This window comes from Pediococcus sp., assembly GCF_003533255.1.
Classification (GTDB): domain Bacteria; phylum Bacillota; class Bacilli; order Lactobacillales; family Lactobacillaceae; genus Pediococcus; species Pediococcus parvulus.
On the sequence record NZ_DOEM01000001.1, the window covers coordinates 115,343 to 173,013 of the forward strand.

The 57,671-nt window shown below is 37.9% G+C and carries 64 protein-coding genes, 1 tRNA gene and 2 other annotated features (2 of these 67 running past the window's edge); of the genes, 6 read left to right on the forward strand and 59 right to left on the reverse strand.

What is annotated here, in order from left to right:
* The 10 genes from rpe to gmk form a co-directional block, all read right to left on the reverse strand.
* Positions 1–450: the 5' portion of a ribulose-phosphate 3-epimerase gene (rpe, locus tag DD627_RS00515; RefSeq protein ID WP_260274402.1), read on the reverse strand. The gene continues 207 nt to the left of window position 1, outside the view; the window shows 450 of its 657 coding nt (coding positions 1–450); the start codon lies at positions 448–450; its stop codon lies off the left edge, out of view.
* A 3-nt stretch (positions 451–453) separates the two neighbouring features.
* The gene (gene rsgA, locus DD627_RS00520) at positions 454–1,371 is read right to left on the reverse strand and encodes a ribosome small subunit-dependent GTPase A (protein WP_260274401.1); all 918 of its coding nucleotides are present in this window, start codon (positions 1,369–1,371) and stop codon (positions 454–456) included.
* 15 nt (positions 1,372–1,386) lie between these two features.
* A complete protein-coding gene (pknB, locus tag DD627_RS00525) occupies positions 1,387–2,871 on the reverse strand; it encodes a Stk1 family PASTA domain-containing Ser/Thr kinase (RefSeq protein WP_260274399.1) in 1,485 nt (494 codons plus the stop codon).
* Positions 2,872–3,615 (reverse strand): Stp1/IreP family PP2C-type Ser/Thr phosphatase, encoded by a 744-nt coding sequence (locus DD627_RS00530; protein WP_057783517.1) that lies wholly within the window; start codon positions 3,613–3,615, stop codon positions 2,872–2,874.
* A gap of 6 nt (positions 3,616–3,621) precedes the next feature.
* On the reverse strand, positions 3,622–4,959 hold the full coding sequence (gene rsmB, locus DD627_RS00535; RefSeq protein ID WP_068807350.1) for a 16S rRNA (cytosine(967)-C(5))-methyltransferase RsmB: 1,338 nt from the start codon (positions 4,957–4,959) through the stop codon (positions 3,622–3,624).
* Positions 4,956–5,906, reverse strand: a complete 951-nt coding sequence (gene fmt / locus DD627_RS00540; protein WP_057783512.1) for a methionyl-tRNA formyltransferase — start codon at positions 5,904–5,906, stop codon at positions 4,956–4,958. The genes rsmB and fmt overlap by 4 nt, the downstream gene beginning before the upstream one ends.
* A 15-nt stretch (positions 5,907–5,921) precedes the next feature.
* Positions 5,922–8,336 carry a primosomal protein N' gene (priA, locus tag DD627_RS00545; RefSeq protein WP_260274397.1) on the reverse strand — a complete coding sequence of 805 codons (2,415 nt, stop codon included), beginning with the start codon at positions 8,334–8,336 and terminating at the stop codon, positions 5,922–5,924.
* A gap of 12 nt (positions 8,337–8,348) precedes the next feature.
* On the reverse strand, positions 8,349–9,563 hold the full coding sequence (gene coaBC / locus DD627_RS00550; RefSeq protein ID WP_068807356.1) for a bifunctional phosphopantothenoylcysteine decarboxylase/phosphopantothenate--cysteine ligase CoaBC: 1,215 nt from the start codon (positions 9,561–9,563) through the stop codon (positions 8,349–8,351).
* An 83-nt stretch (positions 9,564–9,646) separates the two neighbouring features.
* Positions 9,647–9,856: a DNA-directed RNA polymerase subunit omega gene (rpoZ, locus tag DD627_RS00555; RefSeq protein ID WP_057783506.1), complete on the reverse strand. Its 210-nt coding sequence runs from the start codon at positions 9,854–9,856 to the stop codon at positions 9,647–9,649.
* 1 nt (position 9,857) lies between these two features.
* Positions 9,858–10,472, reverse strand: coding sequence for a guanylate kinase (gene gmk, locus DD627_RS00560; RefSeq protein ID WP_057783504.1), 615 nt, complete (start codon positions 10,470–10,472; stop codon positions 9,858–9,860).
* Between the two features lie 180 nt (positions 10,473–10,652).
* Here gmk and DD627_RS00565 point away from each other — a divergent pair, with 180 nt between their 5' ends.
* Entirely contained in the window at positions 10,653–10,967 is a 315-nt protein-coding gene (locus DD627_RS00565; RefSeq protein ID WP_057783502.1) for a hypothetical protein, read from the forward strand.
* A gap of 10 nt (positions 10,968–10,977) precedes the next feature.
* Here the strand turns inward: DD627_RS00565 and DD627_RS00570 are convergent, their stop codons facing one another.
* From DD627_RS00570 to DD627_RS00670, 21 genes are all read right to left on the reverse strand, one after another.
* Positions 10,978–11,649, reverse strand: a complete 672-nt coding sequence (locus tag DD627_RS00570) for an ABC transporter permease (protein ID WP_068807359.1) — start codon at positions 11,647–11,649, stop codon at positions 10,978–10,980.
* A 1-nt stretch (position 11,650) separates the two neighbouring features.
* Positions 11,651–12,586 carry an osmoprotectant ABC transporter substrate-binding protein gene (locus tag DD627_RS00575; protein ID WP_068807362.1) on the reverse strand — a complete coding sequence of 312 codons (936 nt, stop codon included), beginning with the start codon at positions 12,584–12,586 and terminating at the stop codon, positions 11,651–11,653.
* 13 nt (positions 12,587–12,599) lie between these two features.
* Complete coding sequence (locus DD627_RS00580; protein ID WP_057783496.1) at positions 12,600–13,238, reverse strand: ABC transporter permease; 639 nt, start codon at positions 13,236–13,238, stop codon at positions 12,600–12,602.
* Positions 13,235–14,419, reverse strand: coding sequence for a betaine/proline/choline family ABC transporter ATP-binding protein (locus tag DD627_RS00585; protein WP_286984553.1), 1,185 nt, complete (start codon positions 14,417–14,419; stop codon positions 13,235–13,237). Before DD627_RS00585 ends, DD627_RS00580 begins: the two co-directional genes overlap by 4 nt.
* Positions 14,420–14,569: 150 nt before the next feature.
* Positions 14,570–16,255, reverse strand: coding sequence for a DNA repair protein RecN (gene recN, locus DD627_RS00590; RefSeq protein WP_057783492.1), 1,686 nt, complete (start codon positions 16,253–16,255; stop codon positions 14,570–14,572).
* 31 nt (positions 16,256–16,286) lie between these two features.
* Positions 16,287–16,742, reverse strand: a complete 456-nt coding sequence (locus DD627_RS00595) for an arginine repressor (protein WP_068807368.1) — start codon at positions 16,740–16,742, stop codon at positions 16,287–16,289.
* A 15-nt stretch (positions 16,743–16,757) separates the two neighbouring features.
* Complete coding sequence (locus tag DD627_RS00600; protein ID WP_057783488.1) at positions 16,758–17,588, reverse strand: TlyA family RNA methyltransferase; 831 nt, start codon at positions 17,586–17,588, stop codon at positions 16,758–16,760.
* Positions 17,585–18,490, reverse strand: a complete 906-nt coding sequence (locus tag DD627_RS00605) for a polyprenyl synthetase family protein (RefSeq protein ID WP_260274393.1) — start codon at positions 18,488–18,490, stop codon at positions 17,585–17,587. Before DD627_RS00605 ends, DD627_RS00600 begins: the two co-directional genes overlap by 4 nt.
* The gene (locus DD627_RS00610; RefSeq protein ID WP_068807370.1) at positions 18,490–18,735 is read right to left on the reverse strand and encodes an exodeoxyribonuclease VII small subunit; all 246 of its coding nucleotides are present in this window, start codon (positions 18,733–18,735) and stop codon (positions 18,490–18,492) included. Before DD627_RS00610 ends, DD627_RS00605 begins: the two co-directional genes overlap by 1 nt.
* The gene (xseA, locus tag DD627_RS00615; RefSeq protein WP_260274391.1) at positions 18,728–20,080 is read right to left on the reverse strand and encodes an exodeoxyribonuclease VII large subunit; all 1,353 of its coding nucleotides are present in this window, start codon (positions 20,078–20,080) and stop codon (positions 18,728–18,730) included. Before xseA ends, DD627_RS00610 begins: the two co-directional genes overlap by 8 nt.
* Complete coding sequence (locus DD627_RS00620; protein WP_057783480.1) at positions 20,073–20,936, reverse strand: bifunctional 5,10-methylenetetrahydrofolate dehydrogenase/5,10-methenyltetrahydrofolate cyclohydrolase; 864 nt, start codon at positions 20,934–20,936, stop codon at positions 20,073–20,075. Before DD627_RS00620 ends, xseA begins: the two co-directional genes overlap by 8 nt.
* A gap of 163 nt (positions 20,937–21,099) precedes the next feature.
* Positions 21,100–21,507 carry a transcription antitermination factor NusB gene (gene nusB, locus DD627_RS00625; protein WP_260274390.1) on the reverse strand — a complete coding sequence of 136 codons (408 nt, stop codon included), beginning with the start codon at positions 21,505–21,507 and terminating at the stop codon, positions 21,100–21,102.
* On the reverse strand, positions 21,504–21,935 hold the full coding sequence (locus DD627_RS00630) for an Asp23/Gls24 family envelope stress response protein (RefSeq protein ID WP_057783476.1): 432 nt from the start codon (positions 21,933–21,935) through the stop codon (positions 21,504–21,506). The genes nusB and DD627_RS00630 overlap by 4 nt, the downstream gene beginning before the upstream one ends.
* A 21-nt stretch (positions 21,936–21,956) precedes the next feature.
* Positions 21,957–22,514 carry an elongation factor P gene (gene efp / locus DD627_RS00635; RefSeq protein WP_057783474.1) on the reverse strand — a complete coding sequence of 186 codons (558 nt, stop codon included), beginning with the start codon at positions 22,512–22,514 and terminating at the stop codon, positions 21,957–21,959.
* Between the two features lie 148 nt (positions 22,515–22,662).
* Positions 22,663–22,950 carry a 50S ribosomal protein L27 gene (rpmA, locus tag DD627_RS00640; RefSeq protein ID WP_057772564.1) on the reverse strand — a complete coding sequence of 96 codons (288 nt, stop codon included), beginning with the start codon at positions 22,948–22,950 and terminating at the stop codon, positions 22,663–22,665.
* Between the two features lie 19 nt (positions 22,951–22,969).
* Positions 22,970–23,308, reverse strand: a complete 339-nt coding sequence (locus DD627_RS00645) for a ribosomal-processing cysteine protease Prp (protein ID WP_057783472.1) — start codon at positions 23,306–23,308, stop codon at positions 22,970–22,972.
* A gap of 15 nt (positions 23,309–23,323) precedes the next feature.
* Positions 23,324–23,632: a 50S ribosomal protein L21 gene (gene rplU, locus DD627_RS00650; RefSeq protein ID WP_057783470.1), complete on the reverse strand. Its 309-nt coding sequence runs from the start codon at positions 23,630–23,632 to the stop codon at positions 23,324–23,326.
* A gap of 12 nt (positions 23,633–23,644) precedes the next feature.
* Positions 23,645–23,720 (reverse strand) — a sequence feature (ribosomal protein L21 leader region).
* 59 nt (positions 23,721–23,779) lie between these two features.
* Complete coding sequence (locus tag DD627_RS00655) at positions 23,780–24,406, reverse strand: TetR/AcrR family transcriptional regulator (RefSeq protein ID WP_057783468.1); 627 nt, start codon at positions 24,404–24,406, stop codon at positions 23,780–23,782.
* Between the two features lie 83 nt (positions 24,407–24,489).
* Positions 24,490–24,942: a GNAT family N-acetyltransferase gene (locus tag DD627_RS00660; protein WP_068807379.1), complete on the reverse strand. Its 453-nt coding sequence runs from the start codon at positions 24,940–24,942 to the stop codon at positions 24,490–24,492.
* A gap of 80 nt (positions 24,943–25,022) precedes the next feature.
* A complete protein-coding gene (locus DD627_RS00665; RefSeq protein WP_057783464.1) occupies positions 25,023–25,823 on the reverse strand; it encodes a DNA/RNA non-specific endonuclease in 801 nt (266 codons plus the stop codon).
* A 150-nt stretch (positions 25,824–25,973) separates the two neighbouring features.
* Positions 25,974–26,047: transfer RNA gene (locus tag DD627_RS00670), tRNA-Arg, on the reverse strand.
* Between the two features lie 185 nt (positions 26,048–26,232).
* Between DD627_RS00670 and DD627_RS00675 the strand changes: the two genes are divergently transcribed.
* Entirely contained in the window at positions 26,233–26,745 is a 513-nt protein-coding gene (locus tag DD627_RS00675; protein ID WP_057783462.1) for a hypothetical protein, read from the forward strand.
* 386 nt (positions 26,746–27,131) lie between these two features.
* Here DD627_RS00675 and DD627_RS00680 read toward each other — a convergent pair whose 3' ends face one another.
* The 8 genes from DD627_RS00680 to DD627_RS00715 all read right to left on the reverse strand — a co-directional run bounded on the left by DD627_RS00680 (position 27,132) and on the right by DD627_RS00715 (position 34,511).
* A complete protein-coding gene (locus tag DD627_RS00680) occupies positions 27,132–27,671 on the reverse strand; it encodes a dUTP diphosphatase (protein WP_068807382.1) in 540 nt (179 codons plus the stop codon).
* 18 nt (positions 27,672–27,689) lie between these two features.
* Positions 27,690–28,631, reverse strand: a complete 942-nt coding sequence (locus DD627_RS00685; RefSeq protein ID WP_068807385.1) for a hypothetical protein — start codon at positions 28,629–28,631, stop codon at positions 27,690–27,692.
* On the reverse strand, positions 28,624–29,502 hold the full coding sequence (locus tag DD627_RS00690; protein ID WP_068807390.1) for an exonuclease SbcC: 879 nt from the start codon (positions 29,500–29,502) through the stop codon (positions 28,624–28,626). Before DD627_RS00690 ends, DD627_RS00685 begins: the two co-directional genes overlap by 8 nt.
* Positions 29,503–29,739: 237 nt before the next feature.
* Positions 29,740–31,083 (reverse strand): glutamine synthetase family protein, encoded by a 1,344-nt coding sequence (locus DD627_RS00695; RefSeq protein ID WP_057783459.1) that lies wholly within the window; start codon positions 31,081–31,083, stop codon positions 29,740–29,742.
* Between the two features lie 17 nt (positions 31,084–31,100).
* Positions 31,101–31,496: a MerR family transcriptional regulator gene (locus DD627_RS00700; RefSeq protein WP_260274389.1), complete on the reverse strand. Its 396-nt coding sequence runs from the start codon at positions 31,494–31,496 to the stop codon at positions 31,101–31,103.
* A gap of 92 nt (positions 31,497–31,588) precedes the next feature.
* Entirely contained in the window at positions 31,589–32,842 is a 1,254-nt protein-coding gene (locus DD627_RS00705; protein WP_260274388.1) for a methionine gamma-lyase family protein, read from the reverse strand.
* On the reverse strand, positions 32,839–33,771 hold the full coding sequence (gene miaA, locus DD627_RS00710; RefSeq protein WP_260274386.1) for a tRNA (adenosine(37)-N6)-dimethylallyltransferase MiaA: 933 nt from the start codon (positions 33,769–33,771) through the stop codon (positions 32,839–32,841). Before miaA ends, DD627_RS00705 begins: the two co-directional genes overlap by 4 nt.
* Positions 33,772–33,776: 5 nt before the next feature.
* Complete coding sequence (locus DD627_RS00715; protein WP_057783451.1) at positions 33,777–34,511, reverse strand: glycerophosphodiester phosphodiesterase; 735 nt, start codon at positions 34,509–34,511, stop codon at positions 33,777–33,779.
* 89 nt (positions 34,512–34,600) lie between these two features.
* Between DD627_RS00715 and DD627_RS00720 the strand changes: the two genes are divergently transcribed.
* The gene (locus tag DD627_RS00720) at positions 34,601–34,777 is read left to right on the forward strand and encodes a DUF3042 family protein (protein WP_084254320.1); all 177 of its coding nucleotides are present in this window, start codon (positions 34,601–34,603) and stop codon (positions 34,775–34,777) included.
* A gap of 154 nt (positions 34,778–34,931) precedes the next feature.
* Here the strand turns inward: DD627_RS00720 and DD627_RS00725 are convergent, their stop codons facing one another.
* From DD627_RS00725 to DD627_RS00755, 7 genes are all read right to left on the reverse strand, one after another.
* Positions 34,932–35,345: a rhodanese-like domain-containing protein gene (locus DD627_RS00725; RefSeq protein WP_057783449.1), complete on the reverse strand. Its 414-nt coding sequence runs from the start codon at positions 35,343–35,345 to the stop codon at positions 34,932–34,934.
* Between the two features lie 119 nt (positions 35,346–35,464).
* Positions 35,465–36,427, reverse strand: coding sequence for an ROK family glucokinase (locus DD627_RS00730; RefSeq protein WP_057783447.1), 963 nt, complete (start codon positions 36,425–36,427; stop codon positions 35,465–35,467).
* A gap of 18 nt (positions 36,428–36,445) precedes the next feature.
* Complete coding sequence (locus tag DD627_RS00735) at positions 36,446–36,667, reverse strand: YqgQ family protein (protein WP_057783445.1); 222 nt, start codon at positions 36,665–36,667, stop codon at positions 36,446–36,448.
* 61 nt (positions 36,668–36,728) lie between these two features.
* Positions 36,729–37,409 carry a rhomboid family intramembrane serine protease gene (locus DD627_RS00740; RefSeq protein WP_057783443.1) on the reverse strand — a complete coding sequence of 227 codons (681 nt, stop codon included), beginning with the start codon at positions 37,407–37,409 and terminating at the stop codon, positions 36,729–36,731.
* Positions 37,409–37,966: a 5-formyltetrahydrofolate cyclo-ligase gene (locus DD627_RS00745; RefSeq protein WP_057783441.1), complete on the reverse strand. Its 558-nt coding sequence runs from the start codon at positions 37,964–37,966 to the stop codon at positions 37,409–37,411. The genes DD627_RS00740 and DD627_RS00745 overlap by 1 nt, the downstream gene beginning before the upstream one ends.
* Positions 37,967–38,039: 73 nt before the next feature.
* Positions 38,040–38,189, reverse strand: a complete 150-nt coding sequence (rpmG, locus tag DD627_RS00750; RefSeq protein ID WP_074693824.1) for a 50S ribosomal protein L33 — start codon at positions 38,187–38,189, stop codon at positions 38,040–38,042.
* 160 nt (positions 38,190–38,349) lie between these two features.
* The gene (locus tag DD627_RS00755) at positions 38,350–40,407 is read right to left on the reverse strand and encodes a peptidoglycan D,D-transpeptidase FtsI family protein (RefSeq protein ID WP_260267627.1); all 2,058 of its coding nucleotides are present in this window, start codon (positions 40,405–40,407) and stop codon (positions 38,350–38,352) included.
* A gap of 133 nt (positions 40,408–40,540) precedes the next feature.
* Here DD627_RS00755 and DD627_RS00760 point away from each other — a divergent pair, with 133 nt between their 5' ends.
* Entirely contained in the window at positions 40,541–43,207 is a 2,667-nt protein-coding gene (locus tag DD627_RS00760; protein WP_260274383.1) for a YfhO family protein, read from the forward strand.
* Positions 43,208–43,487: 280 nt separating this feature from the next.
* Here the strand turns inward: DD627_RS00760 and greA are convergent, their stop codons facing one another.
* From greA to DD627_RS00800, 8 genes are all read right to left on the reverse strand, one after another.
* Complete coding sequence (greA, locus tag DD627_RS00765; protein WP_057783154.1) at positions 43,488–43,970, reverse strand: transcription elongation factor GreA; 483 nt, start codon at positions 43,968–43,970, stop codon at positions 43,488–43,490.
* Between the two features lie 77 nt (positions 43,971–44,047).
* The gene (gene udk, locus DD627_RS00770) at positions 44,048–44,707 is read right to left on the reverse strand and encodes a uridine kinase (protein ID WP_260274381.1); all 660 of its coding nucleotides are present in this window, start codon (positions 44,705–44,707) and stop codon (positions 44,048–44,050) included.
* 17 nt (positions 44,708–44,724) lie between these two features.
* The gene (mltG, locus tag DD627_RS00775; RefSeq protein ID WP_260274380.1) at positions 44,725–45,858 is read right to left on the reverse strand and encodes an endolytic transglycosylase MltG; all 1,134 of its coding nucleotides are present in this window, start codon (positions 45,856–45,858) and stop codon (positions 44,725–44,727) included.
* 105 nt (positions 45,859–45,963) lie between these two features.
* Complete coding sequence (gene pheT / locus DD627_RS00780; protein ID WP_260274375.1) at positions 45,964–48,387, reverse strand: phenylalanine--tRNA ligase subunit beta; 2,424 nt, start codon at positions 48,385–48,387, stop codon at positions 45,964–45,966.
* An 8-nt stretch (positions 48,388–48,395) separates the two neighbouring features.
* Positions 48,396–49,442: a phenylalanine--tRNA ligase subunit alpha gene (gene pheS / locus DD627_RS00785; RefSeq protein WP_057783143.1), complete on the reverse strand. Its 1,047-nt coding sequence runs from the start codon at positions 49,440–49,442 to the stop codon at positions 48,396–48,398.
* A 50-nt stretch (positions 49,443–49,492) separates the two neighbouring features.
* Positions 49,493–49,703: a binding site (T-box leader), on the reverse strand.
* A gap of 43 nt (positions 49,704–49,746) precedes the next feature.
* Positions 49,747–50,097, reverse strand: a complete 351-nt coding sequence (locus DD627_RS00790; protein ID WP_068805262.1) for a winged helix-turn-helix transcriptional regulator — start codon at positions 50,095–50,097, stop codon at positions 49,747–49,749.
* 22 nt (positions 50,098–50,119) lie between these two features.
* Entirely contained in the window at positions 50,120–50,629 is a 510-nt protein-coding gene (locus DD627_RS00795) for an HD domain-containing protein (protein WP_057783139.1), read from the reverse strand.
* A 120-nt stretch (positions 50,630–50,749) separates the two neighbouring features.
* Entirely contained in the window at positions 50,750–51,526 is a 777-nt protein-coding gene (locus DD627_RS00800) for a TrmH family RNA methyltransferase (RefSeq protein ID WP_057783137.1), read from the reverse strand.
* A 95-nt stretch (positions 51,527–51,621) separates the two neighbouring features.
* Between DD627_RS00800 and DD627_RS00805 the strand changes: the two genes are divergently transcribed.
* Positions 51,622–51,894, forward strand: coding sequence for an acylphosphatase (locus DD627_RS00805; RefSeq protein WP_057783135.1), 273 nt, complete (start codon positions 51,622–51,624; stop codon positions 51,892–51,894).
* A gap of 73 nt (positions 51,895–51,967) precedes the next feature.
* Positions 51,968–52,891 (forward strand): membrane protein insertase YidC, encoded by a 924-nt coding sequence (gene yidC, locus DD627_RS00810; RefSeq protein WP_260274374.1) that lies wholly within the window; start codon positions 51,968–51,970, stop codon positions 52,889–52,891.
* Positions 52,892–52,937: 46 nt separating this feature from the next.
* Here yidC and DD627_RS00815 read toward each other — a convergent pair whose 3' ends face one another.
* The 5 genes from DD627_RS00815 to DD627_RS00835 form a co-directional block, all read right to left on the reverse strand.
* Positions 52,938–54,476 carry a HAMP domain-containing sensor histidine kinase gene (locus tag DD627_RS00815; RefSeq protein ID WP_375710379.1) on the reverse strand — a complete coding sequence of 513 codons (1,539 nt, stop codon included), beginning with the start codon at positions 54,474–54,476 and terminating at the stop codon, positions 52,938–52,940.
* Positions 54,473–55,159: a response regulator transcription factor gene (locus DD627_RS00820; RefSeq protein ID WP_057783130.1), complete on the reverse strand. Its 687-nt coding sequence runs from the start codon at positions 55,157–55,159 to the stop codon at positions 54,473–54,475. The genes DD627_RS00815 and DD627_RS00820 overlap by 4 nt, the downstream gene beginning before the upstream one ends.
* A gap of 188 nt (positions 55,160–55,347) precedes the next feature.
* Positions 55,348–56,766: an NADP-dependent phosphogluconate dehydrogenase gene (gnd, locus tag DD627_RS00825; protein ID WP_057783128.1), complete on the reverse strand. Its 1,419-nt coding sequence runs from the start codon at positions 56,764–56,766 to the stop codon at positions 55,348–55,350.
* Positions 56,767–56,910: 144 nt separating this feature from the next.
* The gene (rpmF, locus tag DD627_RS00830; RefSeq protein ID WP_057748399.1) at positions 56,911–57,093 is read right to left on the reverse strand and encodes a 50S ribosomal protein L32; all 183 of its coding nucleotides are present in this window, start codon (positions 57,091–57,093) and stop codon (positions 56,911–56,913) included.
* Between the two features lie 65 nt (positions 57,094–57,158).
* Positions 57,159–57,671: the 3' portion of a YceD family protein gene (locus tag DD627_RS00835; protein ID WP_260274368.1), read on the reverse strand. Its footprint extends 33 nt past the window's final position; only the last 513 of its 546 coding nucleotides appear in the window; its start codon lies off the right edge, out of view; its stop codon occupies positions 57,159–57,161.

Below are 57,671 nucleotides of genomic sequence, written 5' to 3' on the forward strand. Positions count from 1 at the left end.
TTGAGAGATGAATTTCTGACCTCCAAAACCTGGGTTCACGGTCATAACAAGTACCTGATCCACAATCGGCAAAACATCTTCCACCAAGCTGATAGGAGTTCCCGGATTCAACACAACTTCAGCTTTTACACCATGTTGTTTGATCATTTCTAAAGCCCGATAAATATGTGGCGTACTTTCAACGTGGACACCCACAATGTCGGCACCTGCCTGACAAAACTGAGTAACAAATCTTTCTGGATTTTCAATCATTAAATGACAGTCCAATGGCATACTTGTGATTGGTCGAATTGCTTCAACCATTCCTGGACCAAAGCTTAAATTAGGGACAAATTGACCATCCATTACATCAATATGTAAAAGGTCTGCCCCACCTTTTTGAGCAATTTCAATATCCGGTTTTAAGTCTACAAAATTAGCACTTAAAATTGATGGCGAAACTTTAATCATAACTTATTTCCCCTTTTTCTTAGAATAGCCTTTGCGCTGATAATCTGGCTTTTGGTCTTTAATAAGGTTAAAAAATTGAACGTAATTTTCATACCGACTTGGCATGATTTGGCCATCTTCTAAAGCTTTTTTGACAGCACAATTCGGTTCGTTAATGTGTAAACATTCTCGGAATCGACAGTTTAAACCAATTTGAGCAATTTCTGGAAACAGCTCCTTAAGATCCTCCAAACGCATTTCAAAAACTGTATAACTTGAAAATCCTGGCGTGTCAGCTACCAATCCATCACCAACTGGGAATAAAGCCACTTTTCTAGTTGTATGTTTCCCACGATTGAGAGCTTGTGAAACCTCACCCGTCTGTAAAGCCAGTCTCGAATCAATATGATTTAAAAGAGTTGATTTGCCAGCACCTGTTTGGCCCATAAAAATAGTTAGCTTATTGGCAGACAAGGCCTTTAAACTTGCAAGATCTTCAGAATCAAAAGCTTGCCAAGCTAGATAAACCTCATAACCAATTTTCCGATAACCATCGGCCATTTGTTCTAAATGTGCTTGCTTGTTTTCGGGAGTCAAATCACCCTTTGTAAAATAAATAATTGGAGAAATTCCCTTTTCTTCCAAAGTCACTAACTGTCGATCCAGCAGGTTCGCAGAAAAATCTGGTTGCACACAAGCCGTAACGACGACCGCTTGATCAATGTTCGCTAAAGGTGGCCGAACTAATTCATTTCGGCGTGATTCAATTTTTAAAATGTACCCTTCGTTTTTGGCATGGCCTTCAAATTCAACCCAATCGCCCACAAGAGGAGAAATTTTCTGTTTACGAAAATTTCCCCGCGCTCTTGTACGAAAAATTTTGTCCTCACTCTTAACGTCGTAAAAACCACTTAAAGATTGAATAATCTGTCCTTTTTGCATTAAAACCCTCCAACTCTATTTAGTTACCGAAAAGCTGATCGTCGTGGCTCTGGGCACCACAACCTGATCAGGAACCACACTTTGATAAATAATTTTTCCACGATCAAATTGAGTAGTTTGAATAGATCGTTTTTTGACCTTGAACCCTTTTGCTCGTAATTTTTTGGCAACTTTGGCATATGAATTGCCAATGTAGTTATCGACCACATAGCTATTAGGTCCCTGACTAATCACCACATTCACTGCCACGCCCGCCTGAACCTGCTTTTTCTTACGTGGAAGTGTTTCAACCACTCGTTTATAGTCAATTTTTTGATCTCCAGTCCGTGTAATCTGTCCTACTTTAAGATCATGTTTCTTTAATACCACCGTTGCTTGTGCCTGTGTTAACCCAGTAACATTTGGAATCGTCACAACCTTGGGAAAACTCAAATAAAATGCTAATCCAATGCCAAAAATAAATAAAATTAGCAATCCAAAAAAGAATGCTATTTTTTTCCGGAGCGGATGACGATTTCTTCTTTTTTTGCTTTTAGTTGACTGCTGATCCTTTGAACCATTTTGGGAAATAGCCTTCACCTCAGCCACATCTTTTGGATTTGGTTGAAAATCAGAGGCATCCGCAATAATCGTTTCATCCGTTAGAGACGGTGCAATAAAACGACTGTCTTCAGCTCGCCTTACTGACAGTGCCGTACTAAGGTCGTCTGCCATCTCAGAAACTGAATTATAGCGATCAAACGGATTTTTAGCCGTTGCTTTTAAAACCACATTTTCCAAAGCTTGCGGTATTCGCGGATCAAAATCTCGAACATAAGGAATTTGATTCTGATAATGTTTAATTGCGATGGATACCGCGTTCTCCCCTTCAAAAGGGACACGACCCGTTAACATTTCATAAAGAATAATTCCCAATGAATAGATATCGGACCGTTTGGTCGCTAAATGACCACGAGCCTGCTCTGGTGATAAATAGTGAACCGAGCCCACGACGGCATTTGTCTGGGTAAGCGTTTGTTCTTCTTGAGCCAGGGCAACTCCAAAATCAGAAATTTTAGCATTTCCTTTTTTATCCATTAAAACATTTTGCGGTTTTAAATCGCGATGAATAATATCATGAGCATGGGCCGTTGCGACACCACTTAAAATTTGTTCCATGATATCAATCACTTGCTGATAGGGAATTGGAAAGTGTTCCTTAATATATTGTTTTAGATCCGTTCCATCAACATATTCCATTACCAAATAATGGATGCCGTTATCTTCCCCTACGTCATAAACACTGACAATATTAGGATGCACTAATTCCGTTGTTGATAGGGCTTCGCGCTGAAACCGTTGAATTGTCTTATCATCATTTTGAAGATCAAAACGTAATAATTTAACCGCTACATTTCGGTTCAAAATTAAATCGTGAGCCAAATAAACGTCTGCCATCCCACCTTCGCCAAGTGAGCTAATAATGCGATATCTCCCATTAAGCGTTTGATTAGGTGTCATCTATTTAGTCACCCCATCATCTGCTTGAATAAGGAGCACCGTAACATTATCACGTCCTCCCGCCTGATTGGCAAATTCAATTAATTTTAAGCACTTTTCTTCCAACGTGATGGAACTTTCTAAAACATTGGCAATTATTTGATCGGTAACCATATTCGTCAAACCATCAGTACATAAAAGAAGCTGATCGTCATGCTTCCATGCATATGTATGCACATCAATATCTGAATTAGCAGAAATGCCCAATGTTTTTGTAATAATATTTTTTTGCGGATGTGTACGGGCTTCTTCCGGAGAAAGCTCTCCTTTTTTGATCAACTCATTAACTAACGAATGATCTGAAGTGAGTTGTTTTAACTCGTTACCTTTAAAAAGATAACACCGACTGTCCCCTAAGTGGGCCACGATAAACTGATTCTCAAGAATAATTGTGACCACAATTGTAGTTCCCATACCATTCAAATCTGAATACTTTTGTGAGGTTTCAAGAATCTCGTCATTTTCTTGGGTCACTTCGGTTTGCAGCCAATTTACTGCGTTAGTGACGTCACTAAAATCCGTATTTTGAAACAGATATCCGAGATGAGAAACGGCCATTTCAGAAGCCACATCCCCACCTTGACGCCCACCAATTCCATCAGCGACAATACTAAATAAAACGTTTTTTTTATTTTTAAAAACGCCCACATAATCTTGATTTTCATCACGGTGATTCCCAATGTCAGACTGAAAAGCATACTTCACAATTAATCACGCTCTCTTTTGTAAACAAGCAATAAAAAAGCCATCGGATTCAAAATCATCCGGGTAAATATTCAAATATGGCGTTGTTCTCGACGATTTCAACTGCTTTTTTGTTGAAGTCTGAATCAGCTCAAATTCAGGATGAAGTTTCAAAAAATCAGTCATCGTATTTTCATTTTCTTGTTTTAGTATGGTACACGTACTGTAAGTTATTATACCGTTATTTTTTACTTTTGCAGCTACGGCATTTAAAATTTCTAATTGAATTTTGTGCAGCTTTTCACTATCAGTTAATGCCTTTTCATAACGAATTTCAGGTTTCCGCCGTATAAGACCAATTCCTGAACATGGTGCGTCCACTAAAATTCGATCAAAAGAATTATCTTCTGCTAATAAATCGATTTTACGAGCATCCAAAGCCTTCGCTTCAACTTGAGTATTTAATCCCATTCGTTTCGCATTCGTACGGATTAGAGCTACCTTTTTAGGATGTAAATCCAGTGCCAAAACGTGTCCATTTTCACCAACTTGTTGTGCGATATGAGTGGTCTTTCCCCCAGGCGCTGCACAAGCATCCAAAACTGTCATGCCAGACTCTAGTTGCATTGCTTCAGCAACCAACATGGCACTCTCATCTTGAACAGTCAAAGAGCCATTTTGGAAAAGCTCTGATCTTGCCACACTCCCATTTGAAACCACAATTCCATCTTCTGCTACTTCACTGGGGATCACTTTATATTCATGGGCGTTCAAATAGTCAACGGCTTGGACTTGAGTTATCTTCTGCGTGTTAATTCGGGCAGCCTGACGAGCAGGCTGATTAATTGACGCAAGAATCCGATTTGTTTTTGACTCACCAAGTTGAGCGTCTAATTCCTTAATGATCCACGGAGCCACACTATACTTAACACTACGATAATTTTTTTGATCTTTAATAGCATCTAATTCTGGGAATCCTTTTCGCTGCATGGCATGTAAAACACCGGTCACAAAAGCACGGATACCACTATGGCCTTCTGTTTTGGCAATTTCAATGCTTTCGTTAAAAATAGCCCTTGTTGGTACTCGATCCAGATAAACCATTTGGAAAACGGCCGTTAACAATAACTGGTGCACCCAATCCTGCACTTTTTTGCCCTCAACAAATGGGGATAGAAAATAGTCTAAAGTCAATTTATGCTGAATCACACCATAGACAATTTCCGTCAACAAATTGATGTCTAATTGTGACAACTGACTGTCTGCAATGATATTTTTCAGTTCAATGTTCGAATAGGCACCTTTATTAACTTTTACTAACACATCAACCGCTAATGCTCGTGGATTTCGTTGTTTATCTATCATAACTTGATAACCTGCTCACCTTCGTAAAATGCCTCTTGACTTCCGTTTAAATAATCAGTGATATCCATCTGTGGTTTGCCAGCCGGTTGAACACGGTCTAAACGAACTACACCATTTTTGCCGGTTGCAATCAACAACTTGTGCTTTGTTTTTTCTACAACTTGACCCGGCAATAGGTCAGTAGTTTGATCCAAAGGGGTGACCTGCCATAACTTGGTCCGCAACCCATTTAAGATCACAAAACTAACTGGAAATGGTCGTAATGCACGAACTTTGGCATCGACCAATTTTGCAGATTGACGAAAATCAACTTGTTCTTCTTCAGGTTTAATATTTGGTGCAAACGTTACTTTTTCTTCGTCTTGTTCAACACCTGCAAGCTCACCCGCAATCAATTTGGGTAATGTTTCGTTTAATAGATTTCGGCCCAAAATGCTTAACTTTTCAAACATTGAACCCACATCATCTGTTGCTTCAATCTTGATTTTTCGCTGGGCAAGCATTTTACCTGCGTCCATCTTCTTAACCATATAAATAATGGTTATTCCCGTTTCCGACTCACCATTCATAATGGCATACTGCACAGGAGCCCCACCACGGTACTTAGGTAATAGTGACCCATGGACATTAACAGCCGCCAGTTTGACCGAATTAATTAATTTCATTGGTAAAAATTGGCCAAAAGCTGCGGTTACAATTAAATCGGCATGCAACGCAATTAATTGAGCCATTTCTTCAGAACCACTAATTTTTTCTGGTTGGAAAACAGCAATTTCATTTTCTACCGCCACCTTTTTAACTGGCGACATCGTTAGGTTATGTTTTCTTCCAGTGCGTCGATCAGGTTGGGTAACGACAGCTTCCACATTATAATCTGGATTTTGAATTAGACTCTGTAAAATAGGGACAGCAAACTGCGGGGTCCCCATAAAAATAATGGATTTCATTTGATAAAATTCCTCCTACATAAATGATTGTGGTTCGGCATCAATCGATAACTGAATGCCTTGACGATAATCACTTTGAGATTCCTGTAAAATTTTGGTAACAGCTGTATGGAGATTGGGTTCATGTTTATATTTAATCACAATTTGATAATAATATTTATTTTTGACCCGTGCAATCGGTTTAGGTGTAGGGCCCAAAACAATGGCATCAGCACTTAACTGCGGTCGCAATTCTTTTAAAACAGCAAACATTTTTTGGGCCGCCATTTTTTCTTCTTTATGGGCTGCAGTAATCTGAAGTGTGAAGTAATAGGGCGGGTACTTTCCCTGATGACGAATGTACATTTCTTTTCGGAAAAAGTTTTCATAGTTTTGAGTCTTAGCCAGCTGAATGGCATAGTGGTCAGGATTAAAGGTTTGCACAAACACTTCTCCTAACTTATCAGCACGCCCTGCACGTCCACTTACCTGCGTCAACAATTGAAATGTGCGTTCACTAGAACGGAAATCAGGCAACTCTAAGGCGGTATCCGCATTAAGCACACCAACGAGTGTCACGTTGGGAAAATCTAGTCCCTTGGCAATCATTTGCGTCCCCAGCAAAATGTCTGCCCGACGTTCACCAAACTGACGTAATATTCTTTCATGTGCCCCTTTACGCCGAGTGGTATCCACATCCATTCGTAAGATTCGTGCACTAGGAAACTTGGTCTTCAACTCTTGTTCTACTTTTTCTGTTCCGGTCCCATAATAACGAATTTTTCGGCTATGACAATTAGGACACTGTTTAGGAATCGGTTCTTCATGACCACAGTAATGACATTTCATGCTACGACTACCCATGTGTAGAGTTAACGAGATGTCACAGTTAGGGCATTTCAGAACAAACCCACAATCACGGCACATGATAAACGAGGAATACCCCCGCCGGTTTAACATCAAAATACTTTGTTGTTGCATGTTCAAACGTTTATCAATTGCATTTAGTAAAGGTTGCGAAAAGTTTTGATCAGCACCTGTTTGCAATTCTTCACGCATATCAATAATTTGAACTTTAGGCAATGGATGTCCATTAATTCGATTGGGTAACCGCAATAATTGATAAACTTGCCGTTCACTTCGCGCTCTTGATTCTAAAGAAGGTGTGGCACTACCGAGTACCAATGGGCAATTGTAAAACTTGCTTCGCCACTGGGCCACATTTCTAGCATGATATCGCGGTGCGTCATCTTGTTTATAACTGGTTTCATGTTCTTCATCAATAATGATGACGCCCACATTTTCAATGGGCGCAAAAATTGCCGACCGTGCACCAACCACGACTTGTGCTTCATGGCGTTTGATTCTGCGCCATTCATCAAATTTTTCTCCATCCGAAAGGCCACTGTGTAAAACGGCCACTTGTTTGCCAAACCGGCCCTTAACTCTGGTAACCATTTGAGGCGTTAAGGCAATTTCTGGAACCAACATAATAGCTGTTTTTCCTTTAGCAAGCGCGTAAGCAATCGTTTGTAAATAAACTTCTGTCTTGCCACTTCCAGTGACTCCTTCAAGCAAAAAAGTCTTCGCTTGGGACTTCTCAATACTTTGAGAAATCTCATCAAGGGCTGTTTGCTGTTCCTGATTTAAAGTAAGGGGCGTCGTTTTCCCTTTAAACTCTTTATACGGATCGCGATATTGCTCTACTTTTTTACGTACCAGCCATCCTTTCGCCTCGCCAGCTTTAATTGTTGCTGAACTGATGGTAAGTTTCTTTTCTAAAGTCGTTTGAGAAACTATTTTAGACTGGTTAGCTAGAAAATGAACAAGATCACGCATTTTAGTGGCATTTTTTCGAAGAGAATCTACAATTCCAGATTCTTGTTCCGCATTAATGTGAGACTCAATTTGAAAAATCTGTTTTGTTTGTGCTTGGTTTTTAACGCGATACACAATTTCAATTTTGCCTTGTTTTCGAAGCTTAGATAACTCACTTTGTTGTAACGGTGAAAGCGTGTCCGTTTCAAAATCTTGCCACTGAGTAGATGGCAAAATATCAGCTAACTGTTCTTCACTCATCTGATCATCAACAATTTTCAGTTGCTTACTATACTTTGCCCGCATCACATTTGGTAACATCGTTAATAAACAAGTAATTTGGAATGAAAATGTGGTATCTGCTAGCCAACGAGATAATTGAATTAATTCCGTGTTTAAAACTGGTTCTAAGTCCATCAAACTTTCAATTGATTTCAGCTGATCAGCATCAACTTCTTCCATTCCAATTTGAACGACAAACCCTTGCACTTTTCGATTACCATTACCAAATGGAACCACAACCCGCATGCCAACTTGAAGCTCATTTGTCAGTTGTTTAGGGATTAAATAAGAATAAGGACTATTTGTCTGCATCGTTGGAACATCAACAATTATTTTGGCAACTTGGATCATAATTTCACCTGCTTATGCAAACCGCTTTGCAATTACTTCTAGTACTTTTTTTGCGATAACTTTTTTATTTTCTTTGGAAATTTGAATATTAGGTTCATTTGGCTGCAAAATGGTTACTGCATTTTCATCAACATCAAATCCGATATCGTGACGGGACACATCATTAGCCACAATCATATCAGCGCCTTTAGCCCTTAGTTTTCCTTTAGCGTTATTAAGAAGATCTTCTGTTTCTGCTGCAAATCCAACGACAAACTGATTGGTATGCAAGTTCTTTAAACTTTTTAAGATATCTGGTGTTTCTTGAAGTTCTAAGATCAATTTGTCAGATTGAGTAGCCTTTTTAATTTTATGGTTCTCAAACTGCACTGGCTGATAATCAGAAACCGCAGCTGCCATAATCAAAATATCTGCCTTGTCAAAATTATTGTGAACCGCAGTCATCATTTCCGTCACAGTTTCCACATAAATAACTTTAACCCCATTTGGAGCCGCCAGCTGTTTGGTTGCAGAAATCAAAGTAACCTCAGCACCAGCTGTTTGTGCAACTTCTGCAAAAGCATACCCCATTTTACCAGAGGATCGATTAGAAATATAGCGAACTGGATCAAGATATTCTCGCGTGCCACCGGCAGTTATCAAAATCTTTTTGTTTTTCAAACTAGCTAAGTTAGAATAGTTTTTCACTGTAATTTTTTTCTCGATATATTGCATGACTGTTGTGTTTTCAGGAAAACGGCCTTTACCTGAATAGCCCTCCGCTAGCAATCCTTCATCTGGATCCATAACATTCACACCATCAACTTTTAAGATTTTAATGTTGCGTTGGACCGCTGAGCTCTGCCACATATGCACATTCATTGCGGGAATTACAAATATTGGCGCAGTAAGTGCCAATAACGTGGTACTGACAAAATCATCTGCCAATCCATTGGCCATTTTACTCATGATATTGGCCGTTGCTGGCGCCACAATCGCGATATCTGTCCAATCTGCCAATTCCACGTGAGCAACTGGTGCACTGGTGACCTGTTCAAATAAACCGGTTTGCACTGGATGCTGACTAATCGTTTGGAAAGTCGCTTTACCTACAAATTTCATAGCCGTATTTGTCATAGCAACCCGGACCTGAGCACCTTGTTTTTGAACTAAACGAATCAATTCCACCACTTTGTACGTGGCTATCCCACCGGTAATAAAAAATGTAATATGCTTATCTTTCCACATAAAACTTCTCCTCGCTAGAAACTACTCTTAAAATCGAAAAAAGGTCTGAAAGAAATCTCTCTCAGGCCTTTGTATCACAAACTTTAAAATTCGGTTTTGTCAGGATCAATTACGACATCACCTGCAACAATTTCTTCAAGTGCCTGACCAACACTTTTAGAAGACTCATATTTGTCTAAAAGTGGTTGTGCGCCAGCATCTAATTCATGGGCACGTTTGCTTGCTAACATAATTAATGAGTAACGTGAATCCACACGTTCTAATAAATCATCAACTGATGGATATAAAATCATTTTATTTATCTCCTAACATTTCTTCATATTCTGGAAACACACGATCAACGCGGAATCGTTCACTTTTAATAATCGTTTTAATACTTTCAACAGCATTTTCAACTTTGTCATTCACAACAGCAAAATCATAATCTCGCATCATGCGAATTTCTTCAACAGCTTTTGCCATGCGTTTGTTAATGGTTTCCATATCTTCTGTGCCTCGATTTATGATTCGTTGTTTTAATTCCATCAAATCAGGAGGCGTCAAAAAGACAAACACACCATCTGGAGACTTCTGTCTAACCTGTAAGGCACCATTTACTTCAATTTCTAAAAAAACATCTTTTCCACGATCTAATGTTTCGTTAACGTACTTCAAAGGAGTCCCGTAATAATTGTCAACGTATTTTGCATACTCCAACATTTGACCAGTTTCAATGTTATGTTCAAACTCTTCCTTAGAAACGAAGTAATAATCAACACCATTGACCTCACCTTCACGAGGTTTTCGGGTTGTCATCGAAATGGAATATTGAAAATCATTCCCACCTTGGTCAAAGATTGCTTTACGTACCGTCCCTTTACCAACTCCGGATGGACCTGATAAAACGATAAGCATTCCTCTTTTTGCCATAATTTAAAATCTCCTAAATGTAATGTACTCCTATTATCGCTTTTTTAACCACTCTTTTCAACTACAAATCAAGGTTTAAGCACACTTTTCGTCCATTTAGACAACTTTTATATTTTCTATTGCATTTGTGAACGTTTGTTCGTATAATGAAAACACAAACAAACGTTCGAGGTGGAAAATATGGAAAATTTACAACAGAATCATAATCGTGTCTCCGAATTCGTCCAGAATTCCTATCAAAAGCTTTTTTCAGAACCAGAGCTAGAGGGCATTGAACCCCAAATGCCGAAATTTCAATTAAAATCATTCTTAGCTCAAGCCATTGATAAAAACTATAAGGTAACAATTCAAATCAATGCCAATAACACAATTTATGAAACAACCGGCTTACTAACAAAAATTGCTAAAAACCGTTTTCTTTTAGCTACTCAAGGCCAGAAAGTGACTTACCTTTTACAAATAGAAGATATTCGTTTCGTTAAAAAGACTTACTAATAACGGATATCTATTTATGTTGCTTAGCAAGTTTATAAACTGGATCCAATCTATTTTGTAACCAGCCTAAAACTAAATCAGAAATAATAGCCATTAAAGCTGTTGGCAATGCGCCAGCTAAGATAATGGCACCACCATTTGTTGCATTAGTCCCACGGATAATAATATCTCCAAGACCACCAGCACCAACGAAGGTCCCGATTGTGGTAATTCCAATTGCTAGAACCAAAGCGTTTCTTATACCGGCCATAATGACCGACATTGAAAGTGGCAGTTCAACCATGTACAGCATTTGAAAGCGAGTCATTCCCATTCCCTTTCCGGAATCAAGGATACTGGCATCCACACTCTGCATACCACTGTATGTGTTTTTTATAATGGGTAACAACGCATATAAAAAGACGGTTGCAATAACTGTGTTAACACCCAGTCCTAAGCCCAGCATGATAATAGACAACATTGCCAAGGAAGGAACCGTTTGAATCACATTGGCGATGCCAATTACGGTTGCACTCAGTTTTGAGTGCCGGGCAATCAAAATACCTAAAGGAATTCCCACGATTGCAGCAAACACAACTCCATAAATGGAAATTAGGAAATGACGATCAAACTGAGTAAGCACATATAAACCGTTATGAGAAAAATAATAAGCCAATTGTTGAAAAGTGTTTAAGTTTTCCATTCTATTTCCCATCCTTTCCATCAAAATAGTTATGTTGTTCTAAGAATTGTTTAGCAACCACCTGAGGCTCAATTAAATCATTATCAACTTTAGCATTCAACGTTTGCATCGTGGTTAACGAAATTTTTCCCTTTAGTTTAAGCAGAACCTTTTTCAATTCTGGATGTTCCTTAAGAACTTTGTCTGTTGCTAAAGGACTTGCATTATAAGGCGGGAAGAATTGTTTATTATCCTTCAGAACTTTCAAATCATAACTTTTAATCCGCCCATCAGTTGAATAACCTAATACCGCGTTCATTTTACCGGACTGAACCGCACTATAGACTAAACCAATCTGCATTGGATAAACCTTTTCAAATTGAAAGCCATAGACCTGAGTAAATCCAGTATAGCCATCCCCTTTTCGGTTAACCCAAATTTGGTCGGCACCAACGGTCATTTTGGGAGCCAAATTCTTTAAATCACTAACAGTTTTTAAATTCTCTTTTCGAGCTAATTTACCGGTCACCATAAATGCATAAGTATCAGCAAAACCGTAAGATGGAAAATAAGTCATATGGTATTTTTCTTGAAAAATCTTGCGAACCTTTCGTGTCGTAACCGAAGGACTTTTGATAGCATCTTGACCAAAAATAGTAGTGAGATCCGTTCCGTTATATCGAACGGCCGAAATATCAGCATTATCATTTTTAAGCGCTTGGAAACTTACAGAACTAGATCCCAAATTATTAATCAAAGTTGTTTTTAAATTGGTATCATGCTGAATCAAATCAGAAATCATATACGCCATAATTTGTTGTTCAGTTGTATTTTGGGTTGCAATTCGTACCGTATCCTGGGATGACGAGTTTAGGCCGGGGAATCCGCAACCGCTCAAGATAAACGTTGAAACAAATAGTAATATTCCAACCTTCAAAAATCGTGTTATTTTTTTCATTGCGATCCCCTTTCTATGATCTTACATTACTTGTCGTTTTAGGGGTGAGCCAAGCTTCTAGTTTGGCTAATAGCCAGTCAACCAACAAAGCTAACAAAATAACTGGAATGGATCCTCCTAAAATCAAATCAGTACGGTATAGGTTTAAACCATTAAAAATAAAGTCACCTAAACCGCCAGCACCAATATAAGAAGCTAACGCAGTCCACGCAATGACGTAGGTAGCAGACAAACGAATACCACTCATAATAACCGGAACCGCCATTGGCAACTCCAGCTTTATTATAGACTGCATATTTGTCATACCCATCCCTTTTGCTGCATCCTTTAAACTAGCATCCACACCGTTCAAGCCCAAATACGTGTTACGTAAAATTGGCAAAAGCGAGTAGATAAATAAGGCAACAATGGCCGGCAGCGCACCAATTCCAAAAAGCGGAATCATCATCGCTAACAATGCTAAAGCGGGAACCGTCTGTAGGACACTTGCTATTTCAATAATGATCGACGAAGCTTTCTTTAATCGGGTCAATGCCACTCCTAAAGGAACTGCAACTATCACGCCTAAACCAAGGGCAATTCCAGAAATATAAATATGTTGCCAAATTTTATAAAGTAACTGACCCCCGTATGTTTGGATAAAAATAATCACGATTTATCGTCACCCGCCTCTACTTTTTCAGCTGGCTTGGTATCCTCTTTCTTTTTATCATGTGTTTGCGTATCAGAATCTCCCCAAAGCGCATCATACACAATATCAACTAAAGAAGCCCGGGTCACAATTCCAACCAACTTCTTGTTTTCATCAACAACTGGAACGTTTTTATAACCGCGCTTCAAGATTCGTTCAACCGTATCTCGAATAATAGAATTTTCATTTACATAAAATACTTTTCGTGTCATCACATCATCAACACTAGTTGCCGTATTGTAGTTATAGTCAATCTGCTCAATGCCAACATAACCCTTCAGGACACCAGTATCATCAGTGACAAGTAAAGTATCAACTCGTTTTTCATGCATTAGCTTTAAAGCTTCTTTTAATGATCTACCTGGTGTAATCGAAACGGCGTTGTTATACATCACTTGGCCAACCGTGGTAATACTTGGTCTAGCCTGAATTAAGCGGTCTTTTCCAATTAAATTCTCGACGAACTCATTTGCAGGATGGCGCAAAATTTCATCCGGTGTGGCTACTTGAATCATTTTTCCATGACTCATGACCACAATGCGAGTAGACAATTTTAAAGCTTCATCCATATCATGCGTCACAAATATTAACGTCTTCCCTAAACGCATTTGCAAATCTTTCACAAAGTCCTGTAAAGACTCACGTGTAATGGGATCCAATGCTCCAAATGGCTCATCCATTAAAATTAAATCTTGATCTGCTGCTAAGGCACGAACAACCCCAATTCGTTGTTGTTGTCCTCCTGATAATTCAGATGGATAACGATCCAAAAATTCTTCTGGTAATTCAACCATTTTAATCATTTCTTTAGCACGTTCGTTACGTTTTTCTTCAGACCATTTAAGTAATTTTGGCACAATTGTAATATTATCGCGAATTGTCATGTGAGGCATTAACCCAATATTTTGGATAACATACCCAATCTTACGGCGTAACTTAACGGGATCCGCTTTTAAAACGTCTTCCCCATTTAATTTAATTGAACCTTCGGTAGGGTTCAACATTCGATTAATCATCCGCATCGTCGTTGTCTTTCCAGAACCTGAAGTCCCGATAAAACAAATAAACTCACCTTTTTTAACATCGAGATTAAAGTCATCGACGGCCTTATTTCCACCGTAAATCTTTGAAAGATGTTTCATCTCTAAAAACACGTACGTCAACTCCATTCTTTTTTAAGTACAACTGAGTCCATCGTATCGTACATGGGCCCCTTTCTGCAAACGTTATGGCCAATTAATTAACTAAAAGGCCGCCCTATCAGTCCTCAGAAAAAAATAAAAAAGAGTTTTCTAAGATGTATGGGCCATCTTAAGAAGCTCTTTTGCATGTTGAATACTTAATTTTGTAACTGTACTACCTGCCAACATTCTGGCCAACTCTTGTACCCGACCGTTTTCATTCAAGTCACTCAATTTTGTTTCTGTACGGCCACCTTTTACTGCCTTTGAGACAAAGAATTGATGATCTGCTTCTGCGGCCACTTGTGGCAAATGGGTGATACATAAAACCTGCGAGTAACTTGCAATAAGCTTGATTTTCTCAGCAATAGCTTGCGCAACCCGGCCACTAACACCTGTATCTACTTCATCAAAGATAATGCTAGTAACACCCTGTGATTTTGCAAAAATTGTCTTCAACGCCAACATAATTCGAGAAAGCTCTCCACCAGATGCGATCCTAGACAACGGCCCCATAGACTCGCCGGGATTGGTTCGCAGATAAAACTCAACATTGTCAATTCCAGTCGATTTAAATTTCAAACCAGCAGATTCATCGAAGTGCACTTCAAATTCGGCCTTATCCATATACAGTTGTTTTAGTTGGTCATGAACTGCAACCTGTAACTTACTTGCTGCTTGTTTACGAGTTGTCGATAATTGAAGGGCAATTTTTTTGAGCTGTTCTTGAATCGTCTCTAATTGAGATTCCATTTGGTCTTCATCAGATTCTGAATCAACCATGCTATGAAGTTCCTCAGAAGCTTTTTGATCATAAGCTAAAATTTGTTGAATATTATCGCCATATTTCTTTTTAAGTTGATAAATCTCTTCTAACCGTTTTTCTACCTGGTCTAGCTTGCCTTCATCCCACTCCATATTTTCCAGCTCACCACTAATATCACTTGTGGCATCTTGTAACTGATAATAAGCTGAGGAAATAATATTTGAGATGTTTTTATATTTATCATCAATATTTTCAATATCACGCAAAGCATTCATCGCTTCACCGGTACTATCAATTGCCCCAGCAGACTCCTCATTTTCCAAAGCTAACTGTGCAGTTTGAAGGGCCGTGCTAATTTTTTGGAAGTTTTCTAAAAGTTCCTTTTGAGAATTAAGTTGTTCTTCTTCACCAACCTGCAGATTAGCATCTTCAATTTCTTTAACTTGAAAGCGAAGCATATCAACTCTTTGTGCCCATTCCTTTTCGTTAGCCTTTTTGCGATTAAATTTTTGTTTTAAATTTTGGAAATGTTCGTACTTTTGCTGATACTGTTTTAAAAGAGGTTGGATACCATTACGTGCGAACTCATCCAGCATACCCAAATGTTTCTCAGGCTGCATTAGTTCTTGATGCTCATTTTGCCCATGAATATCAATGAGGGTTTCACCGATTTTTTTTAGAATGGTTGTGTTAACTAAAGAACCGTTAATTCGACACACATTACGACCACTTGCTTGAATCTCTCTTTGTAAAATTAAAGTCGGATCCGCATGTTCAATTCCATATTGGTCTAATAACGCCAAGGTATCAGGATTTTTATCCATACTAAACATACCTTGCAAAACAGCCTTTTTAGTCCCCTTACGGATAAAATCAACCGATCCGCGACCGCCTGCAAGCAATCCAACAGCATCAATAATAATCGATTTTCCTGCACCTGTTTCACCAGTCAAAACGGTCATTCCAGAATTAAATTCAATATTCAATTTTTCAATAATTGCAAAGTTTCGAATTGATAATTCCTGCAGCATGTTTTCACCTCAACCTATTTAATTGCTCGACTCAATTCGTTAGCATTTCTGAAATTAATTGTTTAATGGTACCTACGCCTTCTACACTAGTCGTCACGACCAACACTGAGCCATCATCACTAATGGCACCTAAAACATCACTACTATTTAGTTGATTTAGCAAACTAGCTATGGCAGGACCACTCCCTGGCTGAACCGCCAAAAAAATAAAAGTTGCATTACTGGTCATCTTTCGCAACGACTGTTGAAGTGTAGTTCCCAACTTTAGTTTAATATCTTCATCTTTTTTTGGTGGCAAAGCGTAATGATAGCCACCATTTTTCGAAGGTAACTTAATTAACTGCATGTCGCGGATATCACGCGAAACTGTTGCCTGCGTGACTTCAATTCCACTCTCTCTTAAAAAAGTTACCAAATCTTCTTGCTTTTGAACATCATTGTCAATTAGGATTTTTTGAATATGCTTCTGGCGTTCACTTTTTTTCATTTGGCACGACCTCTTTTATTTCTCTTTTGTTGCGTGATTCAATTGCGCATAGGCAGACTCTAAAGTTTTAGAAATTGAAACAGATTTCGCAATCTTAGCCTCACCATTAGTCGCAACCAAATGGGTCAAAAACTCAATATTTCCTTCGCCACCCTTAATCGGAGAAAAATCTAGCCCCACAACATTGTACCCACTTTCAACTGCCATACCAAGTGTGTTTTTTAAGACTTCCTCATGAGTTTTGGGATCACGAATAATTCCGTGTTTGCCTACCTTATCTTTTCCTGCTTCAAATTGTGGTTTGATCAAAGCAACGACACTGCCATTTGCTTTAATAATATTTTTTAATGGTGGTAAAATTAGTTTCAACGAAATAAAAGAAACGTCAATTGACGCAAATTCCGGTTGACCATGAGTGAAGTCGTCCAATTGAGAATATCTAAAATTAGTGTTTTCCATAACAACCACACGGGGGTCTTCGCGTAATTTCCAAACTAACTGATTGGTTCCCACGTCAAGCGCATAACTTAATTTAGCACCGTTCTGAAGCATCACATCTGTAAATCCACCAGTTGAAGAACCAATGTCCAAAACTACCTTGTCCTGCACACTAATGTGAAACACTTTGAGTGCTTTTTCAAGTTTCAATCCTCCGCGACTGACATATGGCATCTTTTTCCCTTTAAAATGTAGCTCAGTATCAACCGATATTTTACTACCAGGTTTATCCAATCGCTCTTCATTTTCTCCTAGGATTTCGCCAGCCATCACAGCACGTTTAGCCTGCTCGCGTGTATCAAACAGTCCCTGTGATACTAATAATACATCAACCCGTTCTTTTTTCATTTTTCTTCCTCGTTTAATTGAAAATACTCTAAGAAGCCTTGCAATAAATTCGTTGAATTCCCATTATGTTGCAATTTGTTAAGTGCTTCTCGACAATTCATGACACACTGCATTAAATCTTTCTTGCTTTGTGTCAGTCCGCGAATGCTTGGATACGTATTTTTATGCTCTTCAACATCCTTGTGAACAGCTTTTCCCATAGCTTTTTCTGAACTCAAAACATCCTCTAAATCATCATATATTTGAAAAGCTAGTCCAAAATTTTCAGCAAACGTAACTAAGTATTTCTGATTTATTGAACTTGTCGTTGCGATAATATTAGCGGCTTGTGCAGTATAGGTAATTAAAGCCCCCGTCTTTTGCTTATGCAATTGCTTTAATTGCATAAATGACAATTGCTTGCCTTCACCCAACACGTCAGTAGCTTGACCAGCAACCATCCCTGCAGGGCCTGCTGCATGGGCCAATGCATAAGTTAGCTGGCTCACAACTTTTGGACTAAATTTGGTGGTCGCTATCCACTCGAAAGCTAACGTTAACAGCCCATCGCCGGCTAGGATAGCCAGTGCCTCACCATATTTTTTATGATTAGTGGGCAGCCCTCTACGCAAATCATCGTTATCCATTGCTGGTAAATCATCATGAATTAAAGAATATGTGTGTAAAAGCTCCAGCGCAGCGGCAACTTGGACACTATTGGTATCAATGGCAGTTCCACTAACTTGTAGCATTGCTAATAGCAATAATGGCCGTAGTCTTTTTCCGCCTGCAAAAACTGAATACTGCATAGACTCGCTTAAACTTAAATTTGTCACGCTATCCGGCAAATGTTCTTTTAAAAACTGGTTCAAGACCTTAGTGTATTTTTGAATAAATGCTTGCGTTTCCACATTTTCGATCATTATTTATTTGTGCCTTCAGTTGTATCATCTGATGCTTCGAACGGAACTTCTTGACCATCTTCATCCATCATTTTGGTTAACGTTTTTTCTGCGTTTTGCAAAGTGTCTTGTAAATCCTTACTCAAGACAACGCCCCGCTTAAATTCGTTTAGTGCCTTTTCAAGGGGCACATCACCCTTTTCTAAATTGGTCACAATCTCGTCTAAAGATTTTAAGTTTTCTTCAAAAGTAGGTTTTTCAGTCATTTTTTTGTCCTCCTTGTTCTATTTCAGTTACTTTAGCCTTGGCCGTACCATCACTCAAATGTAATTCGATTTCCGTATCAGATTTCAATTCCGAGGCTTTTTTGACAACCTTTCCCTGCCGAGTCACATAACTATATCCACGACTCATAATCTTCAATGGGCTTAAGTAGTCTAACGCAGAAATTGAATGCTTTAGTTCAGTGGACTTAGTCGTAAATAGTGCCTGAATTCCTCTATTTAGTCTTGTTTTTAAATTTGTAACTGTCTGTTGTTCTTGCTGAATACGATTTGCTGGTGAATTCAAAAACAAAGTTTGCTGACTTTTATTTAACTGATTTTGGTAAAAATTTAAAGTGGCAGTCATATTTTGCTTTAGTCTTTCGTCCAAATAATCAAGATTTTGTACATATCCTTCATACAACCGGCGAGGATCTTGAAAAACATAGGATTGATCCAGTCGATTTAAACTTTGGCGATCTTTTTTTAACAAATTCATAAAGGCATTAAAAATTCGTGTTCGGCGCTGTGATAAATACAAAATTTCTTCACTGAGCACCGGTGTGGCTAATTCAGCTGCCGCAGTGGGCGTTGCAGCCCTGACATCGGCAACCAAATCTGCAATCGTTGTGTCCGTTTCATGTCCAACTGAAGAAATAATTGGAATTTTACTTGCAAAAATTGCCCTCGCAACTTGTTCTTCATTAAATGGCCACAAATCCTCAATCGAACCGCCGCCACGTCCTAAAATAATGGTATCAAAACTACCAAGTGCATTGACTTGTTGAATGCGCGTTGTTATTTCTTTTGCAGCTTCCGTACCCTGCACTTGAGCAGGAAACAAGACCAATTGGGTAATAGGGAACCGTCTACGTGTCGTGGTTATAATATCCCGGATAACAGCACCAGAAGGACTGGTAATAACGGCAATTCTTTTTGGGAATCGAACTAGAGGTTGTTTTGGAGCCGTAAATAATCCTTCGGCACTTAACTTCGTCTTTAACTGTTCGTATGCTTGATATAGTGCACCCACCCCATCAGGTTGCATACTGTCAATATAAATTTGATAGCTTCCGCTTGCCTCGTAGACAGATAGCCTTCCAGTAACTAAAACTTTCATCCCGGTTTCAGGCGTAAATTTCACTTTTTCAAATGCCGATTTAAACATAATGGCATTAATTTTTGCATGATCATCTTTCAAACTGAAATATTGGTGCGCATGCGGACGAATCCGTAAATTGGAAATTTCACCAACCAAATAAACACGGCCTAAATACGGATCAACATCAAATTTACGTTTTATATACTGTGTTAAAGCGGTCACCGTTAGATAATTTTCTTTATCCATTTTTCTCACTACTCCATTCAGCTAATGCAACGGTTTGAGAAATTAGGGTTGTAATGGTCATTGGCCCCACTCCTTTTGGTACTGGTGTGATGTAAGAAGCCTTTCTTTCAACCTCAGCAAAATCCACATCACCAACTAGCTTTCCATTTACATCTCGGTCCATGCCGACATCAATTACGACTGCATCCGACTTCACATCTGCTTCCTTAATATATTTGGCAATGCCCACAGCTACAACCAGAATATCCGCTTCTCGCGTTAGTTGAGACAAATTATGAGTATGACTGTGTGCCACTGTGACCGTCGCATTGGCATTAACCAAAAGTGCTGCCATCGGCTTACCCACGATTGTACTTCTACCAACTACAACTGCTTTTTTGCCATCTAAATCAATATGATACGCATTGAAAATAGACATTATACCCTGGGGAGTACAAGCAATTGGGGTTTTCTCAGTATGATTTATCACTAACTTGCCAATGTTTGTTGGATGAAACCCATCTGCATCCTTTTCAGGTGCTATCGCATTTGTCACATTAAATTCGTTAATATGTGCAGGCAAAGGCAACTGGACAAGAATTGCATGAATTGTTGGATTTTCGTTATATGTTTGAATAATCTTTATGAGATCTGCTTCTGAAATTGTATCCGGAAGATTGCGAACAATCGAGTTGATTTTCATTTTTTTTGCTCGACGCTCTTTATTACGTACATAAATTTTACTAGCCGGATCGTCACCCACTAAAATGACAACTAGTCCAGGAACAATTCCTTGGTCAGCCAAACGTTGAATCCTAACAGTTGTTGTTTTGTCAATTTCAGCTGCAAGTGCTTTACCATCCATAATAGTTGCCATAAAATTACCTCTCTTGTATGTATGACTTACCTCTATAGTTTAGCATATTAGAAAATACGAAAAAACCAGAAAAAACTATTTGTTTTTTCTGGCTCACTTAAATTATTTATAATGGATAACTTCTTCAAAATTCATTTCTGCAAAACTATAAATTTTAGAAATTCTATCCCAATTTGCTTGAAAGAACGCCATTAATAAAGTTTTTTGCTGTTTCATCAGCATATTTCTTAGCTAGCTCAAGAGCTTCATTAACTGCGACCTTATCTGGGACATCCTCCACATAATTGATTTCAAAAAAAGCAATTTGTAAGATAAGATGATCTGTTCTTGCTAAACGTTCAACCGACCAAATCTTTTTTAAAAACTTGCTAATTTCTTCATCCAACTCTTGATGATGGGTCGTCACACCATCGACAAGTTGCACAAGATAGGTTGGAACGTCTTCTGAGGTGTCATGGTAGCTTTCTAATACTTGATGATATAAATCATCATGAGAGGCGTCTGAATTGCTGCTCAATGCAAACAAAACTTGAAAAGCAGCCTCTCGAATTTGATGTCGATTTAAACTCACTTTTCATCACCATCATTTTCCGCAAAAATATCATCTGGGTCCACAGTGGATGTTGATTTGGCAGGAATAATTCCTTCCACATGAATGTTAACCTCAGTTACTTCAAGTTCAGTCATAAATAAAAGTTGTTGATTTACTTTACTTTGAACTTTCTTAGCAATTTCAGGAACAGATGTCCCATAATCAAGGTAAACATACACATCAACACGTAACTTGCCATCACTTAAACCAAGTTTAACGCCCTGGCCCTTTGTGTTTCTAGTAAGAAATGAAGTGACACTCTCACTTAAACCACTGCTACTTAAATGAACGCCCTGAACTTCTTCAACAGAAATTCCAGCAATAATTGAAACAACCTCGGGAGCAATTTTAATCTCCCCAAGTGTTGGTTTATGTTCCGCCAGCGCTAAATATTTATCTTCTGCCATTTTATAAACCTCCTGCTAAAATTAAGCTCGGGAAACGTAAGTCCCATCAGTTGTGTTAATAATCAACACATCATCTTCATTAACAAAAAACGGAACTTGAACCGTTAAACCCGTTTCCAAAGTTGCTGGTTTAGATCCACCAGTAGCCGTATCACCACGGATTCCTGGTTCTGTATCAGTCACCTTTAAATTAACGGTATTTGGCAAATCTACTCCCAAAGTTTCATCACCGAACATAATGACACTAACTTCCATGTTTTCAACTAAATAATTTTTTTCTTCAGAAAGATTTTCTGCAGGAATTTCTAGTTGCTCATAAGTATTATTATCCATAAACACAAAATTGTCACCATCATTATACAGATATTGCATTTTTTTAGTTTCGATGATAGCTTGTTCCATTTTTTCACCAGCACGGAACGTCTTTTCTTGAACCGCATCTGTTCGTAAATTCTTTAACTTTGTTCGAACAAACGCGCTTCCCTTACCAGGTTTTACATGTTGAAATTCCACAATACGCCAAATTCCACCATCAACCTGAATTGTTAAACCATTTTTAAAATCTGAAGTTGAAATCATTTTTTTACCTCCAAAATTCTTTACACCTAACTATAGCAATACCAGTAGCCTAAAAGCAAGCTAAGTTAAACGGGTTACATTTATTTTAAAGCATTTTGACAAAAAAAGAACCAGAACAACTTATGTGTTCTGGCTCCTCACATTAAAACTATTCTGCATCTGCTGCGGGATAAACAGAAACCTGACGTTTGTCACGTCCTTTACGTTCAAAACGGACAACACCATCAGTCAATGCAAATAATGTATCATCATTTCCACGACCGACATTTGTACCAGGATAAATATGAGTTCCACGTTGACGGTAGATAATCATGCCACCCTTAACTGGCTGACCATCGGCACGCTTTGTTCCAAGACGACGGCCTGCTGAATCACGACCATTAGAAGTGGAACCTCCACCTTTATGATGACTGAAGAATTGTAAATTCATTAACATAGCTTTACACCTCCGAATATTAATCTTGAATGTTTATTTTTATAAATTGTGAATAATTCTGAGAAATATCTTGCATTCCAATAACAAAGCTTTTTAAAATTGCCTGCATTTGTAAAAGCCGATCTCGATTTTGAATCACTGGAAAACTAGCAGACAAAAGGCCACCATTTTCCTCATCCATTTTCGTTTCTGGTTTTACGCCAGCAACCTGTTCCACACTATTGATCGTATTGATCGCCAGTACTGAAGCAGCCGCACAAACAATATCTTGTCCATATGGACCGGAATCAGCGTGACCAATCATTTTAAATTGTTCAACACCAGTTTGTGAACTTAGCTTAATTGTCACTTTTATCATCGAAAATCCTCAAAATTAAGCGTTGATTGCGTCGATCGTAACCTTTGTGTATGGTTGACGATGACCTTTTTTGGAATGTTGGTTCTTCTTAGCTTTGTACTTGAAAGTTGTTACTTTCTTGTCTTTGCCTTGTTTTTCAACAGTACCATTAACAGTTGCGCCATCAACAGTTGGTGTACCGATCTTTGTTGATTCACCACCAACGAAAAGAACTTGGTCAAAAGTAACCTTGTCGCCTTCGTTAACGTTTAATTTCTCAACAAAAATGGATTGACCTTCTTCAACCTTAAGTTGTTTACCACCAGTTTCAATAATTGCGTACACAGTGTGCACCTCCTCATTTCTAATACTCGCCAGCTAAAAGTGTCTAAAATAGAACTTAAAAACTCGAGCCGTGCGGTTGTAGCTGTGGAAGCCACAAATACAACGTTACAATAATATCAAAATACCAGGAAAAAGTCAAATCTTAGTTCATTTAACAAAAAAATCACTTACCCCAACAACAGCCGTACTTTTAGTACGAATTAAATTATACATCTTATTGCTGACAAAGCGGGGAGAATACACCCCACCACCTGATAACCACTCTTGCATAATCCCCAGCAATCCGGCAATCACAAAATCAGCCTCCACCTTGATATTTGCCGATTGTAAATTTTCCTTCAATTCCAAGGATTCAAAAAAAGTATCCAAATAATGATGAAAACCAAGTTTTATTTTTTCGGTGAAATTGTTTTCACCCACTAGACCGAATAACACCATGAAAACCTGATAGTTATCTGCCATATATTTAAAACCTTTTCCCAGTGAAAAAGCGTGAACTGTATGCTCTGAAACGACCATCTTTTCGTTTAGAGAACTTTTAGCGTCCACTAAGGCACATTGAAAAAAATCCGTAACAAAATCATTCACTATAGTCTGAATAAAGTCTTGTTTATCATGGTAGTGCAGATAAAAAGTTCCGCGCGTAATCTCTGCTGTTTCTGTAATTTGTTGAATACTCAAGCTTTGCGTACTTTGTTTAGATAACAGCTTGATCAAGGCCCTTTTTAACTGCTGTTTTGTTTTCATAATTCGAGGATCTAATTCACTAGACATGTTCTTTGCTCCTAATTTTAAATCCATTCAGAACTTGATTCTACGGTACTTTTAATAAAAAAACAAAAAATTAGCTTTTTAACTCAAAGTTTCTGTCGAAGCATTAACATGTCATGCAATTGAAGCCCGTTTTCAAAAATGGGGTCCGCATAATTATCGGTAAAGAAATTTGTTTTGACGTCAAAACAACGAAATCCCATCTTTTGGTAAAGGTATAATTGCACAAAACTTGTTGATCCAGTACCAACCAGCATTTCTTGATAGTTCTTTTGTTTAGCATATTTAAGCGCAAATTGAATAAAAAATTGAGCCTTCCCTTGATGTTGAAGTTTTGTAGCAATTGAAATATTTTTCAGCTCGATTTGTGTTTGGTTAATTGGGGTTAATACTAAGACTCCCACCAGTTTTCCCTCTTCTATCATTTGAAACCCAACGCTGTGTTCAAGATAGTGTGCCACTAGTTTTCGATTGGGATCTGCAATTAATAATAATTCATAGTGCTCATTCTTAAAGGTAGTTATCTGCGAAATTTCCAAAATTATTCCTCATTTCCTGTAAATGGCAAACTGGTTGGATGTCCGTGTTTAACAACTTGATACACATTTTAAAGGTGTCTTTATTCACTTACTTTCATCGATGAATCCAATTTGGATCGTCCAGTTTTGTAGTCAAATTTAACCCCAGGTTCGACATTCCAAACAAAAACGTTAAAGTTTAATGATTGGTCAGTTGATAGTGCTTGTAGATGATACCCAAGTGGCATCAGACCACGACCTTTAAAAACTGTGGTAACTTTATATATCACTTTTTTATCCGCTTTTAACGCCTCACGAACTCTTTGTTCAAAGAGTTGCATCGTCCGTTGATTACTAAATTCAGTTTGTGTCGCCAAATTTTTGGGATTGTCTATTGAGCCTAAGGCGTTTTCATCATATTTTCCCTCATCATCAATTTTTCCAGTGACTGAATAGGCTAGCAAATGTCCGCGATTCAAAATTTCAATTTTTCTGTCTCCAAAGGACACTGTTTTTTGATGCCATCCTGTTGGCTGCCATCTCTGGGCACTACGTGTATCTGAACGCACTAAATTTCTGCGTTCAAGATACCCAATTGCTGTAGTCGTACGATTCAGATTATCCAAATTACCATAATCAATCTTGTTTTGTTTCCAGCTAGAAACTGCCAAAGTACTTTTGTTGTGATTGACCTCCAAATATGATGCTGATCCACTTTTAAAAGTTAATTGACTTAAATTCTTATCTGCAACATTTTGTACAGTTGTTTGTTTGGTGGGTAAGCTGGTTTCGTGACTGTTGTATTGGCTAACGTACTGGCCAATTTGTCGTTGATTAACACCAAATAGTGACGCGACAATAACGATAATCGCCACCAACCAATTTATCTTTCGCTTCTTCATCTTTTCTCCCCTATATTTAAACCAAAATTTAATCAAAGCCTTTTTCGTGAAACAAAGATTTGCAAACAGTAATTTTTTGCAAAACAAAAAATCAAGAATGCCATTACATTGGTATTCTTGATTTTAATAACTGTATCCACGGTTTTCCAATGAACCGGGTGAGGTTCGAACTCACGACCCTCCGCTTAGAAGGCGGATGCTCTATCCAGCTGAGCTACCGGTCCGCGCTTTTGATTATAAGTTAAAAAAAAAAGTTCGTCAATACCGTAACCGTGTTTTACTCTGACCATAAGTAAACTACTAACCTACCATTAATTTGATTAATTCGACGGAAGTATTAAGTAAATGCTTTCATTCTGCATCATTTTTAGGTATCATAGGGATAGCAAGAACGAAGGAAGTTGATGAAATGAAAAAGAAAATTTACTGGTTAATTCCCTTTCTCATCCTAGGATTATTTTTAACCGGATGTAGCCGTAACAAAGTGTATGGCACGGTCGTCATTAGTTCTGAAAAATATAATCAAGTACAGACTGATAAAAAATATGTCAATCAGCTATTGAAATCTCTAGAAAAATTTGATTCTGAAAAACCAGGGACGGCCCAAAATATTTATTCAGCTGTCAACAAATTGAATAAAGAAGCCAGCAAGAATATGACTAAACAAGATAAGAAAAAATTACGCGAACTCCTGATTACTAATGATAAGAGCATTAAAAATATCATTAAGAATGCTTACCAAAATCATTATGGATTTGATGATGATCTTTCTGGATCAATTAGTACCGAATTTTATAAAGTCATTCATTTGATCATAAATCCAATCACTAAACAATCTGCAAATCGAAAAAAAGTTTATAACCAATTCATCAAAGATACTAAGGCTCAACAAAAATTGAATAATGTGGGCACCACACAATAGTTTGTCCATAATTTAAAGAAGCTGAAAAATAATTTTTCAGCTTCTTTTGAGTTCTAACGACAAATATTGCTCTTATTTTCAAACATATTATGGTTGTAAAACCCGTGAGCATATCATTTGAAACATTACTGTAACATTGTCATAATGAAAATGTAAAATTCGAATGGAGGCGTTTCTATGGGACCATTGATGATCATTCTTATTATTTTTATTTTTGCGGTTATTGTTCAAGTGATAAACGATTGGGATTCTTTGTTTCCACAATCTCAGCCACGCTCAAAACATAAAACCATTAAGAACAATTAATTAAGCGATTGTATTGTAGAAATATAATGAAGTACACAGACAAAAAGAGACCTCATGGGGTCTCTTTTTTGTTTGATTCATTAGTAATTATTTTCTTGTCGTTGATAATTGATTTTATTCTTCTGATCAAAAGCCCTTTCAATTTCGTCAGCAGAAAAACCAAAACCCGCCATGCCCATTTTTAAATACAAATGCCAAGCATGCCGAAAGTTATCCGGTCGGTTACTTACAAAACTACTGAACAACATAGATTTAATTGCCAAATAGGTATCCGTTAAATCTAATTTTACCGAACTAGTTTCTAGTTTTTGGAATTGTTCTGGGGTCAGATCAACATTTTCAACCCATTGCTTTTGACTGGCAAACAGTAAAAAGAAATCAATCGCATCCACATACTCAACTAACAACGTTTCACGAATTGTTTTTCCTTCGTCATGTTTGCCTTTGTGCGCTTTCCAAACTTTAAACCATTCAGAAGTATTGGCAACTTCCGAAAGTTCAACATCTAAAGAAAGTAAAGTATTTTTAATTCGTGCAGGCCAACTAAGTGTCAGTCCCTTTTCCTCGGCAATGCTTCTGTCTAATTGAATAGAAGATTGCATCATTTTAGGAATATCCAACAATTTTTCCACCTACTCTTAAGACATTTTTGAACCGATTTGTAATTCATCAAGATTGTCCAAGAACCACTTCTTCAAAAATGCAAATTGATTAAATATTTCAAAAAGAGAATACTTCTCGGCAGGATCCTGAACTGTAATCACCCAATGACCACTACCATCAGCAGCTACTTCTTTATACAGACTAAAGATAATTTGATTGCCCAGGTCCAAGAAAGCCCCTTGAACAGCATCCATATTTTGCAACATTAAATTGTTATCTGCTGTAGCCACAAATAATTTATCCATAATCTGTTCAGATAAATCAGTTTTAGCAAGCACATACTTTTTATCATTAGAAGCATCTAACATATTGAAATCAACATTAAACCCAAAATCAGCCACCAGATATTTTCCAAATTGAATGAACAAATCAACCGCATTCGTTACGGCCTCGTTATCTGATTTGCCACTCCACTCTGTGATAAAGAGTTTTGTAATGGTGTCCGAATTAAAGTACATCGTTTTTTCTCTTAAGTTCAAAGAAAAAATAACTTGGTGACTATTTTGTTCCACATAAAACGCACCATCCTGATTTGGTCGTTGCTCAAAATGGAACTCTTCCGAATCATCAATACTTGGAAAAGTCTGAAAAAGAGTATCAGCCTTAAGATTATCCTCACGAGAATTTAGGACGGCATCTTTATCATCATGCAATTCTAACAACCGACTCATAAAAATGAGGTAATAATCATTCGCATCATATTTGTGAGGATAAACAACATAGTCAGTATCCATCTGAAAGTCAAATAAAGCCGTGGAAGCGGCCAAAAGCTCATTGGCATCCTTGGTATTAGTCAACTGATCAAATAACTTGGTAAACTCAATTCCATGTTGCAAACCAGCTTTTAGAGAATCACTATATGCAACTAATCGACCATTTGTCGTCAAGCTTGAAGGATTCAAAGATTCATTACTCATCAGCACGCACCTTTTCCTTTCCAATCAAGCTTGTTAAATAATCAGAATATAGTTTTTTTGAATGGTTAGTAAACGACTCAAAACTTCCAAAGGCCTGTTTGATTGCTTGTTTTTCGTAACTTAAGATTGTGTCTTCTTTTGAAAGAGCCAAAATTCGATCTTCATTACTCTTCATTGTATTTCGAGCATCGGCAGCCTTTTGATCCTCTTCAGTTAACTTAGTTAATTCATCTTTAAGCGCCTGGCGTTCTTCTTTGACCTTGCCGCTTTCCCAAAATGAACTGTTAGAACTCGTGTCCGCCAATTGATCACGTAACTGTGCCTTACGTGAATCACGTTGATCCTGATTGCTAAGTAACGTTTCTAATTGCTTGTTTTCTTCTGAAATTTTAGCAATGTTTTCTGTATTCAAATGTTTGTTGTTGGCATCCAACTGGAAAGTTCCAGATAACTTTTGATACTCGTCCTTATCAAATTGAAATTCAAGATTTAAAACATCTAAATACCCAAATTCACGACGATCCCACCAATTACCGAAAAGAATTTTGAATTCTCCTTCAGCAATTTCTCGGTAGTAAAAGAATGGATAAATTTCAGCTAAGTAGTCAATTAATTGATAGCTCAAATAATGAGCAATTTGACTTCGTACATCATCCACCAAACTGAAATAACCACTTTTTGCCGCTTCATTGGTACTTGAAATTTCAGTATGATAACGTTCTGGATCTAGTAATTCATATGTTAACCGATCATCTTGTTGATCAACTGCGTCTTGTAACGCATTCAAATAAGCGATTTTACCTGAAAGACTCTGTTTTAACTTTGCGTTTGGCTGTTCTTGAGATTCAATCGTGTTTTCTTCATCACTCATGTGTATCGCTCCTAATTTTGTAAGTATCCCCTACATTATTGATTACCTCTAATGTAACAAATAACTGAGGAATCAACAAAGGATTTTTCTTATTCCTTACTAAATTTTAACAGATAAATCTGATCATGACTAAAAAAGGTTTAAAACTCATGATAAATTTTTAAAAAGTTTAAAAAAATGATCAATTGCCAGACAATTAAGTCTTGGCAATTGATCATTATATATTCTCTAATCAGATTAGTACTGTTCCAAATATTGATCTCGTTCCCATTGTGTAACTTCTTGTCGATAAGAGGCCCATTCTAATCGCTTAGCTTCCAAAAAGCTCTGATAAATATGTGTTCCTAAAGCCTTTTCCATCACATCATCAGCCTCGAAAGCCTTTAAAGCATTATGCAATGTAGATGGTAAGTCATCAATATGATTTGCTTTTCGCTCAGCCTCATCCATCCGATAAATATTACGATCAATTGACTTAGGTGGTTCAATCTTGTTACGGATTCCATCCAAACCAGCTTCTAGAACAGTTGCAATTGCCAGATAAGGATTAGCACTAGGATCAACACTCCTTAATTCGAGGCGAGTGGACAACCCACGACTGCTTGGGACTCGAATTAATGGCGAACGGTTACTACCTGACCAAGCCACGTATACTGGGGCTTCAAATCCAGGTACCAAACGTTTATAGGAGTTCACAATTGGATCACAAACAGCGGTAAAGCTCCGAGCATGTTTTAATAATCCTCCTAAGAACCAATAAGCTTCCTGAGATAACTGCAAGTCATTCTTTTCATCATAAAAAGCATTGCCCTTATTATGGAAAAGAGACATGTTTAAATGCATCCCTGAGCCATTAATACCATCCAGTGGCTTTGGCATGAAGGTGGCATGCAAATTATATTTACGAGCTACCGTCTTCACAACCAGTTTAAACGTTTGAATATTATCTGCAGCTGCTAAAGCATCTGCATACTTGAAATCAATTTCATGTTGACCAGGCGCAACTTCATGATGAGAAGCTTCCACGTCGAAGCCCATGTTTTCAAGTTCTAGAACGATATCACGACGACAATTTTCACCAAGATCCATTGGCGCCAAATCAAAGTAACTACCTTTATCGTTTAAATTAGTAGTTGGTTTCCCGGTTTCTGGATCTAACTTAAACAAGAAGAATTCAGGCTCTGGCCCAATATTAAAATCCGTGTATCCTGCTTCACGCATTTCTTTTAAAACACGAATTAGGTTATTCCGAGGATCACCTTCGAAGGGTTCACCATCTGGCGTATAAACTTCACAAATGACACGAGCAATTTTTCCATGTTCATTTCCCCACGGAAAAACCATCCAAGTTGAAAGATCAGGATAAAGATACATATCACTTTCTTCAATGCGCACAAAGCCATCGATTGAAGAACCATCAAACATTAATTTGTTATCAAGCAATTTATCTAGCTGACTAACTGGCACCTCAACGTTTTTAATAATCCCAAATAAATCGGTAAACATCAATCTTAAAAATCGAACATTTTCCTCTTTTGCCATCTTGCGGATTTCATCTTTGGTATATTGTTGCTTTGCCATGTATATCGCTCCTATTCTTATTTTTTGGAAAGGTCATCAGATGGAAAACTTGGTTCACTTCCATGATTTAATCCTGCAATTGATAAAAATTCATGTTGTAATACTTGACGAACATCTTCATCAGTTACTGGTTTTTCTAATGCTTTACGCTCTTTTTGTTGATGTTTGGCTTGTTTTTCATAAACACGCTTAATTTCAGTCATATTAAAGCCCTCGTCAAGATAGCCTTTAATATCAAGTAAGCGATCTATATCAATTAATGAAAACTGACGGCGATTACCTTCATTACGCGCAGGTTTTATTAATCCCTGTGTTTCATAATAACGAATCTGCCGTGCACTCAAAGTTGTCAACTTCATGACTGTTCCGATCGGTAAAACTGCTCGTGATCGTTGGAGTTGTTTTTCCATCATGACACCCCTCCTTTCAAAAACAAGTTCATTCTATCAATGCAGCCAATTAAAGTCAACGTCTCATGTCACAAGATATGACATGAGACGCTTGTTTAAAAGAATAAAGTTGAAACAGCTTCTGTAATTGCAATTTTCACATGCGCATAAGTCAAACCGCCTTGGATGTACAAAGTGTATGGTGGACGAATTGGACCATCTGCAGAAAACTCAACACTAGCACCCTGAACAAACGTACCGGCAGCCATAATAATCTTGTCATCATAACCTCCCATTTCACTTGGAACTGGATCCACATATGAATTAATTGGTGAATAATGTTGGACTGTTTCGGCAAACTTGACCATTGAATCCGGTTTGCCAAAATTAACGGTTTGAATTAAATCTGTGCGTGGTGCATTCCATTTAGGACTGACATTTAGCCCACATTTTTCAAGAATAGCACTTTCAAATATGGCACCCTTAATTGCCTCTCCCGTTACATTTGGTGCCTGAAAGAATCCTTGAAACATACTCTCTAATGTATTTAAGGTAGCACCCTCATCTTTCCCTGATCCAGGAGTTGTTAAACGATTCCCGATTTGTTCAATCAAATCTTTTTTACCAACAATGTAGCCACCAGTCTTGGCCAGACCACCGCCTGCATTCTTAATAAGAGACCCGGCCATCACATCGGCACCAAATTCAGTAGGTTCACTAATTTCAGAAAATTCGCCATAACAATTATCAATAAAAATTTTAACGTCTGGTTTGAGCAATTTAATGAATCGAATCATGTCTGCAATCTGAGCGACCGTAAAACTTTCCCGAGTTGCATAACCTCTTGAACGTTGAATGGCTACAACCTTAACATCGCTGGATAATTTCTTTTGAACATTAGTTTCAGAAAAATGCCCCTCCGCATCAAGATCGGCATAATCAAACTTAATATTAAAGTCTTTAAGAGATCCGGAATTTTTCTTACCCGTTAGACCAATAACTTCTTGAACCGTATCATAGGGCATGCCAGTTACATATAATAGCTTATCTCCAGGTCGAAGCATCCCCCACAATGCTGTACTGATCGCATGCGTTCCAGAAATAATTTGTGGTCGGACCATTGCATCTTCTGTTTTGAACACGTCCGCATAAACCGCATCTAAAGCATCCCGTCCGCTATCATCATAGCCATATCCCGTTGAACCATTTAGTTCTTCTTCAGAAATCTTTTCTTTTCGAAAAGCATCCAAAACTTTTTTCTGATTAAAAAGTACTTGTTCATCAATTTCCGCCAATTTAGGTGCAATCTGTTGATCAACCTCTTGCACTAACTCAACTAATTTACCGTCTAAACCATCTGTCCATTTCATCGTTCATTTCTCCTAACCCATTTTTGAATCTTTAAAATAATTTGCTGTTCTTCATCCGGTTGCCGAATGATATCAAACCAATTTACATCCATTTTATTTCGAAACCATGTTAATTGCCGCTTGGCATAATGGCGAGAATTTTGTTTAACTTTTTCAATCACAAGTTCTTTAGAAAGGTGATTTTCAAAATAAGGATACCATTCTCGATACCCGATTCCTTTCCCAGCCGGCAGATCCTGTCCACCTTGCCCGTACAACCACTTTGCTTCATCTTCCAAGCCATCAGCTACCATTAAATCTACACGCTGATTAATCCGCTTATACAGCAACTTCCGATCTGTATTGAGACCAATCAATAACGCATCATAAATTGTTTTACTATCGTCATTTTGTTCCGAAAATAAGTGACCAGTTTTATCAAAAACTTCGAGTGCCCGAACCACTCTTACTTCGTTAGTGACGGGAATTTTTTCCGCAGCCTTGGGGTCAATGGCATTTAATTTTCTCCATAACTCCTTTTGAGAATGGCTCTTCGCATACTCATGCCACTTATTTCGTGTCTTCTCACTCGAGTCATAGGTATCATTTCCCAAGGAGAGATCTTCTAACAGAGCTTGCAAATAAAAGCCAGTTCCACCAACTATAATTGGTAAATGTCCTCTAGAAGTGATTTGTTTAATCTGTTCAGCTGCTTGCTTTTTGAAATCTGAAACTGAAAAGCGCTGATCAATTTTACAAATATCAATTAAATGATGGGCAACCCCCTGTTGATCCTGCTTGGAAATTTTAGCCGTCCCAATATTTAGCTCCTGATAAACTTGCATGGAATCACCGGAAATAATTTCACCATCAAATTTTTTAGCTAGTGTTAAAGATAAACTTGTTTTGCCAACCGCAGTAGGCCCAACAATCGCTAATACTTTATTCATGTTATTTAACCACCTTGAATTGCTTGACGAATGATTCCTGCGCGACCTGGATAATCAGTGATAATCCCATCAAAATGTCGCTTGAAACAGTAGCGCATATCCTCTGAGCTATTCACCGTCCACGGTCGCAACTGGACATGTGGCAAGAAGAATCGATGCGCACGAACCCAACGAATATCCGGGTGCCAGTCTTTGACAATCCGGCTTCGGTAAAACTTCCGAGCAAACTTAGTCTGTACCTTAAACAAACTTGCGTACTCGATAGACGGATTTAGCGCATGCATTTTCACAAGTGATTGTGGATGAAAACTAGAATACACAATTTGAAAGGGAACTTTTTGTTGATTCATGTACGCCGAGACTTTCTCCTCAATTCCAGGATATTGAATTTTATCGGTCTTAAGTTCTAAATTAAAAAGACCCGTAAATCTTTTTTTAATTAATAATTGGACAACTTCATTTAAGGTTGGAATCCGCGTACCCAAGTATTCATAACCAAAATAACTTCCCGCATCTAGTTGCTTTAATTCCATAAGTGTTTTATCGTAAATTCTTCCCGTTCCACTTGTTGTCCGATCCACTGTTTCATCATGCATGATAATCAAATGACCATCCTTTGACATGTGGACGTCCGTTTCAATCCCGTCCGCTCCCTCTTCAATGGCTTTTTCAAATGCTGGCAACGTATTTTCAGGACGAATTCCTTTACTTCCACGATGAGCAATTATTTTTGTTAACATAAAATCATTCCCGTTCACTTAATTTACTGGATATTTTAATCAAAAGCAGTCATAATAAAGGTAACCAAAGATAGAAAGGGGTTTCAAACATGAAAAATTTTACTAAAGGCTTTATCGTTGGTGGCTTTTCCGTTATCGGTGCTGCCGCCGCCGCTCTCTATACCTTCCACAAAGTTATCGTTCAACCAATTGAGGATCAGGAAAATCGTGCAACCGAAAATCGTAAGCGTGCCATGCGAAAACAACGTTCAGCACATAACGGTTAACTTCCCTTAAGGTTAAAAGACTGAAGATTCAGTCTTTTTTTGTTGGCTTAACATTAACATACTTAGGATTTCTTTCTAATAAAAAAAGAGATAAAGATTATTAAAGGATGACAATACACACATTCACCTCAATGACTCTTTACCTCAGATTTAATTAATCTTTCTTTTTGGTTTTGCCATTCCAGCGTTGGAAACCATACCGAAGGATAAAAAGCTGTTTATAGCTTTTCTTTGCTAAAAATATTGCAGCTCTCGAACTCAAACTACGGCCCTGATCATAAATGTAAACTGGTAAATCAGGTCGAACTTCTTGAAAACGACTTTTTAATGTTGAATATGGGATGTTACGAGCACCCAATATATGACCGGCATCAAAATCCTTTTTCTCACGTAAATCAATAACTTGTCCTTTGTGCATGCCTTCTTGAAAATCTTCCTCGTCCAATACTTTTGCAACTCGGCCACGTTTCCAGACTACATACCCTTGATAAACAAAATAAGCCACAATCAAAATAATCAAAATCGTATTAATTATAAAACTTGCTTTTGAACTTGCACCAAAAACCACTGTACATTCCTCCTATGTCAACCAATTTCATTTTACACATAAATTAGCACTTTGCCTAGTCTAGAAAAAATAAAAAAGCCGTTTGGGAAAATCCCAATACCGGCTTAATTCAAACATTCTTAGTTAAAGCTTAATGCCAATGAAGCCGCACCGATAACGCCGGCATCATTGCCTAAACGAGCTAATTTCAAGCTTGTTGAGTTACGAACTGTAGTAAATGCAAATTCTTGGAAATAATGATCGACTTGTTTTAACAAGTAATCTCCTGCAGCAGAAACGCCGCCACCAATAACAATGCTCTCAGGATTCAAAGTATTAGCAAGGTTGCCTAAAGCCAATCCCAAGTAGTAACAAACCTTGTCGACTACTCGAACAGCCAAAGTATCGCCACTTTTAGCTAGATCAAATACTAACTTAGATGTAATATCTTGGCCATCATCAGTTTGGCGTTTTAACTCTGAATCACCAGAGAATTCTTCCGCCATATCACGAGCTACATGGACCACACCTGTGGCGGATGCATATTGTTCCAAACATCCTCGTTTGCCACAAGTACACAAGTACCCATTAGGTTCAACAGTCACATGACCAATTTCGCCAGCTGCTCCAGCAATCCCGTGGAGTAACTGACCATCGGCAATTAAGCCACCGCCAATTCCAGTTCCTAAAGTTACAAAGGAAACATTAGTACCGTTCTCACCAGCACCCTTCCAGCGTTCACCAAGGCCAGCAACATTGGCATCATTGTCCATTGTAAATTTAATGCCCGTACCAGCTTCAATATCGGCTTTTACATGTTGAGTTGTTTTCCAGTTTAGGTTATAAGCTCCAACAACTGTTCCATTTTCACGGTCAACTGTTCCTGGTGTTCCCATACCGATTCCAATAAATTGATCTTTATTCATATTGTAAAGATCAATATGGTGATTAATTGATTCCACAATATCTGGCACAATATGGCTACCTTCATCTAAAATGTTAGTTTCCACACTCCACTTTTGTTGAACCTCTCCAGCGTCTGTTAAAATAGCAAACTTAATGGTTGTCCCACCAAGGTCAACCCCAATCAACTTGCGATCCATTGTTTGTTTCCTCCAATATTAATATAATTTGTTTGGCTCTTTTGCACGAACCTCTTCTAAATGATGTTCACGTCGCAGAATCATAACCGCTTTAACGTAGGTTTGATTCTCCACCACATCGGCATCGTGTAAATGTTTCAGTTCAATACTCATTAATTCAATGTCCCATATGCGTTTACCCACATAGACATAAATTCCAAACTTTTTGAGTAACTGTTGCACATCATAAAGTGTTTTCATAGACATCATCCCAATTAATTATACAGATAAAATTAGATTTGTAAACGTTATTTTAAGAAGACTACTGGTAAATTAGCTTTCCAAAAGTAACCGCAAACAAAACAACTAGTGCAACTGTTGCCACAATTCGTTTTGGAATCTCAACCTTACCAATTTTAGGAACCCCCACAAGATAACCACTCAAGAATCCAGCTAATATACCGCCAATATGAGCATAGATATCAATTCCAGACTCCAACAAGCTCGAAGCCAGAGCCAAAACAACGAATAAGCCAAGCTGACGGGCCATAACATGGATGTACGGATTAGCATGGAAAGACTCTCCTAACATTAGCCAAACGCCAAATAGACCAAAAATTGCCCCACTTGCGCCGGCCGACAATGAAAGTGGATTTCCAAAAACCAAACTTACCAAATTACCAAATATTCCAGCAATAAAATAGATCAGTAAGAATTTAAAATGACCAAACAAATTTTCAATTTGCATACCAACAAAATATAAAGTCACCATATTCATAACAATATGAGTGAGACCAATATGAATAAACATTCCGGCGATTAGCCGCCACCACTCACCATTTTCCACAATTAAAGGTTTAAAAACAGCACCGTATTGGAGTAACGTTTGGGTGTTTTCGGAACCACCATTGATCGTCATTAACCCAAATACAATAAAATTGATTATAACTAAACCAATTGTCATATATGGCTGTCGGTCCCACCTTTTTAAAGTTTGTTGCATTAGTTTACCTCACTTTTAATCAAGGTTTGAATAGGAATATCATGTGATTCGACTGGCCATCCTGGTTGCTCAAAATGTTGGACACTCAGCACTAAACTGATTGTTTTACCAGAATAGTCGTCCAAAAAACGGTCGTAATAGCCACCACCGAAACCCAGACGAAAGTTTCCTGCGTCCGCAAATCCTAACCCAGGAACGAGAATTAAGTCAATGCTGTCCTTTGAAACAGTAATCCCATTTTCGGGTTCTAAAACATCGAATTTACTCTTAACCAATTGTGTTTGGAAATCCAGAATTTGAAATTCCATTTGCCAATTTGGCAACGTTTTCGGAATCACAATGGTTTTGCTTTCCAAAGTTGCCTGCTTAATAACTGGTGTTGTATCCACTTCGATACCCCCACTCATGGTTGTAGCAATCACAGAAGAATTCTCCCATTCTGAACTGCTGAAAAGTTGGTTATATAACCTAGCGGATTCCTGCTTTTTTTTTGCTTTATCCAGACTTTGCAGTCGACCCAATTGAACTGTACGTTGCTTCTTTTTTTCTGGTTGCATCGGCATTCCTCAATTCACGTTTTTTAAAACTAATAAAAAAGATCGGAACAAAATTCGATCATTTTGTCCAATCTTATTTGGTTTCGCGGTGTAATGTAACCTTTCTTTCACGTGGGCAATACTTATTTAACTCCAAACGATCCGGATTGTTACGCTTATTCTTGCTTGATAGATATTGTCTGTTATGACATTCTGTACATTCTAATGTAATGTGTACGCGCATGGCTCCAACCTCCCAACTATAAATTCTGATGGGCGTTGCGCCCTCAACTTAAGATATGATACCACAATAATACTTAATGACGCAAGCATGTTTCAAAGATTCCCCCAAAACCGCTTAATCAAACAGCCTATTGACTTATAACCAATTGTCAAAATCTAATTTATTTGGAACTACTCTTTGTTGTTGAAGTACTTTCAACCATCTTCCAATAGGCTGCATAGACCTTCTTAGCAAGGGCAATATTATTGCTCTCAGCACTTTCTCCTAAACCTGGCATTGCAATTGCCACAACTACTTTTGGATTTTTTGATGGTGCATAAGAAGCCAAACTTAGTGTGACGGTCGTTTTACCATTTGTAGTTGTTTCGGCTGTACCTGTCTTTGCAGAAATCTCAGGACTAATACTTGCCAGCGAACCACCAGTTTTATAGGTATTTGTTCCGTGGACAACTTTATATAAGCCATCAGTAACAACTTTCTTTTCAGCAGCTGTATCATCAATGTAATTTAACGTCTTTGGTTCAATCGTTTCCTCAACTGTTCCCAAACCACCTTTAGAATTTGTGCCTCTAACTTGAGAAACAACATGCGGCGCCAAACGATATCCGCCATTTGCAATGGTAGACATATATTGTGCAACTTGAATTGTGGTATAAGCATCGTAGTTTCCAAAAGATAAATCTAGCGCTTTACCTATATTGCTTTCACCACTTGGTCCTTGATATCCAGATGATTCCCCTGGAATATCAATTCCTGTGTAAGTACCTAAACCAAATTGTTCAAAATAACCCCGCATTTTTGTAAAAATACTTGATTTCATCCCTAATAAACTTGTTCCTGAAGAATAATTAAAGCCAGCTTCTTTCATTGCCAACTGCATCATGTACGAGTTAGAAGATACTTCTAGCGCTGTTGAAGCCGTTACCTTCATGTTGGCGCTCCCTGTTTTATTAAACCACGATGCCTTTGCACTCGTACCAGCAAGTTTAATTGGCTGATCAGTTAAAGTGCTATTCGTTGGTGTAATTACACCGTCCATCAAGGCGCCAGACACCATAGCACCCTTGACAACGGACCCCATGACGATTGGCTCATTGATCGTTCCCAGCGCATTATTTGTCAGCTTTCCTGTACTTGTATTACGATCAGCACCAGCTAAAGCAATAACCGCTCCAGTATTTGGATTCATGACAACCGCGTATGCGCCAGTTGACTCTCCACCAGCACTTGATGTGGCTGAGCGAACATACTGTTGAATCTTTTGCTGAAAAGCAGCATTGATAGAAAGAACAAGATTATCACCCTTTTTACCAGCATATTGTTTAACTTCTTTTTTAATCGTGCTGTTTCCGCTAACTTCGACTCGTGTTTGCGATTTGGTTCCTTTCAGAATAGAATCATATTCTTTTTCCAAATAGCTCTGGCCGACACTATCGTTACGCGAATAGCCCTGCGCCAAGAGAATGTTCACCTCGTCACTTGGCAAACCAACCTTAGCACTCGAAACCGTTCCGGCAATACTCTTAATCGAACTTCCTTGTGGATAATCACGAGACCAGCTGGTTCCCACTTTAACCCCAGGTAGTTCTGATAAATGTTCACCAATTTCTGCAACTTCCTTAGTAGAAACACCGGATTCTTTCAGATAAACCGTTGATAATTCATAGGCACCATTCATGAGACTAAAAATTTTGGCCGCGTTTTGTTCTGTTTTTGTTAAATTGACAGTCTTTTTAACCTTCTCAACCGCTAAATTATAAAGGGCTTTGCTTCCATAATCACTGTGATTCTTTATACTATTTTCTACTTTTTTTAAATTAGAAGTTTTGGCCAAATAGTAATCCGCTTCATCTTGAGCGGAAAGTGTCGAGGTTGAGACCTTCATATACCGGCCTAATCGATTAGCTGTCTTTCTCAATGTTGAGGATAAAACATTAACCCCCTTGGTATATTGAATAGCTTGGTGCGATTTATTTCCCACCAGAACTTTTCCGGTTGAGTCATAAATTTCACCTCGTTGCACATTGCTAGTTTCGACTGTAGTATCAGTTCGATCAACATCCGCCACATATTTGGATCCATTAAAGATCTGCAAATAGGCAAGTCGCCCAATTAAGGTGACTAGCAGAATGACAACAATAATAAAAATGAGATTGAGCCGAAATGGTAGTTCTGATTTCGTTTTACGAATTTTAGATGATTCTTTATTTGATTTCAAAATCTTAAGCTCCTTCACGCTACTTCATCATTCTAACAAAAAAATCAAACTGCTTCTATAACTTGTTCACATTTTTAGATTATCTTAGTCAATGTGGTATGCTAAGAAAAGTAATTGCGAAAAGAGGAATATGATGCAAAGAACTAGTCTCAAACACACCAAACACCTTGTTAACTCACATAAACAGCAACTTCTAGTTAGTTTTTTAATTCCGCTAATTTTGATGGCTGTTTATTTTATTTATCGGAAAATGGCGCCATTTGGCTCAAGCAGTTTATTAACTGTTGACCTAGGTCAGCAATATGTTGACCTCTTTGCCTATTTCCGTCACACGATTCTCCATGACCCAACTGCTTTTTTCTATTCTTTTTCAAAAGCAATTGGTGGAGACATGACGGGAACGTGGGCCTATTATTTAATGAGCCCATTTAACCTCATCTTGCTATTTTTCCCAGGGAAAACCATCACAACTGGAATTTTTATCATTACCATCTTAAAATACGCATTTGCCGGTCTTACTTTTGCAATTTTGCTTCAAAGAATGTATCCAAAAGTTTCTTGGCTTGTGCCCGGATTGTCAACTGCCTATGCCTTAATGGGATTCAGCATTGCCAATCAACTAAACTTGATTTGGCTGGACGCCCCCATCCTTTTACCTCTAATTATTTTAGGAATTGAACAAATTTTTAAAACGGGTAAAATTCGTTGGTTTGTTTTGTGGTTATCGCTAATGTTAATCATTAACTACTATATGGCATACATGATATGTATTTTTAGTGTCTTATATTTTGCCTTTGCTAGCGCACAACATTATACCTCATTTAAAACGACCTTCACAGATTTGAAACGATTTGTAGGTGGCGCCCTCCTCTCGGGTGGTTTCGCTTCTTGGATATTGATGCCTACCTTTTACATCTTGACACAAAGCAAGGTCCAGTACACTGAAACAAGTGTGAAGTTTAAATTTGAGTACTTCCCATTTAAAATGCTCAGTAAATTATTACCCGGAACCTTCAATTTTGAACAGATGCCAAGTGGTTTACCAAACATTTTTGTAGGCGCCTTTTGTTTAATTGGTTTCGCGCTCTATTTTACAAATCACAACTTAAAACTACGGGAACGAATTACTTCGGAAATCATTACGTTATTCCTGCTTTTTTCGCTTTGTTTTCAGCCTTTAGATCTGTTTTGGCATGCCATGCAATTTCCATGGTGGTATCCATACCGTTTTAGTTTTCTTGTTTGTTTCTGGATTATCTTTTTAGCAGCCAGATACTTATTCTCGAAACCAACATTTAGTGATCGTAGCCTAATCATCACAGGCCTTATCTTCTTAAGCGGTTTAGTTTACCTCTACTTGAATTTATCTAGTTTCAAAAAATATGTCGATCAAAATAATTTCTTAATTGGCTGCTTATTCGTTGCACTAGGGTTACTGGCCTTTGTGCTTCTTCGACAAAGGCCTAAGTCTGGCTGGTTAATCACCGTTTTAATTGTGCTAGATGTCTTCGTTAACGCTTGTTTATCATTAAATAACTTATCATATGTTTCTCAATCTGAATTTGGTAACTATACAACAGAAATTGATAAAACAACCAGCAAAATTCAAAACAAAGACTCAGGCTTCTATCGGATCGGGACAACCTATATGCGAACTAAAGACGATTCGATGCAGGCCGCATATAATGGTGGTTCTCACTTTAGTTCAACCTTTGAAACTCAAATTCCAAACTTTATGCAAAAAATTGGTCAACCAGATGGAGATGGTTTTGTCACGTACTCCAACGGAACTTTGATTACGGACAGCTTGCTAGGAATGAAATACTGGTCTAAAAATATTGAATCGACTCTCCCCGGTTCATCAGCAGCTTCAACAACTGATCCAACTTTACCGGCACTAACTTATCGACCAGATTTATCTGCCTATAAATTAGTTGGCCAAGACAGTTTGACCCAAACGTATAAAAACCCATACGCCTTGTCTGTTGGCTTTGGTGCCTCAAGTTTGGTGAAAAACTTTGATGGAAGCAAGTTAGATACCATTCAGTATCAGTCACAACTTTACAGTACACTAGCTGGCCACACAAGTTCTAAACTTTTCACTTCAGAAAACTTTAATGAAGTTATTTTCCAGAATATTAATCAAACGACTAAGTTGACTGGTAGTGTTTTGAAGAAAAACAGTTTATCAAAACCCGGAATTGTAACTTTTAAGTTTACCCCAAAAACAAACGGTGCGTATTATCTTACGTTTGGTCAGGATTTAAATCCGGATAATGCAACCTTTACAATCAATGGAAAGTCACTCACTCAGTATTCGCCTTATCGGAATACAGTAGTGGTCAACTTTGCAAATCATAGTAAAGGGAAAACCGTGACTTTGAAAATTCAACTCAAAAAAATGAGTTTATGGCTTGAAAATTTCACTTTATATCACTTAAATCAAACGAAATTTACCAAGATTCAAAAAACGTTGAGCACATCCCCATTAAAGGTTACACAACACAACAGCCACCAAATTAAGGGAAAAATTACGGTGACTAAGAAAAATGATTTCTTAATGACAACCGTTCCTTATGGAAAAGGCTGGCATGCAACGGTGGATGGTAAATCAGCTAAGGTTATCAAAATTGCTAAGACATTCTGTGGTATTCAATTGACCCCCGGTACGCATAAAATTGTACTTACTTACTGGCCACCTTATCTCTTTACCGGTCTCATTGTGACTTTAGTAGCGTTGCTCATTGTCCTTTGTTATCTCTGGTTAAATAAGCGGCGACTTAGGCAAACAAAAGAATAGGTTGAAATTCTATAAAAGAACTTATCAAAAGTGATTAAAGGCTTTGGTAAGTTTCTTTTTTGCTAAAAATTTGTGACCAAAATAAAAAGAGACCTGACAAAAGCAGTTTTTGTTAGGTCTCTTTATTTATTATTTCTAATATTATTTCTAATATTATTTCTAAAATATGAAAAAAGGCGAATTTTTCCACTTAGCCACGGTTAACAAATAATCCAAAGTACGGACCATTCACAAATCTTGGCTAAGTTCAGAACTACCCGCCTTTTCCTCTCACTTTTGCTTATTCAGCTTTGACACTCAAAATTTCGACGTTCATATCGCCACCTGGAGTTGCAATCACAACTTGGTCGCCCACTTTGTGATCTAACAAGGCCTTAGCAATTGGTGAGTCATTGGAAATCTTGCCAGACATTGGATCAGCCTCAGCAGCCCCCACAATTGTATAAGCTTCTGGTTCTTCATCAGGTAATTCTTTGAATTCGACAGTTTTTCCTAAAGACACAACATCTTTAGCAACTGCATTATTATCAATAATTTCTGCATTTTGAAGCATATGTTCAATCGTACTGATTCGACTTTCAACCATACTTTGTTCATCTTTAGCAGATTCATATTCTGAATTTTCTGACAAATCACCAAAACCACGGGCAATCTTAATTCGTTCAATTACCTCTGGACGAGTTTTTGTCTTTTTTTCATTCAACTCATCTTCTAATTTTTTTCTTCCCGCTTCAGTCATCGGATATGTTTTTTCATTTGCCACTTTTTAGACACCTCTTATTTATGATGAAAATATAACGATTTACAGCGTACCATGAAGTAAACGGCTTGTAAATAGACTTACTCACGAAAAATGCCATCTCTGCCATCTTGAGAAAGAATATCTTTAATTTTCGTCGTCAACAAATCAATTGCCACTGTGTTTTGACCACCTTCTGGGACAATAATATCAGCATAGCGCTTGGTTGGTTCCACAAACTGATGAAACATAGGCTTAACGGTTGCTAAATATTGGGTAATCACTGAATCTAACGTCCGTTCCCGTTCTTTGATATCCCGTTCAATACGGCGGATAATACGAATATCATCATCCGTATCTACATAAACTTTAATATCCATCAAATCACGGAGTCTTTGATCATCAAGGATAAGAATTCCTTCTAAAATAATCACATCGCGAGGCTCTTGATGCACCGTTTTGGTACTCCGTGTTAATTTTGTGTAATCATAGACCGGTTTTTCAATTGCTTCGTAGTTCAACAACTGTTTTAATTGCTTAATTAATAAATCAGTATCAAACGCCAACGGGTGATCATAATTTACAGCCGTCCGTTCCTCCATGGACATGTCGGCTTGATCCTTATAGTAAGAATCTTGTTGGAGCGTCATAATTGAATGACCAGATAGATTTTGATAGATTTTTCGACTGACAGTAGTTTTCCCACTACCAGATCCGCCAGTCACACCAATTAAAATGGGTCGTTTTTCATTTGTATTCATGAATTACTCCTCATCCGTTATTTATTACTTGGATCCTGACTGGCTGCATTTGCCAAATGTTCATCGTACGTTTTTGAAAAGTAAATTTTTCTGGTTTTTAAATTAGCAACAAAATATAAATAATCCTTACTGCGGTCCTTAGGGTGCAAAACGGCTAAAACCGATTTTTCACTAGGATTATTAACTGGTCCTGGACCATAACCCTTATGAAGCCGCAAATTGTAAAGTGACTTATCTTTTAAATCAGTTGTTGTTAAATCAGAACCAAAGCTTTTCTTAACCGCATAATAAACAGAAACATCAGATTGTAATGGCATCTTAATCGCTAGACGATTCAAAAAAACACCAGCAATCTTTTGTCGATCAGAAGTTGTATTTCCTTCACGTTCAACTAAGGCAGCCAAAGAAAGAACTTCTTGCACTGTCATTTTTTGCTTTTTAATTTTTGCATAGTAGGGCTTTAATACATCGTTTTCCTTAGCCACCATTTGGGTGACAACGGACTTCAAGGTAGTCTTCTTTCCCAAAGAATAAGTAGCTGGGTAAAGATATCCTTCAAGTCGGTAACGCACGTTAGAAGCCTTCATAGCTGATCCTAACAAATCGGGATACTTCTTATATAGACTATTGATAAAGTCTTTGTCATTCATTAACGCAATAAATTGCTTTTGCGTAAAATTAGACGATTTTTCAATCGTACTACCAACTTCATCAATTGTTTCTCCCTCTTTAATCAAGACATATTTACCAAGTAAAACTGGTGTCGCACTGCCGCCTTTTTGTAATTTTTTGGCAATTTTATTTAAAGTCATCGATGGTTTTAAGACGTAATAGCCAGCTTTAAAATTAGTTATGTTATGAGATTTAACATAGTAACTAAACACTGCACCACTTTTAACGACTTTTTTTTCTTGTAAGATTGAACCAATTTGACGTGTCGAAGATCCTTCTGGTACGTTAATCTGAATTTGTTGCTTACTATCTGGATTTAATGGCTCCAGAGCGCCCGAAAAATAATGATAAACAATAAATCCAGTTGCTACGATGACAACGGCTAATACAATAGTGACCCACCTAATAATTGAGTGCCCTTGTGTTTGTTTTCTTTGTCTAGTCGTTTTGTCTTGCCCATTTTGATCTTGATTATTCAAGATTTTTTCCTCCGTTCCTAAAACATTATCTGTAATTATACTAAAAATGAGTTTACTCTGCCGATTTTTTTAATCAGCTATCAAGTTCTATAACTTTCAAAGAGACTATCGAATTTCAATCTCAAATGCTGCTTTTAATGCCGCAATTGCTTGTTCAAATTCTTTATTAACCTCATCTTCCGTTAAGGTGTTATGTTTATCTCGATACGTTAAAGTATAAGCAACAGATTTTTTGTTTTCTGGAATGTGTTTTCCTGAATAAACATCAAATAGTTGAATCTGTTCTAAATGGTGATTGGATTTTTCTCTTAAGGTAGCTTCAATTTCTGTATTTGAAACCTCTTTATCAATTACTAAGGCAACGTCCCGAGTAATTGCTGGATATTTAGAAATTGGCTCATAATGTTGGATCTTCTTTGGTGCATCCAAGATTGCCTGTAAATTAAGTTCAAAGACATAGGTTTCAGGAATCTTAAATTCTTTTTCCAATTGTGGATGAACTTGACCAATAAAACCAATAACCTGATCTCCTAAATAAATATCAGCCGTTCTTCCTGGATGCATTTCTGGACGATCCTGATTAGCAACATAACTTACAGATTTTTCAAAGTTCATGTCATGTAAAAGTAACGACACAATCCCCTTTAACTGATAAAAATCAACGGGAACTTCTTTTCCATACCAACTCTTAGAAATCATGGAACCGGTAATTGCACCCGCCAAATGTTCAACTTCGCTAGGGCGATCCACGCCAGCTGTACGATAAAAGACACGTCCTTGTTCATATAAGGCAACGTTAGCTACCTTACGAGCAACGTTATAAGCCACATCATCCAACAAACCACTGATTAAATTCATTCGTAAAACAGCATGATCCTGACTCATTGGAAAATCAAGCTTCGTTTCTTCACTTTCCTGCATCATGAACATTTTTGCTTTCTGAACAGTTGTTAAACCGTAGCTCATGGCTTGATTTAAGCCGCTACCTTGCAAAAGCTCACGGATCCTACGAATAGCCTGCTGACTAGTTGTTAACCGCCCAATTGTGGTTGGACCAGTTGGTAACGTTGAGGGTAAGTTGTCATAACCATAAATTCGCGCAATTTCTTCCAAAATGTCAGCCGGAATATGAATATCCCACCGTCGAGCCGGAACGGTCACCTTGAAGACTTCATCAGAAACCTGAACATTAAACTGTAATCGGTGAAGAATATTTGTCACTTCATCAACATTAAGTGCGGTTCCCAAAACATGATTAATTCGCGTCAAATCAAGCGTAACTTCCACACTTTGGGGATTAGGATCAACTGGTGAAAGATGATTTTTAACCGCTTTTCCTTCTCCAAATTGAGCAGTTAACTGAAGTGCTTCATTCAACGCATCTGTAACAGTCGCAGGATTAATACCCCGTTCAAATCGCATTGAAGCTTCACTGTGGAGCACATGATGACGTGCAGTTTTACGAATTTTAATGGAATCAAAAATTGCTGATTCAATGACAATGGTCTTTGTTTCATCAGTAATTTCCGTTGCTAAGCCACCCATAACACCGGCCATTGCAATGTTTTTATCTCCATCTTTAATCATTAAATCTTGGCTACGCAGTTCTCGCTTCTCACCATCTAAAGTGACAAACTTTGTTCCTTGCGCTGAATAGCCAACACGGATTTCTTTAGTATTTAATTTATCATAATCAAATGCATGTAAGGGTTGCCCATATTTCAACATAACATAGTTGGTAACATCAACCACGTTATTAATCGGACGAATTCCAGCTGTCATTAAACGCACTTGAAGCCAAAATGGACTTGGCATAATCTTTACATTTTTAACGATTCCCATTTGATAGGCCTGAACATCATCTGGTGCATCAATTTTAATGTCCAACAAATCTTTAATGTCCGTTGTTTCGTCGATAGTTTCAAGTTTACGATGATGAATAACCGGCTTTTTGTTATAAATCGCCCCGATTTCATAGGCGTTGCCATCCATGCTAAATAAGTCACCACGATTAGGTGTAACTGAAGTGTCAATCACATTGTCATCCATGCCCAGATATTCATAAACTGGTTCCCCAGGTTTAACATGGCTATCCTCAGGAAAAACATAAATACCATTGACATAGTCCTTAGGCACGACTTTTTCCTCAAAGCCAATTTCTTGTAGTGCACAAATCATTCCATTTGATTGTTGTCCACGCATTTTGCTACGTTTAATTTTGACATTATCCTTGATTCGAGCCCCATGCATAGCCACAATGACATATTGACCTTTTGCAACATTTGGAGCACCACAAACGATTTGAATGGGCTCATCTTCCCCAACATCTACCTGACAAATATTCAAATGGTCAGAATCTGGATGCGGCTGTACGTCAAGTGTATAACCCACAATAATTTTTTTAAGGCCGTCAGCAGCACGTGTAACTTCATCCACTTCAACTGCAGTCCGTTCAATCTTTTCCGCCAATACTTTCGGATCAACATCGAGATCAAAATATTCTTTTAACCAGTTATAAGAAACTTTCATTTTTATTGTTATCCTTTCTTTGAAAACTGTGATAAGAAACGGACATCATTTTGATAGAAGTTCCGAATATCATCAACACCATAACGTAACATCGCAAACCGATCGGGACCAAGGCCAAATGCATAACCACCGTACACCTCAGGATCAACACCAGCCATTCTTAACACATTTGGATGAACCATTCCGGCTCCTAACACTTCAATCCAACCAGTTTGCTTACATACTGAACAGCCCTTACCCATACAATTAAAACAAGTTACGTCAGCTTCTACAGAAGGTTCCGTAAATGGAAAATAACTAGGACGTAAGCGGACTTCAAAACGGTCACCAAAAAGTTCTTTTGCCAGAGTTTCCAAAGTTCCCTTTAAATCGCCCATTGTAATGTGTTTATCGATCACAAGTCCCTCAACTTGATGGAATTGGTGGGAATGGGTGGCGTCATCAGTATCACGACGATAAACAACACCTGGTGAAATCATTTTTAATGGGCCTTTAGAAAAATCATGTTTTTCCATCGTCCGTGCCTGGACTGGCGAAGTTTGACTACGCATCAAAATTTCGTCAGTTATGTAAAAAGTATCCTGCATGTCACGAGCGGGATGATCCTTAGGCAAATTCAACATTTCGAAGTTATATTTATCAGTTTCAACCTCTGGACCCTGAACCACTTGATAACCCATCCCTAAGAACAAGTCTTCAATATTATCAATAATTTGTTGAATCACATGTGGTTGCCCTTGCAAAACGGGTTTTCCAGGTAATGTGACATCGATTTTTTCATTTTCTAATTTTTTAGCAATTACTGCTTTTTCCAGTTCAGCCCGTTTTTCTTCAATAGCTGCTGTAATATTATCCCTCACTCGGTTAGACAGTTCACCAACTTTAGGACGTTCAGTCTTGGGAATGTCACGCATCCCCCGTAAAATTTCAGTCAAAGGACCCTTTTTACCCAATACATTGACTCGAATGGCATCTAAGCCTTTAAGACCATCTGTACGTGAAATCTCATGTAAAGATTTCTTTTTTAATTCTTCTAACTGTTCATGTAATCCCATAACCTGACCTCCTAATTTTTTAAAAAAATGCACAAAAAAACTCGCCTCCAAAAAGGGACGAGTTATCGCGTTACCACCCTGGTTTACTAACAAAATAGGTTAGCACACTTGGCATCAATAACGGCGACTTACCGATTCATTCTTTCAAATAAATAACTCCGAAGTGAATTCACCAGCCTTAGTTTGGATATCTGCTTTCAGTCTAAGGCAGATACTTCCTTTCAAACATCACTAGCTACTATTCTTCCTCATAGTTTTTCCGACTTAAATATTAGATTAAAATTGCATGATAGTCAACAACTTTTTACTTTTCAGTTGCGTACCAACAATCTGCAAATTCATGAACCGCATTCATAACTGGACGCAAGGCTTCCCCCTTTTGAGTGAGCTGATATTCAATCAAAGATGAATTTGGATGAGTTAATCGATTCACAATTCCCTCAGTCTCCAAATTTTTTAGTCGTTCTACCAATACACGATCACTACACTTAGGCACATTGTGTGCTAAATCCTTGAATCGTTGTGAACCTTCATTTAATAAAACTTCGATAATTAATCCGTTCCATTTTTGACCGAGGACGGAAAATGTCCGGCTAAACTTTGGACATAGTGAAAAATTGTCGACTGGCTCGGAAACCTTTAGTGCTTCTGACATTGCTCTTCCTCCTTATAACTCTTTATTTCTCAGAAGAAATCCGTTGTTGCATTTTATTCAACATAAACCGGGCTTTCTTGTGAACATGTCCTAAATACTCTTGTGTGGCCGCATAATCATCAACTACCGAGACAATAATACTTTCTCTGTACTTGGGAAACGCAAGTGTTGCGCCCCACATATGTTTAAGAATAATATCCTTTTCCATTGGTGTTAATGGTGTCAATTTTTCAGCATTACGCAAAGCCACTCGTGGATGAATGTACGCATGTGATCCCAAATCAAATTTGGTGGTACGCCAGTCATAATAAAACAAATCATGTAATAATCCAGCTCTAGCCACTGCACGATCATTTAAATGCCATTTTTTGGCAATCAAATAGCTTTGATAGGATACTGAAATAGAATGTTGCAACCGCGTGTAATTATGATGTTGTGTAAACTGGTCTAATTTTTGGACTTCTTTAGTGTTTAATAAATCTGAAACGATCTCAAGATAATCCTGATCCTGTTCCCAAGCATTTATTTTCATTAAATACTTCCTTTTTTATATTAAATTTAGTAGTTAACTAATTTTGAATTACCAATATAATACCTACTTTTGCGCTAAAAAGCAAAGGAAACACTAACTAAATATAAAATGTAACAAAAACTAAATATCTTTCAAAGAAAACATCAAAATTCCAGCCGCAACAGCCACGTTTAAAGACTCAGCTTTTCCTTTGATTGGGATGTATAAATTAGCAGTTGTTTGGGTCAATAACTCTGGTGACATCCCATTTCCTTCATTACCCATGATCAAAGCAAAATCATCCGCTTTTTCAATAGTTTGGTAGTTTTTAGCTTGCGGATTTAGTTCTGTTCCATAAACCGGAATTTTCGCCTGTTTAAAGCTTTGAGTCCATTCATCAAGGTTGCCCAGTACTAGCCGAATATGAAACTGACTTCCCTGCATAGCACGTTGCACTTTTGGATTGAATACATCAGCTGTCCCTTTACCAAACACAACTCCCGCAAAATCGGCTGCATCTGCTGTTCGAACCATTGTCCCGATATTACCTGGGTCTTGAATGTTATCTAAAAATAGCCAGGATCCCTTTTCATCAGGAATTGGATCTTGAATTTGCCGCTGCTTGTTAGGGATTTGGACAACGGCAAAAATACCCTGCGTCGTCACAGTATCACTCAAACGATCCGCAACTTTGTCTGAAACGATCACTAACTTATCTTCGGGAATGTCAAAACTAATGGCATCCAACTCTTCTTGCGTACTGACAATATAATCTGTAATTGCATCACTTTGTAAAACCTCGGTGACTAAATGACGGCCTTCAATTAAATATAAGCCCGTCTTTTTACGTCCCTTTTTGGTTTTTAACTTTTCCCATTCTTTAACTCGATTGTTCTGTGTTGATAAAATTGTTTCCATAATTTATCTCCTTATTTAATGTTAGTATACCATATTATTTCTTTTGCATGAGAAATGCTAAAATGGAGATAACACATTTGAAAGGAAGATGATTTATGAAATCAGTTACAATTCAAGTTTTTGGTCGTGTTCAAGGAGTCGGCTTTCGTTATTTAACCAAAATGGTTGCCGATAAACTAAATATTAAGGGTACCGTAGCTAATCGCAATGATGGTTCTGTTTTTATTGAGGCTGAAGGTGAAAACGATCACTTAAATGAATTCATTAATGCAGTAAAAATGTCTCCATCTCCCAGTGGCCATGTTGAAAAAACCACCATTACGGAACAAACGCTTCAAAATTTCACTGATTTTCGGGTTACATACTAAACAACCATTGAAAAACCAACGATTATAACGTATAGTAGCGATTGTCAGTTTAATTTGAAAGGGAATGTATTAATTGAAGAAAATAAAACACCTGGGCACGCTCACAGCTATTGCTAGTTTAGCGTTGCTATTGACCGGATGCGTTCAACGAACAAAGTCAGGAAAACCGTATGGCATTATCTACGATTATTTAGCCGTTCCAACGCAACACATCATGAACTGGATTGCTAGCCTGCTTGGTGGTAGTTATGGTTGGGCAATTATTGCCGTAACTTTCATCATTCGAATGGTTCTCCTTCCAATGATGATTGAACAGTCACGTAAAGCAACTGTCCAACAGGAAAAAATGGCTTATGTGAAACCACAAATGACTGCCATTCAGAAACGTCAAAAAGAAGCCACTACAAACGAAGAAAAGGCAGCTGTCAGTCAACAAATGATGTCTCTTTATCGCGACAATGGCATCAGTATGACTGGTGGAATGGGCTGCTTACCAATTCTGATTCAATTTCCAATTTTTGCTGCCCTGTATGCCGCAATTCAATATTCACCAGAATTAGCCAGTGGTACAGGAAGCTTATTTATGGGATTCAGCCTTGGTAAACCTAATTTAATTCTTGCTGGCCTTTCCTTTATCGTTTATCTATTGCAAGGATGGTTAGGAACTTTAGGAATCCCCGCAGATCAGAAAAAATCGATGATGTCGATGATGATTGTTAGTCCGTTAATGATTTTCTTCATCTCATTTAGAGCTCCTGCCGGTTTAGGCCTATACTTCTTTGTTGGTGGAATCTTTGCATGTATTCAGACCTTAATTATTTATCTATATCGGCCAAGAATTCGTGCCTCAGTTGAAGCAGAAATGAAGAAGAACCCACCAAAAGTGGTAGTTCCACCAGCACCAGTCACATTTGCTCAGCCAAAAACAACAACGATTGCACAAGAACATGACGAGAATCGAAAACGAAATGCTGGCAAACAGCAGCATCATAAATAAATGCAAATCGAAAAAAGGATTGGAAATTTAATTTTCCAATCCTTTTTTAATCCCCTAAATCATGATCAGGTGATTTATCATCGTCATCATCACTAGGTTCATCTTTGACAATCGGTAATGTAATTCTAAAAATGGAACCATACCCAACTGAGCTTTCAAGCGAAATTTTTCCATGATATCCTTCTACCAGCCGTTGAGCAATTGATAAACCTAAACCATTGCCTCCCTTGTCCCGACTTCGAGCTTTATCTACACGATAGAATCTATTAAAAACTTTTTTAACATCTTCTTCAGAAATACCCTCACCAAAGTCTTGAATCGCAATTTGAATGGTTCGAGCATCTTCGGCCGCCGAAATATGAATCTCTTTTCGTTTAGTTGAATACTTAACCGCATTATCTAGTAGGATAATTAAAACTTGTTCCAAATGATTTCGATAAATCTGGACAATTGGATTTGAATACACATCACTATCTAGAGTAAATGTAAATTCAGGATGAATCATCTTAAAATCATTAAATACTTGATTAACTACCTTCATCACAGGAGTCTTTTCCTTTGAAAAATGGATTTCCAATTGATCAGCTCTTGTTAAGTCCAACATTTCTTGAACTAGGCTTTGCATGCGCTTCGTTTCATCCAAAGAAGCCTGCAGAGACTCATTTAAAATCTTCGGGTCATCTTTACCCCATCGATTTAGCATCTCCATATGGCCCTGAATAACGGCTACAGGCGTTCGGAGTTCATGGGATACGTCTTCAACAAACTGATGCTGTTGATCAATATATCGCTGCATACGATCTAGCATATCATTAAAAACAATTGCTAAATCTGATAACTCATCATTTCGTTCAAGATCAGGAATTCGTAATTCAGTTTGAGGATCCTCTGTGACTTGCTTCATGGTATTGTTCATCACATTAATTGGCCGTAATAAATAAGTAGCCAGTAAGTATCCAAAAAGCGAAATTAACGCAAAAGCAATGATCGTTAACAAAATAATAATCCAGATTAATTTTTGCTGTGTGCGTTTCACGCTAGTTAGCGTATCCACAACCTGAATGTACCCAATTAACTTACCTTTACTATTTTTAATGGGTGCCCTACCTATCAACCCATCAAAATTGTCTTCTTTCTCCCTTGCAATTGTTCGTTTACTTGGAACCACAAATTTCTCTGAACTTCGCCGTGTAGCAAAGACTTGCTCTCCTTTTAAATCATAAACGGAAACCACGATATCGCGGCGAGCAAGGTTAGTTAACAATTGATTGCTGTATGGTTGTTCACTTTGCTCAGAATTACCTGCCGCACTGTCAGGTCGTAAATACTTACCCACGGTAATCCCATCAATTTTGGAAACTTTCTGTAAACGGGAATCAACAGAATTAATGGTTGTGTTAACTTGCTCTCGCTCTTGATTCAACATCACTTGTGAAATACTATTAAAGACAAAAAATGAAAATACGAAAAAGATAAGGAGAACGCCAACTCCTGTTCCAATCGCCCATTTCCATTTCAAAGATATTCTTCGTTTAGCTAAACCGGTTTGCATATATGGTTGTTGTTTTGTTTGCGCTTGGCTCACGATCGCATCACGTACCCTGTTCCTCTAACTGTCTGAATGTAAGACTGCTCACCCGGACGATCAATCTTATTCCGTAAATAACGAACATAAACATCGACAACATTCGTTTCAACTTCATTATCAATGCCCCAAACCTCGTCTAAAAGTGCATCCCGAGATTGGACAACGTTAATGTTTTCCATTAATAACAATAAGAGTTGATATTCACGTTTTGTCAAATTAATAATTTTGCCGTCACGACGGGCAACCTGATTTTCCTTTTCAATCGTAATATCACGATAGGTTACAGTTGTTTGCTGAAAGGCTTTTTGTTCACTTTCAATATCAATTCGACGTAGTAACGCGCGTAAACGTGCTAACAGTTCTTCAATTGCAAATGGTTTAACAATATAATCATCCGCACCATGATCTAATCCAGAAACACGGTCAATCACTGAATCTCTGGCAGTCATCATAATAATTGGTGTTGTTTTTGCTTCCCGAACTCGTCGGCAAACTTCAATCCCGTTTAACTCCGGTAACATTAAATCTAGCAAAATGGCATCAAAATTCTTATTTAGTGCTGCTTCTAAACCTGTTCGTCCGTTAAATTGAACTTCTGTTTCATAACCTTCATGTTGAAGCTCTAGTTCAACAAACCGCGATAAACTTTTTTCATCTTCAATAATTAATATCCGACTCATTCTCCCACTCCTAGTTGTTAAAAGTTAAAATTATCTTAATCGTGCTAAATTCATACAAGACAAAGTTTAACATTAAAATGAGATTTTGCCTAGAAGCACTCACTTCTTTATAAGAAAAAATAACTTTGAGGACAAAAAAAAATCAATTTTAAGCATTAATGTGCCTAAAAAAGATTCCTTTTTACTATTTATTGTTCTTTATACCATGAATAATGGAAAGTACCTTCGCGGTCGACACGTTCATACGTATGTGCGCCAAAGTAATCTCGTTGAGCCTGTAACAAGTTAGCAGGCAAAACGGCAGAACGATAAGAATCGTAATAAGAAATGGCAGCAGTAAATCCAGGCATTGGAACACCAGCTTTAACCCCTAATCCAACGATGTCTCGAATCGATTCTTGATACTTTTTAGCAATATCTTTGAAGTAGTCATCCAACAATAAGTTATCCAATTCAGGATCTTTATCAAATGCATCAGTGATATTTTGCAAGAACTGCGCACGGATGATACAACCAGCACGCCAAATTTTAGCAATTTCACCAAATTGTAAATTCCAATCATAATGCTTTGAAGCAACTTTCATTTGTTCAAAGCCTTGCGCATAACTCATGATCTTACTGAAGTATAGCGCCTGACGAATTTTTTCAATCACAGCATCTTTATCAAATTCAACTTTGCCTTCTGGTTTAGGTAGAACTTTACTTGCAGCAACTCGCTCATCTTTCAAAACAGAAATATAACGCGCATAAACGGATTCTGTGATGAGGGATTGAGGAACGCCTAACGCAAGTGCATTTTGTGAACTCCATTTACCAGTCCCTTTATTGCCACCCTTATCCATAATCAAATCAACGATTGGCTTATCAGAGCCTAAATCATCTTTGCGAGTTAAGATATCAGCGGTAATGTCAATGAGGTAACTATCCAGTTCCCCTTTGTTCCAGTCGGAGAAAATATCAGCAATTTCATCAACTGAAAGACCAACCATATTACGTAGCAAGTTGTAACTTTCGTCAATGAGCTCTTCATCGCCATATTCAATTCCGTTATGAATCATTTTGACGTAGTGACCAGCACCATTAGGTCCAATGTAGGTTACACATGGTGTCCCATCTTCGGCCTTTGCAGCCATTTTTTCAAAAATAGGTGCAACCAAATCATACGCCTCTTTTTGACCACCAGGCATCATTGAGGGACCTTCAAGAGCTCCCAATTCACCACCAGAAACACCAGTGCCGATAAAGTTGATTCCTGAATTATCTAATTCAGCATTTCGACGCATTGTGTCTTCAAAGAAGGTGTTACCACCATCAATCAAGACATCACCTTTGTCCAAATGTGGAAGTAACTCAGCAATCACAGCATCAGTTGCCTTACCAGCTTTTACCATCATCATGATTCGACGAGGTTTTTCAAGTGAATTTACGAAGTCTTCAATTGTATAGCTAGGTACTAGGTGCTTTTCTGGATGGTCGGAAACGACCTTTTCTGTTTTTGAACCAGTCCGATTGTATATTGCAACTGTGTAGCCGCGACTTTCAATGTTAAGAGCTAGGTTCTTGCCCATAACTGCCATACCGACTACGCCAATTTGTGGTTTATCCATGTTGCTGCCTCCTATTTTTTAGTTCGTACTAATCGTAACAAAAACGCTAACAAAGTTAAAGTTTTTAAAACTAAATTTGATTTTAGCGCAAACAAAAAGCAGGAAAAACCATGGCTTTTTCCTACCTTTTGTTAAATAAACGAATTATTTACTTTTAACATCTAATACTTGTTTACCATCGTAATATCCACAGCTTGGGCAAACACGATGTGAAACTCGTAATTCACCACAATTTGGACATGGTGCCAAACCTGGAGTTTGTAATTTGATATGTCCACGACGATTACGTTTGCGTGATTTTGATGTTTTTCTTGCTGGTACGGCCATCAATAGCACCTCCTTTAAGAGAATTACGGTTTCCCGCTAATTTTATGTCTTACACTATATTAATACTACTTAGGATCAGAATCTTCTGAGCTAAATAGATCTTTTAGTTTAGCAAGACGTGGATCAACTTGTTTAATTTGCGCATCTTTTTCATCTTCCTCGGAAATAACTTCCCAATCATCCCCAGCGGGCATTGGAACTTTGCCATTTTCTTCATCAGGTGAAAAGATTTGCATCGGAATTTGTAAAATAATATTATCCGCAACAGCCTTTGAAAAATCAATTTGGTCATCCTGAACCGGCAAAACCGTTTCGGTTGCGTCAAATCGATCTAAACTTGTACCTGCTTCAACATAATATTCATTCACGGGAAAGTCTAACTGAAAATTTACTGGCTGTAATGACCGTGAAGACGGTACCACGATTTCTCCAGTAACTTTAGCTGAAACTAACACTGCATCCCGATCCTTAATTGCATACCCATCGACTTTAACCAGTTTCACATCCAAAACTTCCGACGTGCGACTGATTAAGTCCTCTTTTAAATCAAGATTTTCATTAAAATGGAGGGGTTCCTT

Coding starts and splice junctions, on each gene's coding strand:
- rsgA (WP_260274401.1), bottom strand. CDS start 1,371: ATGCAAAAAGGACAGATTATTCAATCTTTAAGTGGTTTTTACGACGTT.
- pknB (WP_260274399.1), bottom strand. CDS start 2,871: ATGACACCTAATCAAACGCTTAATGGGAGATATCGCATTATTAGCTCA.
- rsmB (WP_068807350.1), bottom strand. CDS start 4,959: ATGATAGATAAACAACGAAATCCACGAGCATTAGCGGTTGATGTGTTA.
- fmt (WP_057783512.1), bottom strand. CDS start 5,906: ATGAAATCCATTATTTTTATGGGGACCCCGCAGTTTGCTGTCCCTATT.
- priA (WP_260274397.1), bottom strand. CDS start 8,336: ATGATCCAAGTTGCCAAAATAATTGTTGATGTTCCAACGATGCAGACA.
- coaBC (WP_068807356.1), bottom strand. CDS start 9,563: ATGTGGAAAGATAAGCATATTACATTTTTTATTACCGGTGGGATAGCC.
- rpoZ (WP_057783506.1), bottom strand. CDS start 9,856: ATGATTTTATATCCATCAGTTGATGATTTATTAGAACGTGTGGATTCA.
- gmk (WP_057783504.1), bottom strand. CDS start 10,472: ATGGCAAAAAGAGGAATGCTTATCGTTTTATCAGGTCCATCCGGAGTT.
- DD627_RS00565 (WP_057783502.1), top strand. CDS start 10,653: ATGGAAAATTTACAACAGAATCATAATCGTGTCTCCGAATTCGTCCAG.
- DD627_RS00570 (WP_068807359.1), bottom strand. CDS start 11,649: ATGGAAAACTTAAACACTTTTCAACAATTGGCTTATTATTTTTCTCAT.
- DD627_RS00575 (WP_068807362.1), bottom strand. CDS start 12,586: ATGAAAAAAATAACACGATTTTTGAAGGTTGGAATATTACTATTTGTT.
- DD627_RS00585 (WP_286984553.1), bottom strand. CDS start 14,419: ATGAAACATCTTTCAAAGATTTACGGTGGAAATAAGGCCGTCGATGAC.
- recN (WP_057783492.1), bottom strand. CDS start 16,255: ATGCTGCAGGAATTATCAATTCGAAACTTTGCAATTATTGAAAAATTG.
- DD627_RS00595 (WP_068807368.1), bottom strand. CDS start 16,742: ATGAAAAAAAGTGAACGCCAGAAGCATATTCAAAAAATCCTAATTGAC.
- DD627_RS00600 (WP_057783488.1), bottom strand. CDS start 17,588: ATGAAAAAAGAACGGGTTGATGTATTATTAGTATCACAGGGACTGTTT.
- DD627_RS00605 (WP_260274393.1), bottom strand. CDS start 18,490: ATGATCGAAAATGTGGAAACGCAAGCATTTATTCAAAAATACACTAAG.
- DD627_RS00610 (WP_068807370.1), bottom strand. CDS start 18,735: ATGACTGAAAAACCTACTTTTGAAGAAAACTTAAAATCTTTAGACGAG.
- xseA (WP_260274391.1), bottom strand. CDS start 20,080: ATGGATAAAGAAAATTATCTAACGGTGACCGCTTTAACACAGTATATA.
- DD627_RS00620 (WP_057783480.1), bottom strand. CDS start 20,936: ATGGCAACTATTATGGATGGTAAAGCACTTGCAGCTGAAATTGACAAA.
- DD627_RS00630 (WP_057783476.1), bottom strand. CDS start 21,935: ATGGCAGAAGATAAATATTTAGCGCTGGCGGAACATAAACCAACACTT.
- efp (WP_057783474.1), bottom strand. CDS start 22,514: ATGATTTCAACTTCAGATTTTAAAAATGGTTTAACAATTCAGGTTGAT.
- rpmA (WP_057772564.1), bottom strand. CDS start 22,950: ATGTTAATGAATTTACAATTCTTCAGTCATCATAAAGGTGGAGGTTCC.
- DD627_RS00645 (WP_057783472.1), bottom strand. CDS start 23,308: ATGATAAAAGTGACAATTAAGCTAAGTTCACAAACTGGTGTTGAACAA.
- DD627_RS00655 (WP_057783468.1), bottom strand. CDS start 24,406: ATGTCTAGTGAATTAGATCCTCGAATTATGAAAACAAAACAGCAGTTA.
- DD627_RS00665 (WP_057783464.1), bottom strand. CDS start 25,823: ATGAAGAAGCGAAAGATAAATTGGTTGGTGGCGATTATCGTTATTGTC.
- DD627_RS00675 (WP_057783462.1), top strand. CDS start 26,233: ATGAAAAAGAAAATTTACTGGTTAATTCCCTTTCTCATCCTAGGATTA.
- DD627_RS00685 (WP_068807385.1), bottom strand. CDS start 28,631: ATGAGTAATGAATCTTTGAATCCTTCAAGCTTGACGACAAATGGTCGA.
- DD627_RS00690 (WP_068807390.1), bottom strand. CDS start 29,502: ATGAGTGATGAAGAAAACACGATTGAATCTCAAGAACAGCCAAACGCA.
- DD627_RS00695 (WP_057783459.1), bottom strand. CDS start 31,083: ATGGCAAAGCAACAATATACCAAAGATGAAATCCGCAAGATGGCAAAA.
- DD627_RS00700 (WP_260274389.1), bottom strand. CDS start 31,496: ATGATGGAAAAACAACTCCAACGATCACGAGCAGTTTTACCGATCGGA.
- DD627_RS00705 (WP_260274388.1), bottom strand. CDS start 32,842: ATGAAATGGACAGATGGTTTAGACGGTAAATTAGTTGAGTTAGTGCAA.
- miaA (WP_260274386.1), bottom strand. CDS start 33,771: ATGAATAAAGTATTAGCGATTGTTGGGCCTACTGCGGTTGGCAAAACA.
- DD627_RS00715 (WP_057783451.1), bottom strand. CDS start 34,511: ATGTTAACAAAAATAATTGCTCATCGTGGAAGTAAAGGAATTCGTCCT.
- DD627_RS00720 (WP_084254320.1), top strand. CDS start 34,601: ATGAAAAATTTTACTAAAGGCTTTATCGTTGGTGGCTTTTCCGTTATC.
- DD627_RS00730 (WP_057783447.1), bottom strand. CDS start 36,427: ATGGATCGCAAGTTGATTGGGGTTGACCTTGGTGGGACAACCATTAAG.
- DD627_RS00735 (WP_057783445.1), bottom strand. CDS start 36,667: ATGAAAACACTTTATGATGTGCAACAGTTACTCAAAAAGTTTGGAATT.
- DD627_RS00740 (WP_057783443.1), bottom strand. CDS start 37,409: ATGCAACAAACTTTAAAAAGGTGGGACCGACAGCCATATATGACAATT.
- DD627_RS00745 (WP_057783441.1), bottom strand. CDS start 37,966: ATGCAACCAGAAAAAAAGAAGCAACGTACAGTTCAATTGGGTCGACTG.
- rpmG (WP_074693824.1), bottom strand. CDS start 38,189: ATGCGCGTACACATTACATTAGAATGTACAGAATGTCATAACAGACAA.
- DD627_RS00760 (WP_260274383.1), top strand. CDS start 40,541: ATGCAAAGAACTAGTCTCAAACACACCAAACACCTTGTTAACTCACAT.
- udk (WP_260274381.1), bottom strand. CDS start 44,707: ATGAATACAAATGAAAAACGACCCATTTTAATTGGTGTGACTGGCGGA.
- pheT (WP_260274375.1), bottom strand. CDS start 48,387: ATGAAAGTTTCTTATAACTGGTTAAAAGAATATTTTGATCTCGATGTT.
- pheS (WP_057783143.1), bottom strand. CDS start 49,442: ATGGGATTACATGAACAGTTAGAAGAATTAAAAAAGAAATCTTTACAT.
- DD627_RS00790 (WP_068805262.1), bottom strand. CDS start 50,097: ATGTCAGAAGCACTAAAGGTTTCCGAGCCAGTCGACAATTTTTCACTA.
- DD627_RS00795 (WP_057783139.1), bottom strand. CDS start 50,629: ATGAAAATAAATGCTTGGGAACAGGATCAGGATTATCTTGAGATCGTT.
- DD627_RS00800 (WP_057783137.1), bottom strand. CDS start 51,526: ATGGAAACAATTTTATCAACACAGAACAATCGAGTTAAAGAATGGGAA.
- DD627_RS00805 (WP_057783135.1), top strand. CDS start 51,622: ATGAAATCAGTTACAATTCAAGTTTTTGGTCGTGTTCAAGGAGTCGGC.
- DD627_RS00820 (WP_057783130.1), bottom strand. CDS start 55,159: ATGAGTCGGATATTAATTATTGAAGATGAAAAAAGTTTATCGCGGTTT.
- gnd (WP_057783128.1), bottom strand. CDS start 56,766: ATGGATAAACCACAAATTGGCGTAGTCGGTATGGCAGTTATGGGCAAG.
- rpmF (WP_057748399.1), bottom strand. CDS start 57,093: ATGGCCGTACCAGCAAGAAAAACATCAAAATCACGCAAACGTAATCGT.